At 41.9% G+C, this 57,671-nt stretch carries 52 protein-coding genes (1 of these 52 running past the window's edge); 24 read left to right on the forward strand and 28 right to left on the reverse strand.

Annotated features, from left to right (window positions below):
• Both LC653_RS22770 and LC653_RS22775 read right to left on the reverse strand, forming a co-directional pair.
• On the reverse strand, window positions 1-2,537 hold a 2,537-nt coding region (locus LC653_RS22770), incomplete at its 3' end, for a tetratricopeptide repeat protein (protein WP_229497006.1).
• A 513-nt stretch (window positions 2,538-3,050) separates the two neighbouring features.
• Complete coding sequence (locus LC653_RS22775; protein ID WP_229497007.1) at window positions 3,051-3,458, reverse strand: hypothetical protein; 408 nt, start codon at window positions 3,456-3,458, stop codon at window positions 3,051-3,053.
• Between the two features lie 163 nt (window positions 3,459-3,621).
• Here LC653_RS22775 and LC653_RS22780 point away from each other — a divergent pair, with 163 nt between their 5' ends.
• Together LC653_RS22780 and sbcC are read left to right on the forward strand one after the other, a co-directional pair.
• Window positions 3,622-4,119 (forward strand): hypothetical protein, encoded by a 498-nt coding sequence (locus tag LC653_RS22780; RefSeq protein ID WP_229497008.1) that lies wholly within the window; start codon window positions 3,622-3,624, stop codon window positions 4,117-4,119.
• Window positions 4,120-4,830: 711 nt separating this feature from the next.
• Window positions 4,831-7,857 carry an exonuclease subunit SbcC gene (gene sbcC / locus LC653_RS22785; RefSeq protein ID WP_229497009.1) on the forward strand — a complete coding sequence of 1,009 codons (3,027 nt, stop codon included), beginning with the start codon at window positions 4,831-4,833 and terminating at the stop codon, window positions 7,855-7,857.
• Between the two features lie 122 nt (window positions 7,858-7,979).
• Here the strand turns inward: sbcC and LC653_RS22790 are convergent, their stop codons facing one another.
• From LC653_RS22790 to LC653_RS22800, 3 genes are all read right to left on the reverse strand, one after another.
• The gene (locus tag LC653_RS22790; RefSeq protein WP_229497010.1) at window positions 7,980-10,607 is read right to left on the reverse strand and encodes a DUF4114 domain-containing protein; all 2,628 of its coding nucleotides are present in this window, start codon (window positions 10,605-10,607) and stop codon (window positions 7,980-7,982) included.
• A gap of 4 nt (window positions 10,608-10,611) precedes the next feature.
• A complete protein-coding gene (locus tag LC653_RS22795) occupies window positions 10,612-11,649 on the reverse strand; it encodes a linear amide C-N hydrolase (RefSeq protein ID WP_229497011.1) in 1,038 nt (345 codons plus the stop codon).
• A gap of 224 nt (window positions 11,650-11,873) precedes the next feature.
• The gene (locus LC653_RS22800) at window positions 11,874-12,953 is read right to left on the reverse strand and encodes a linear amide C-N hydrolase (protein ID WP_267923155.1); all 1,080 of its coding nucleotides are present in this window, start codon (window positions 12,951-12,953) and stop codon (window positions 11,874-11,876) included.
• 608 nt (window positions 12,954-13,561) lie between these two features.
• Between LC653_RS22800 and LC653_RS22805 the strand changes: the two genes are divergently transcribed.
• Window positions 13,562-13,822 (forward strand): hypothetical protein, encoded by a 261-nt coding sequence (locus LC653_RS22805; protein ID WP_229497013.1) that lies wholly within the window; start codon window positions 13,562-13,564, stop codon window positions 13,820-13,822.
• Window positions 13,822-13,977, forward strand: a complete 156-nt coding sequence (locus LC653_RS22810; RefSeq protein WP_229497014.1) for a type II toxin-antitoxin system VapC family toxin — start codon at window positions 13,822-13,824, stop codon at window positions 13,975-13,977. The genes LC653_RS22805 and LC653_RS22810 overlap by 1 nt, the downstream gene beginning before the upstream one ends.
• Window positions 13,978-14,342: 365 nt before the next feature.
• Here the strand turns inward: LC653_RS22810 and LC653_RS22815 are convergent, their stop codons facing one another.
• Complete coding sequence (locus LC653_RS22815; RefSeq protein WP_229497015.1) at window positions 14,343-15,770, reverse strand: peptidoglycan-binding domain-containing protein; 1,428 nt, start codon at window positions 15,768-15,770, stop codon at window positions 14,343-14,345.
• Window positions 15,771-16,038: 268 nt separating this feature from the next.
• Between LC653_RS22815 and LC653_RS22820 the strand changes: the two genes are divergently transcribed.
• Window positions 16,039-17,805, forward strand: coding sequence for an MHYT domain-containing protein (locus LC653_RS22820; RefSeq protein ID WP_229497016.1), 1,767 nt, complete (start codon window positions 16,039-16,041; stop codon window positions 17,803-17,805).
• A 27-nt stretch (window positions 17,806-17,832) separates the two neighbouring features.
• Here the strand turns inward: LC653_RS22820 and LC653_RS22825 are convergent, their stop codons facing one another.
• Complete coding sequence (locus tag LC653_RS22825; protein ID WP_229497017.1) at window positions 17,833-18,342, reverse strand: SH3 domain-containing protein; 510 nt, start codon at window positions 18,340-18,342, stop codon at window positions 17,833-17,835.
• Between the two features lie 112 nt (window positions 18,343-18,454).
• Window positions 18,455-19,966: a Ycf46 family AAA ATPase gene (locus LC653_RS22830; protein WP_229497018.1), complete on the reverse strand. Its 1,512-nt coding sequence runs from the start codon at window positions 19,964-19,966 to the stop codon at window positions 18,455-18,457.
• Window positions 19,967-20,372: 406 nt separating this feature from the next.
• Between LC653_RS22830 and LC653_RS22835 the strand changes: the two genes are divergently transcribed.
• Entirely contained in the window at window positions 20,373-20,825 is a 453-nt protein-coding gene (locus tag LC653_RS22835) for a hypothetical protein (protein WP_229497019.1), read from the forward strand.
• A gap of 9 nt (window positions 20,826-20,834) precedes the next feature.
• Complete coding sequence (locus tag LC653_RS22840; RefSeq protein WP_229497020.1) at window positions 20,835-23,003, forward strand: NACHT domain-containing protein; 2,169 nt, start codon at window positions 20,835-20,837, stop codon at window positions 23,001-23,003.
• Between the two features lie 183 nt (window positions 23,004-23,186).
• Here the strand turns inward: LC653_RS22840 and LC653_RS22845 are convergent, their stop codons facing one another.
• From LC653_RS22845 to LC653_RS22875, 7 genes are all read right to left on the reverse strand, one after another.
• Window positions 23,187-23,705: a YceD family protein gene (locus tag LC653_RS22845; protein ID WP_229497021.1), complete on the reverse strand. Its 519-nt coding sequence runs from the start codon at window positions 23,703-23,705 to the stop codon at window positions 23,187-23,189.
• A 389-nt stretch (window positions 23,706-24,094) separates the two neighbouring features.
• The gene (locus tag LC653_RS22850; protein WP_229497022.1) at window positions 24,095-24,622 is read right to left on the reverse strand and encodes a Jag family protein; all 528 of its coding nucleotides are present in this window, start codon (window positions 24,620-24,622) and stop codon (window positions 24,095-24,097) included.
• Window positions 24,619-25,770: a membrane protein insertase YidC gene (gene yidC / locus LC653_RS22855; RefSeq protein ID WP_229497023.1), complete on the reverse strand. Its 1,152-nt coding sequence runs from the start codon at window positions 25,768-25,770 to the stop codon at window positions 24,619-24,621. The genes LC653_RS22850 and yidC overlap by 4 nt, the downstream gene beginning before the upstream one ends.
• Before the next feature lie 244 nt (window positions 25,771-26,014).
• Window positions 26,015-26,407: a PH domain-containing protein gene (locus LC653_RS22860; protein ID WP_109009000.1), complete on the reverse strand. Its 393-nt coding sequence runs from the start codon at window positions 26,405-26,407 to the stop codon at window positions 26,015-26,017.
• Window positions 26,394-26,816: a ribonuclease P protein component gene (gene rnpA / locus LC653_RS22865; RefSeq protein ID WP_229497024.1), complete on the reverse strand. Its 423-nt coding sequence runs from the start codon at window positions 26,814-26,816 to the stop codon at window positions 26,394-26,396. Before rnpA ends, LC653_RS22860 begins: the two co-directional genes overlap by 14 nt.
• 25 nt (window positions 26,817-26,841) lie before the next feature.
• Entirely contained in the window at window positions 26,842-26,976 is a 135-nt protein-coding gene (rpmH, locus tag LC653_RS22870) for a 50S ribosomal protein L34 (protein ID WP_094327629.1), read from the reverse strand.
• Between the two features lie 167 nt (window positions 26,977-27,143).
• Window positions 27,144-27,656: a DUF2808 domain-containing protein gene (locus LC653_RS22875; protein ID WP_229482539.1), complete on the reverse strand. Its 513-nt coding sequence runs from the start codon at window positions 27,654-27,656 to the stop codon at window positions 27,144-27,146.
• Between the two features lie 761 nt (window positions 27,657-28,417).
• Between LC653_RS22875 and LC653_RS22880 the strand changes: the two genes are divergently transcribed.
• The 4 genes from LC653_RS22880 (at window position 28,418) to LC653_RS22895 (ending at window position 33,440) form a co-directional block, all read left to right on the forward strand.
• Window positions 28,418-29,590, forward strand: a complete 1,173-nt coding sequence (locus tag LC653_RS22880) for a Re/Si-specific NAD(P)(+) transhydrogenase subunit alpha (RefSeq protein WP_229497025.1) — start codon at window positions 28,418-28,420, stop codon at window positions 29,588-29,590.
• Between the two features lie 193 nt (window positions 29,591-29,783).
• Window positions 29,784-30,077 (forward strand): NAD(P) transhydrogenase subunit alpha part 2, encoded by a 294-nt coding sequence (locus LC653_RS22885; RefSeq protein ID WP_174711256.1) that lies wholly within the window; start codon window positions 29,784-29,786, stop codon window positions 30,075-30,077.
• Entirely contained in the window at window positions 30,074-31,480 is a 1,407-nt protein-coding gene (locus LC653_RS22890) for an NAD(P)(+) transhydrogenase (Re/Si-specific) subunit beta (protein WP_229497026.1), read from the forward strand. The genes LC653_RS22885 and LC653_RS22890 overlap by 4 nt, the downstream gene beginning before the upstream one ends.
• Before the next feature lie 187 nt (window positions 31,481-31,667).
• Window positions 31,668-33,440: a tetratricopeptide repeat protein gene (locus LC653_RS22895; RefSeq protein ID WP_229497027.1), complete on the forward strand. Its 1,773-nt coding sequence runs from the start codon at window positions 31,668-31,670 to the stop codon at window positions 33,438-33,440.
• Between the two features lie 208 nt (window positions 33,441-33,648).
• Here LC653_RS22895 and LC653_RS22900 read toward each other — a convergent pair whose 3' ends face one another.
• The 10 genes from LC653_RS22900 to petN all read right to left on the reverse strand — a co-directional run bounded on the left by LC653_RS22900 (window position 33,649) and on the right by petN (window position 40,008).
• On the reverse strand, window positions 33,649-34,098 hold the full coding sequence (locus LC653_RS22900; RefSeq protein WP_229497028.1) for a type II toxin-antitoxin system VapC family toxin: 450 nt from the start codon (window positions 34,096-34,098) through the stop codon (window positions 33,649-33,651).
• Window positions 34,095-34,373: a hypothetical protein gene (locus LC653_RS22905; protein WP_229497029.1), complete on the reverse strand. Its 279-nt coding sequence runs from the start codon at window positions 34,371-34,373 to the stop codon at window positions 34,095-34,097. The genes LC653_RS22900 and LC653_RS22905 overlap by 4 nt, the downstream gene beginning before the upstream one ends.
• Window positions 34,374-34,407: 34 nt before the next feature.
• The gene (locus tag LC653_RS22910) at window positions 34,408-34,644 is read right to left on the reverse strand and encodes a hypothetical protein (RefSeq protein ID WP_229497030.1); all 237 of its coding nucleotides are present in this window, start codon (window positions 34,642-34,644) and stop codon (window positions 34,408-34,410) included.
• Between the two features lie 6 nt (window positions 34,645-34,650).
• Window positions 34,651-34,797 (reverse strand): hypothetical protein, encoded by a 147-nt coding sequence (locus LC653_RS22915; RefSeq protein ID WP_229497031.1) that lies wholly within the window; start codon window positions 34,795-34,797, stop codon window positions 34,651-34,653.
• On the reverse strand, window positions 34,782-35,231 hold the full coding sequence (locus LC653_RS22920) for a PIN domain-containing protein (protein ID WP_229497032.1): 450 nt from the start codon (window positions 35,229-35,231) through the stop codon (window positions 34,782-34,784). Before LC653_RS22920 ends, LC653_RS22915 begins: the two co-directional genes overlap by 16 nt.
• 6 nt (window positions 35,232-35,237) lie before the next feature.
• Window positions 35,238-35,564, reverse strand: a complete 327-nt coding sequence (locus LC653_RS22925) for a hypothetical protein (protein WP_229497033.1) — start codon at window positions 35,562-35,564, stop codon at window positions 35,238-35,240.
• Between the two features lie 308 nt (window positions 35,565-35,872).
• On the reverse strand, window positions 35,873-36,328 hold the full coding sequence (locus tag LC653_RS22930) for a DUF29 domain-containing protein (protein ID WP_229497034.1): 456 nt from the start codon (window positions 36,326-36,328) through the stop codon (window positions 35,873-35,875).
• 138 nt (window positions 36,329-36,466) lie between these two features.
• Window positions 36,467-39,595 carry a GAF domain-containing sensor histidine kinase gene (locus LC653_RS22935; RefSeq protein WP_229497035.1) on the reverse strand — a complete coding sequence of 1,043 codons (3,129 nt, stop codon included), beginning with the start codon at window positions 39,593-39,595 and terminating at the stop codon, window positions 36,467-36,469.
• A gap of 154 nt (window positions 39,596-39,749) precedes the next feature.
• Window positions 39,750-39,896: a hypothetical protein gene (locus tag LC653_RS22940; RefSeq protein ID WP_229497054.1), complete on the reverse strand. Its 147-nt coding sequence runs from the start codon at window positions 39,894-39,896 to the stop codon at window positions 39,750-39,752.
• Between the two features lie 22 nt (window positions 39,897-39,918).
• Entirely contained in the window at window positions 39,919-40,008 is a 90-nt protein-coding gene (petN, locus tag LC653_RS22945; RefSeq protein WP_012408302.1) for a cytochrome b6-f complex subunit PetN, read from the reverse strand.
• Between the two features lie 396 nt (window positions 40,009-40,404).
• Between petN and LC653_RS22950 the strand changes: the two genes are divergently transcribed.
• From LC653_RS22950 to LC653_RS22975, 6 genes are all read left to right on the forward strand, one after another.
• Entirely contained in the window at window positions 40,405-42,315 is a 1,911-nt protein-coding gene (locus tag LC653_RS22950; protein WP_229497036.1) for an ATP-binding protein, read from the forward strand.
• 247 nt (window positions 42,316-42,562) lie between these two features.
• A complete protein-coding gene (locus LC653_RS22955; RefSeq protein ID WP_229497037.1) occupies window positions 42,563-43,825 on the forward strand; it encodes a sensor histidine kinase in 1,263 nt (420 codons plus the stop codon).
• A gap of 124 nt (window positions 43,826-43,949) precedes the next feature.
• Window positions 43,950-44,384: a hypothetical protein gene (locus tag LC653_RS22960; RefSeq protein ID WP_229497053.1), complete on the forward strand. Its 435-nt coding sequence runs from the start codon at window positions 43,950-43,952 to the stop codon at window positions 44,382-44,384.
• 48 nt (window positions 44,385-44,432) lie between these two features.
• Window positions 44,433-44,990: a 3'-5' exonuclease gene (locus LC653_RS22965; protein ID WP_229497038.1), complete on the forward strand. Its 558-nt coding sequence runs from the start codon at window positions 44,433-44,435 to the stop codon at window positions 44,988-44,990.
• Between the two features lie 298 nt (window positions 44,991-45,288).
• Window positions 45,289-45,762: a TspO/MBR family protein gene (locus tag LC653_RS22970; RefSeq protein ID WP_229497039.1), complete on the forward strand. Its 474-nt coding sequence runs from the start codon at window positions 45,289-45,291 to the stop codon at window positions 45,760-45,762.
• A gap of 487 nt (window positions 45,763-46,249) precedes the next feature.
• A complete protein-coding gene (locus LC653_RS22975) occupies window positions 46,250-46,426 on the forward strand; it encodes a hypothetical protein (protein ID WP_229497040.1) in 177 nt (58 codons plus the stop codon).
• A gap of 73 nt (window positions 46,427-46,499) precedes the next feature.
• Here LC653_RS22975 and LC653_RS22980 read toward each other — a convergent pair whose 3' ends face one another.
• Both LC653_RS22980 and LC653_RS22985 read right to left on the reverse strand, forming a co-directional pair.
• A complete protein-coding gene (locus LC653_RS22980) occupies window positions 46,500-47,825 on the reverse strand; it encodes a hypothetical protein (protein ID WP_229497041.1) in 1,326 nt (441 codons plus the stop codon).
• Between the two features lie 411 nt (window positions 47,826-48,236).
• Window positions 48,237-48,878, reverse strand: a complete 642-nt coding sequence (locus tag LC653_RS22985) for a hypothetical protein (RefSeq protein WP_229497042.1) — start codon at window positions 48,876-48,878, stop codon at window positions 48,237-48,239.
• Between the two features lie 1,205 nt (window positions 48,879-50,083).
• On the opposite strand from LC653_RS22985, the gene LC653_RS22990 reads away from it, so the two are divergent.
• The gene (locus LC653_RS22990; RefSeq protein WP_229497043.1) at window positions 50,084-50,512 is read left to right on the forward strand and encodes a hypothetical protein; all 429 of its coding nucleotides are present in this window, start codon (window positions 50,084-50,086) and stop codon (window positions 50,510-50,512) included.
• Between the two features lie 466 nt (window positions 50,513-50,978).
• On the opposite strand, the gene LC653_RS22995 is transcribed toward LC653_RS22990, so the two are convergent.
• Window positions 50,979-51,116 carry a hypothetical protein gene (locus LC653_RS22995; RefSeq protein ID WP_229497044.1) on the reverse strand — a complete coding sequence of 46 codons (138 nt, stop codon included), beginning with the start codon at window positions 51,114-51,116 and terminating at the stop codon, window positions 50,979-50,981.
• A gap of 103 nt (window positions 51,117-51,219) precedes the next feature.
• On the opposite strand from LC653_RS22995, the gene LC653_RS23000 reads away from it, so the two are divergent.
• The 6 genes from LC653_RS23000 to LC653_RS23025 form a co-directional block, all read left to right on the forward strand.
• Window positions 51,220-52,578 carry an APC family permease gene (locus LC653_RS23000; RefSeq protein WP_229497045.1) on the forward strand — a complete coding sequence of 453 codons (1,359 nt, stop codon included), beginning with the start codon at window positions 51,220-51,222 and terminating at the stop codon, window positions 52,576-52,578.
• Between the two features lie 135 nt (window positions 52,579-52,713).
• Window positions 52,714-53,373, forward strand: coding sequence for a class I SAM-dependent methyltransferase (locus tag LC653_RS23005; protein ID WP_229497046.1), 660 nt, complete (start codon window positions 52,714-52,716; stop codon window positions 53,371-53,373).
• 911 nt (window positions 53,374-54,284) lie between these two features.
• Window positions 54,285-55,094, forward strand: coding sequence for an SDR family oxidoreductase (locus LC653_RS23010; protein WP_229497047.1), 810 nt, complete (start codon window positions 54,285-54,287; stop codon window positions 55,092-55,094).
• A gap of 332 nt (window positions 55,095-55,426) precedes the next feature.
• Window positions 55,427-56,830 carry a glycoside hydrolase 100 family protein gene (locus LC653_RS23015; RefSeq protein ID WP_229497048.1) on the forward strand — a complete coding sequence of 468 codons (1,404 nt, stop codon included), beginning with the start codon at window positions 55,427-55,429 and terminating at the stop codon, window positions 56,828-56,830.
• 416 nt (window positions 56,831-57,246) lie between these two features.
• Complete coding sequence (locus tag LC653_RS23020) at window positions 57,247-57,549, forward strand: hypothetical protein (RefSeq protein ID WP_229497049.1); 303 nt, start codon at window positions 57,247-57,249, stop codon at window positions 57,547-57,549.
• Between the two features lie 104 nt (window positions 57,550-57,653).
• Window positions 57,654-57,671 carry the beginning of a hypothetical protein gene (locus LC653_RS23025; protein WP_229497050.1) on the forward strand. The gene runs 450 nt beyond the window's last position, so only the first 18 of its 468 coding nucleotides appear in the window; it begins with the start codon at window positions 57,654-57,656; its stop codon lies off the right edge, out of view.

The raw sequence follows: 57,671 nt of genomic DNA on the forward strand, positions 1-57,671 counted from the left end.
TCTAAGGATGCGCCTTCTCCATTGCGATCGCCTATTTCCCTAGCTATTTCCAAAGACTGCTGATAGAAATTTATCGCCTGTTGGTACTGCCCCTGAGAACCGTAAGCAATACCCAAACTCATTAAGGATGCGCCTTCTCCATTGCGATCGCCTATTTCCCTAGCTATTTCCAAAGACTGCTGATAGAAATTTATCGCCTGTTGGTACTGCCCCTGAGAACCGTAAGCAATACCCAAACTCATTAAGGATTTGCCTTCTCCATTGCGATCGCCTATTTCCCTAGCTATTTCCAAAGACTGCTGATAGAAATTTATCGCCTGTTGGTACTGCCCCTGAGAACCGTAAGCAATACCCAAACTCATTAAGGATTTACCTTCAGAATTGCGATCGCCAATCACCCTAAATATATCCAAAGACTGCTGGCAGAAATCTATCGCCTGTTGATACTGCCCTAGACAATTGTAAGCATTACCCAAATTAGCTAAGGATTGACCTTCAGAATTGCGATCGCCAATCACCCTAAATATATCCAAAGACTGCTGGCAGAAATCTATCGCCTGTTGATACTGCCCTAGATAATTGTAAGCATTACCCAAATTAGCTAAGGATTTACCTTCAGAATTGCGATCGCCTATTTCCCTAGCTATATCCAAAGACTGCTGATAGAAATTTATCGCCTGTTGGTACTGCCCCTGAGAACCGTAAGCAATACCCAAACTCATTAAGGATTTACCTTCAGAATTGCGATCGCCTATTTCCCTTTTGATTTCCAAAGACTGCTGGCAGAAATCTATCGCCTGTTGATACTGCCCCAAAGAGCCGTAAGCATTACCCAAATTAGCTAAGGATTTGCCTTCAGTATTGCGATCGCCTATTTCCCTAGCTATATCCAAAGACTGCTGGTAGAACTCAATCGACTGTTGGTACTGCCCCAAAGAGTCGTAAGCAATACCCAAATTACCTAAGGATGCGCCTTCAGAATTGCGATCGCCTATTTCCCTAGCTATTTCCAAAGACTGCTGGAAGAACTCTATCGCCTGTTGGTACTGCCCCAAAGAGCCGTAAGCATTACCCAATGAAGTCAGAGAAGCTCGATAATTCCAGTTTTCTCTATCGCCAATTTCTTTCCATTTACTTACCAACTGCCCATATAATTCTATTTGGTCTGCATAATGACCCCGCAACGTTAAAAAATCATGGCAATTCCGAAGCGCATCAAAGGCAGAGTCATAATTTTGCAACTGATAAAAGTGATGAAAGATTTCCAAGTATTCTTTAACATCATCTTTTGTTGTCCAGGGGGGTTGTTTAGCAATTGAGCGATAATAATCAATGGCTCGTTGATGCACCTCTGTCTGATTACCAGCCTTATACCGCACATACTCCAACACAACAGGCTGAAACTCAAACCGCCTCTTACCATTGAGTTTTTCTGACAACAAAGAACGCTTAACCAGATTCCTCAATTCTCTCTCAATCTCTGTTTTTGAACTTCCTGGCAACACTGCCACGGCTGCTGCACTTTCAACAGCACCACGATAAACACTGATATTGAGCAATAAAGCCTTTTGCAATTCACTCAACCGTTCAAAACTGGCATCCAATACCAACACCATCCCCACATTTTCCCGGCGATGTATACCTACCACTTGAGGATCTGTCAACAACTGCCGCAAATTCCCTAAGCCTAAATCTGCTAATCGTCTTAAATCTGGGTCTTGGGGATATTCTTCTTTTAATAAATCTGCTACCAATCTCAACAGCAGGGGATGCCCATCTACCAATTCGACAAAATCCCCTAAATCTCCGCGAATGCCTAATGCAGTTAACAGTGTTATCCCTTCTGCGACTTGTAAACCTTTTAGAGGTAGCCACTCAAAGCCTTTTAATTCTGGTCTTTCCCTGGTGGTGACTATTACCTTACTATTACCGCCATATTCCACCCAAGCGTTGAAAAAGTCGCCGTAGAATTGACTTCCCCACTGTCTATCTGGCTGTAATAAACTCTCCACGTTGTCAATGATGAGTAAATATTGCCCAGATTGCAGACACTTAACCAGCGCCTGCATTAACTGCGCTTCTTGTTCTGGAACCGGAAAGCCAAATTCACTGAGGACTTGGCGGGCTAAATCGCTAAAACCTGCGCCATAACTAACATCAGCCCAAAATCGCTTAGGGAAACCCTCAATTTCGTCATAAATTTTAGCTGCTAGCATCGATTTACCCGTGCCACCGATGCCTTCTATGCCAATTAGGAAAGTATTTTTATCAGTTAACCATTGCTGTATCTGGGCAATTTCTGTTTTCCGTCCCTGCCAGTAAGCCAAACTTTTGTTAGGGTTGCCTGCTTTGAGAACCCCTGGCGATTCTACTTTGGAGATTTGTTGCAATCGCTCTAGTACTGGTTCTATTCGGTCAACAATAATCTTGACTTCTGCTGCATTTATCTGTCCAACTTGAGTTACCTTACTCTCACCGTAGGCAGTGAGATTCATTTCAATGTTGTTCGAGTTACTGGGACTGGGTTCCTCTGCCATTGCTTACATTAAGTAAAATTTTTGCTTGATATTGTGGCTGTGAACTCGGCAGTTGGTGTTCCTGAAATCTTGCACCAGTCCCAACAACCGCCTCAGAATTCATTCTGAGGCTAATAGCTAAAGTTTTTTAAAGAAGACTGAACAAGGGTTTTAGTCCACTTGAGTGGACTTTAGCTATCAGCCCAGAAATTTATTTCTGGGCGGGCGATGGTGCTAATCGAGAATGCTGCAAGATATCAGTGTTTGGAACTCGGAAGTTGGTGTTCAGAACTCGGAAGTTGGTGTTCAGAACTCGGCCGTTCGTGTTCAGAACTCGAAACATCAAAATTTGTAGGGTAGGCAGTATTCTGCATTGGTGTTAACTTAACGTGAAATCGGCGGTTAGAAACCGCGTCTACACAGGCAAAACCCACCTCCGTGGGTTAAAAAACCTTAATTTTCTCTTAGCCCACGGAGGTGGGCTTTGTTTGTGTAGCCGCGAATTCTATTCGCCCTGGCTCTAAATTGACTCAATTAAAAACTTACTTGGTTTGCGTCAATCTTCCCAACTTGCTTCACCGTACTTTGGTCGTAAGCATTAGCACTAACCTGAATATTGTCCCCGCGTTTGTCAGTCGATGTTTGCCAAATCTTAGCTATTTCCTCTGCAAGTGCTGTATCCGCTTCTAAAATCTTCTTGAGTTGCACCCGCAAACTTGCTTGTAAATCTTCATCTTCTGGCTTTTGCGCCACATCCGTTGCTGCTTCGTTGGCTGCTTCCTTAGCCTCTACTTTGGGATGTAACTTAGCCCAAATAGCTTTGGCTTTATTCCAAACATCCTCACCTACTTTCTGAGATGCCCCTTCTACGGCTTTATTACCCACATTTAACAGAAATGGCAGACAGGGAGCGAGAAATTTAACGAGTAGAGCTATATCCATTGGTTTATGATGTCTATCTCAAAAATGTACATACATTTTTACTAAGTATATTAACGCTTTCTCCCCTATCACCTTGATTCTTTTACCTTGAGGCGAAATTTAGCCCAATCATCTCAATACTGCGTAGGTTTTGAAGATTTGTAGCGACTATTTTAAAAGTCAAGTGATCACTTTGTTTGTGGAGATTTATGAAAGCGATGCCGAACGCGAGTGCGTCTCCAAGAGTTGGCGGGCTATTCGGCGTCGCACCTGTGTACTTGATCGCGGTGCGACAAAGTTTGAAGTACTCCAACACGACTTTGAAGTACCTCAACACGACTTTGAAGTACCTCAACACGACTTTGAAGTACCTCAAAACGACTTTGAAGTACCTCAAAACGACTTTGAAGTACCTCAAAACGACTTTGGAGTACCTCAAAACGACTTTGGAGTACCTCAAAACGACTTTGAAGTACCTCAAAACGACTTTGAAGTACCTCAAAACGACTTTGAAGTACCTCAAAACGACTTTGAAGTACCTCAAAACGACTTTGAAGTACCTCAACACGACTTTGAAGTACCTCAACACGACTTTGAAGTACCTCAACACGACTTTGAAGTACCTCAACACGACTTTGAAGTACCTCAACACGACTTTGAAGTACTTCAACACGACTTTTAAGTACTTCAACACGACTTCGAGGTATCTGTTGCTTATATAGCAGTCCTAAATCATTCGTGAGAATTTGAGATCGTTTTAACCCCCCTGTAGTCCCCCCGATGAAGAAGGGGGGGCGGTCTACTACTATTTCTAAGATAGAAGGTTGGGTTGAGGCAATGCGTTACCCCAATACGGTTCGGTTAGCTTGTTTACCCTGCGAAGATCCCCCCAACCCCCCTTTTTAAGGGGGGCTAATTTCCTCGTTTACCCCCTTTTTAAGGGGGTCGCCACAGGCGGGGGGATCTTATCCGAACCGTATTGTGCGTTACCCAACATTTTGTATGGTTTGTTGGGTTTCGTTCCTCAAACGCCAGTTGCTACCCTGCGGGAACGCTAAAAGCGAACAAGTCGGCAGAGCCGCCCAACGCACTGGCTCCCCAACCTACACCAGAGTGATTCTTTAGGCAAAACCTACGCAGTATTGCCACTCTTCTATAAATGTTTTTCTCTCAGATAACAAGCAGAAATAACAAGAAACCTCCACAGAAGTTTTATTTTTCTCCAAAGACAGCAAAACTTTTTCATGCAACAAGAGAAATTTGCTGATTATATTGTTAAATTTTGTAAAATTGATGTCTTCAAGACTAGAAACCTGATATCTAGATAGCTAAACTAACAAACAGTGCATCTGTACTGTTAATTATTAAAAGTAGATGTGGCACTATAGCCTGAATGATCCCAGTACAACTTATCCTCAAAAACTTTCTTAGTTACCGTGATGCAACTTTAGATTTTCGTGGTTTGCATACGGCTTGTATTTCGGGTTCCAATGGTGCAGGTAAATCCTCACTTTTGGAAGCAATCACTTGGGCAATTTGGGGTGAAAGCCGCGCCACTGCTGAAGATGATGTGATCTATTCTGGCGCGAAAGAAGTTCGGGTTGATTTTACTTTCAAAAGCAACCAGCAAAAATATCGGGTGATTCGTACCCGAATTCGGGGAGGTACTAGCGTTCTTGAATTTCAAATTGAAATACCATCTGGATTTCGCTCACTCACTGGCAAAGGGGTAAGAGCAACCCAAGATTTGATTTTAGAACACATCAAGCTCGATTACGATACATTTATTAATTCTGCCTACTTACGTCAAGGTCGTGCAGATGAATTCATGCTCAAACGCCCGACGGAACGTAAAGAAATTTTAGCGGAGTTGTTGAAACTCAATCAGTACGATGATTTGGAAGAACGGGCAAAAGAATCTTCTCGTCAGTTCAAAGCCAGGGCAGTAGAGTTAGAGCGTTCTTTGGAGTCGATAAAAATTCAGCTGCAACAACGCGAGACAACCGAAGCGCAAAGAGTCGAGTTAGAAGCTGAACTCAACCAACTGCAACAGGTACAAGCTTTTGATAATATTCAATTACAAAGTTTGCAAGTTGTCCAGCACCAGCGCCAAAATTGGGAACAACAACTCAGCTTTGTAAAGCAGCAATACCAAAATCTTACCCAAGATTGCGATCGCCTCCAACAAGAACAATCAGCTATTGGCTCTCAGCTATCAGATTTAGAAAAAATATTACACCAAGAAGCTGAAATTAAAGCTGGATACACCCAATATCAAAGTCTCCAATCTCAAGAAGAAGCCTTTGCTACCAAATTTGAAGAATACACCCGCGCTGGGCAAACTCGTCAACAAAAGCAACAACAACTTACCAAACAAATTCACGAAATCGAACGGCAATTGCAACAAGCCCAAGCCCAAATCGAAGCTTTGCAGCAACAAGAGCGAGAAATTCAGCAAACTTTGACTAAATCAGGTGAAGTAGAAGCTGCTTTGTCACAACTAGCCGCAGCCCGTCACCATGTTGCGCGTTTAGATCAACTGCAAATGCAAGTTACTCCCTTGTTGCAACAACGAGCAACTTTACAAAGCCAACTCGATCGCACTCATGCTGGTTTAGTAGCGCGACTCGAACAACTCCAAAGTACTGAGAACCAATTACAACGCCAGCACCGCCGCCAACCGCAACTGCAACAAGCGGTGATAGATGTGGCAATCCAGATTGAAGAACTGGAGAAAAAGCGGGTTTATTTGCAACGAGTGCAGGAAAAAGGGCAAGAAAGGCGGCACTTTATCGAACGCCTGCAAGCTCACCAACGGGACTATGAAAAACTGCTGGGAGAATTAGAGCAAAAATTGCAAATGCTCCAAAATCCTGAAGCACTTTGTCCATTATGTGAGCGTCCTTTAGACGAACATCACTGGAGTCGGGTGGTGGAAAAAACCCAGACTGAGATAGAAGATACCCAAGGGCAGTTTTGGGTAGTCCGGGAACAAATGGCTGTGTCAGATAGAGAAATCCAGGTTCTTAGGCAGGAATATCGGGAAATATCGCAACAATTGGCGAGTTACGATGGTTTACGCGAACAGAGGGGACAGTTGGCAGCACAGTTAGAAGCTACAACTGATGTCCAACAACAGTTACAACAAATTGCTGCTGAAAAACAACATTTAGAGCGATCGCTCCAAGCTGGTGATTACGCTCACGATAAACAAGCCGAACTCCGGCAGCTAGACCAATATCTGCAAAAAGTTAATTATAATGAACAAGACCACGCCCTTGCTCGCAGCGAAGTTGAGCGGTGGCGATGGGCAGAAATTAAACTCCAGCAGATTAAAGATGCTACTAAGCGACAAGCGCAACTATTAGCCCGAAAACCAGAATTACAATCCCAAATTGCTCAATTACAAGCCAAAATCCAGCAAGAACAGACTGATTCTGAATGTGCTAAACAAATCGCGGCTCTTGAGCGTCACATTACCGAAATTGGCTACAGTTCCGAGCAGCACAACAACCTTCGCATGGCTGTAAAGAAAGCTCAATCTTGGCATTTGCGGTATCAACAACTGCTGTCAGCCCAGCAGCAGTATCCCCAACTCCAGACAAGATTGCAAGAGTTAGAGGAATCCAGAAGCGCCAGAGTAACGGAGCGGCAAAAACTTGGCGGACAAATCGAAAGCATTATCCAGCAACTACAAGCCACAGCTAACCCATCTGCCCAAATTCAAGCTTTAGAGCAGCAGTTAGCAATACGCAGACGGCAACTCGATGAGCAAATTGCCAAATTAGGGCGTTTAGAGCAGTTGGCGCATCAATTAGAAACGCTGCAAATTCAGTACGAACAACAGCAGCAGCAACTCCAATCTTGCAAGCAGGAATACCGTGTTTATCAGGAATTAGCGCAAGCTTTTGGTAAAAATGGTATCCAAACACTGATGATTGAGAATGTGTTACCGCAACTGGAAGCTGAGACAAATCAACTACTTTCGCGGCTGAGTGGAAATCAGTTTCATGTACAATTTATTACTCAAAAAGCTGGGCGTAGTGCTAAATCAACCAAGAAAAATGCCAAGCTGATAGACACCCTAGATATTTTAATCGCCGATTCTAGAGGAACACGAGCTTATGAAACTTACTCTGGTGGAGAAGCCTTTAGAATCAACTTTGCCATCCGTTTAGCTTTGGCGAAATTATTAGCGCAACGGGCGGGGGCGGCGTTGCAATTGCTGATTGTGGATGAAGGTTTTGGTACACAAGATGCTGAAGGATGCGATCGCTTGATTGCAGCGATTAATGCGATCGCTTCCGATTTCGCCTGCATTCTCACTGTCACCCACATGCCCCACCTCAAAGAAGCTTTCCAAGCCAGGATTGAGGTGAATAAAACTCAGGAAGGTTCGCAGTTAAGTTTGTCAATTTAATAATTCACTCAAAAGTATAGTGCGGGCATTTTCCAGTTGTAATAAAAATGCTTGAGGTGCAGCATTGTTAGGAGCGATCGCACTTCATCCCAATAGGTAATTAATCACCCAGGAATCTGCATCTAGATCGGATTAAATTGCACAATGATATCGTTGAAATCACGATCGCCACCACTAAGTAAATCTTCAAAACCAAAGATATTATCACCCAGCAAGCGAATGTGATCGTGTTTGTCAGAGTTAGCTCCTACAAAGGGGAAATAAACTGCCGGAGCATTGGAATTATTATCTAAAATAGCATCAGGTTTCCCATTAACAATCAGAAATGGTGCAAAGATTCCATCAGCTACAAAACTACCAGTAGAAGTAGCCGTACTTTGGTTAATAACTGTTAAATCAATACCTGCCACACGTCCACGTACAGCCGCTTGAGTATAACCAGACTGTCCAGGAGAAATATCTGCTTTGCTATCACCATTGGTATCAATTCCACCATTTTCATCAGCAATCTGATAAAATCCCACAAAGTTATTAAAAGCAGCTTCTCGGTAGACACTAAAATTAGCTGTTACTGGTGTCATTACACCCCTTAAATCAATTATTTCTGCTTGTGAGTTACCTTGCAATTTTGCACCTAGAGGTACACTTTGATTGCTACTTTTAATTTTCACTACCAAATCTTGAAAGTCATTAGTGCTATTACCAGTACCATCTTCCCAAGCTATACGAAACTGGTCATTGCCCAAATTGCTGACTTTTAGGGTTGCGGTGCTGGTAAACGATACATCTGTAATCGGGTTAATTCCGGCAAGAATGGCATCTGTTGTACTGTTATTTTTAACTAAATAAAATCTCAAATTAGCGCCGGAATCTAGTTCCACTAACCGTGTTAAATTGCTAGTATTAAACCCATTAGGAACATTGGTAATAGCAGAGAAAATTACTTGAGCGCGTTCTAAAGCAGCTTGAGCGTAACCGTCTGCACCAGGGGCAATACCATTAATTGTGCCTGTAGCATCATCAACAACAAATACTCCCAATTCATTGACTAGATTAGAGTTGCGTCCTAAAAGAGTGACTTGGAGTGTAGTTTTGGTATCATCACCTGTAATATTAAAGATATCATCATCCTTTGTGGTCAGTCTGCTGGGCATGTCGAGGTCATTGACAGCGATCGCCAATGCCTTTTGGTAAGATAGTCCACCAGGGTCAGTTGTTTTTACCCGAATTTTGTAACTCTGTTTGGTTTCAAAGTTTGGGGAAGCTTTAATTTTGAGTTGATTGCCATCAATCATGAAGGCATCATTATCATCAGCGCTATCTCCATCCACTAAACTGTAGGTAAAGCTATCATTAACATCAGTGTCAATGGTGGAGAATAAACCAATAGTACTGAGTGCTGCACTGTCTTCATCAATATCTGACTTGCTTAAAAACAAATCTGTGGGTGCATCGTTGCTACCGTTGATGATAATGGCAATATCTTGAAAAGCTGTACTGTCAACAGATTTCACGCCGAAAACTTCGGTTTTGGTAATACCTGCACCCAGAAATTGCACTGCACTGTTGGCAACGCTGTAGTTCCAGACTCCGGCTTCGGTGATAGAGAGGCTACCCAGGTTATCGGTGGCTGAGGTGACGGTAGTGTTGAATTTGTTCTCGTCGGTATCTATATCGTTGACGCTGAGGTTGTCCGTGGCACTGAGGTTGCCATTAACAACATTCAAGTCTTTGGTAATAGCACCTGTGGCGATACCACTGATGGTAGCGGTGTCGTTTACGGGATTAATCGTAATAGTGAAGGTCTGCGCGGCAGAAGTATCCACCCCTCCATTGACTGTTCCTCCATCATCTTGTAGGATTGCTGTCACAACGGCTGAACCGTTGGCATTTGCCGCAGGAGTATAAGTCAGGTTGCCAGAAGCATCGATCGCAGGCTGAACGCTAAACAACTCATTTTGATCGTTAGTTATTTGGAAGTTCACAGTCTGGCTGGCTTCATCAGCCGAACCTGGAGAAATGTTGGTTGCCCAATTAGCAACAGTTTGTGCGCCACTGTCCTCCGCAGCTGTTTGATTTGTCCCTGCTGTAAAGCTGGGAGCATAGTTCTTGTCATTATCGGTAATATTCACATTGACAGAACTAATGCTAATCCCGGCATAGCTAGCATCAGCACTCGTAACCGTATGATTAATGGTTTGAGTTTGATTTGCTTCTATAAGACCATCATCGACTGCGGTTACAGTCACTGCTTGCGCCACATTCCAGTTCTGGGGAGTGAAGATCAGAGTGGTGGTGTTGAAGCTGAGTTGCTCTCCCCCGTTCAGGTTCACCGTTACATTAGCGGTGGGTTGGGACGTTAACACCACAGAATAACTATCGGTGGCTCCCCCTTCGGTGACAGCCGTGTTACCAAGGGTTTGAGTGATTATTACTCCTGCCGTATCATTGTCTTTGATAGTAACTTCAACACCCACCCCATAAATCTGAGTGCTTGATGATACCTTAAACTCAACTGTGACGTTGCGATCGCCCTGAGCAACAAAATCATCCTTGGAAGCGATTGAGACAAAAATTGGAATATCCGGTTCAAGAACCTGGACAGTCAAGGGGTTTGGGTCTGTGGTAAAATCATCAGAAATCAGCTCAATACGAATAGATTCCGGTGAGTCTGAATAAACTCCTAAAATGTCATTTAATACCTCTCCTTCAGTAACCTGAACACTCACAGGGGTTATGACAGTTAGCATTGTTTTAAGGTACTTGAATTAGGGATTGAGTGATATCAATTTGCCATTGGGGTTGAACGGATGGAATTGCTGCTGATACTTTGCTGAAATCAATTTTGGTGAGGTCAATAAAGAATAGATTATTGTTGAACTGGGTAAAGAAGTAATAACCTAAATTCTTATGATCGCGGATTACGGCATATTGCGTATATTCAAAAGCTTCATCAGTAGCAATGCCTTGGGTGGTTATTTTAGTTGACCCTATAGGCATCGCACAATTTTGTAAAATACGAGCAGCTAACCCCACTGCTTCTCCTAAATTCTGAGGTGTATATTGAGTAGTAGATTGTTGTAAGTACCAAGTGCGAATAAAGCGATTGGGAGAGACATAATCTCCTGGCATTCCTAGTAGTCCGCTGCCATTAACTTCTCCTCCCCACATTTCATTAGGACTATTTTCTAAACTTAAGGGAAGATAATTGACTAAATTATTAAGATGCCAAGGATAGGGAGGAGTATTGGTCATTACACCATTAGCACTTTGATATGTTTGCACTGTCCCATTAGTGTATTCAATAATCAAACTCTCTCCCGAACTGTCAGTCGCCACATAGTGAACTAGGATATTGGAAGTAGGAAGAAGTTCGGTAGAAGGAATAACAGTTACGGATTGTAAAGCAGTTTGCAGGGCTTGAATATTGTCAAAATTGCCCAAAACCCAGTCACAAAAATCAACATTATAGAGGGCTGGTTTTTCGGCAGAGGCAGATTCTGGGGCAGGATATTGAGCATCAGCTAACCACAATGATCCGACAGACAAACCTTTCTCGTTAATCCCATCTGATGCTCTTTTATATGTTTTTAAAGAGAATTGCATCGACACATAGCCGTATTGATTTTGCCATTTTAACGGACTATTTACTGGTGGCATTTCGGGGAATGATTGACCGCGAGGAGTAACAGTTACTTGGGAATTGCCATTAACATTAAAATCCATTGTTCGGGCAGAAATAGTGTAATTTGCACTAGTTCCTTGTTGAAAAAGAGAAAAATTTGTACACATTATGCTACCTAATCGATGATTGTTTTGTTGAAAAAGAGGCAGGGGAGCAGGGAGCAGGGGGGATGGAACAGAAAGGGGGATTCGACCCCACCTGAACGAGAGCCACTTAATAGAAGTGGGGGACTCAGACCCATGTTCCGCTCTGCTCCACGGCTCTCGATTGGGGTCATTTCCCCAAGCTTTGTGCCCCCTTCCCCCTGCCTCTGCGTTGAAATATTTTGCGATTAAGCATTAACTAAAACTTGAGAATCACTACTACTTAATCCCTGATATTTCGACATATAAGGAATTGTTTTGAAGTCCGTCACATTTGATAATTCATCTAAGTCAAACTGTTGATAGTTTAATTCTAGATAGGAGCGAACAAAAAATTTACGGCGAGATAAATCGCTTAAAGCTGTCCATACGGTAAATTCTGAGTCTCCCTTCCCTTCTGGTGATGGGTTGTTTGGATCTTGTGGATCAACTGTGATGTTTAGAGGGCGATCAAAATTGTTCATAATGTGGGAGAGCATATAAACTGCTTCGTCTGGTGTTTTTGCTTTTAGGGCAAATTGTGAATAGTAGACAGACTTAATAAAGCGGCCAACGCTCGTATTAGGACTAGGAATGACACTGGTGGCAATGCCACTATCGGGCTGTTTTACCTGTAAAGTCCCAAAACTTGTTTGATTACAGTCAATATTGGATAAATTGGTGTAATTATTCAAATTAGTGAGATGCCAAGCAAATTCTGGACCATTAGTCATCACCCCTACAGGATTATCGTAAATACACTGTTTGCCTTGAAAATATTCAACAACGATACTTGCCCCTGTTGGATCATAAAAAACGCAATGAAGCGGAGTTGTATTGGACTGTAATGTGGCAAGAGGCGTGCAGTAGATTAGTTGGTGACTCAGGGCTGCTTTAACTTCAGCAACGGTTTTAAATTGTCCCAATGCCCAAGTGCCAATATCTATAAAGGCCAAGGATGTTGGGATTTTATCTTCTTCTATGGTTAGTCCTTGAGTCAAAGGAAAAGAATTTGCACCGAAGTTTAAGCCCGCTTCATTCAAACCTTGAACAACCTTTAAATCTTGATAGTTAGATTGATTGGCAGAGGCATCTGTCGTTAAAGTAATGCTAATAAATCCTTGACTTGTTTGGTAAGAAATTCCATTTTCTTTATTGGTAATGGCTGAAGTAAACTTTAATCCTTTGGGAAAGTAACTCAGTTGCCAAGGAAGGGCTCCGGCAAATTCCATTGTTCTACCTACATAGGTGCTACCTAACGCATCTAAAATAGAAAGTGATGTGCACATAATGTATTTATGTAAAAGTACTTTAAAGGCGATTCCATTTAAACATAGTTATTTTTAAATGACAACAAATAACATTACGTATTAATACGGAATTGTTCGGTTAACTGAGGTGAAATAACTGTTGGTGCGGCAAATTGCTATAAATTTTACTTATAGCCATCCGATTTGATTTCTGAAATTACTGGGAGCATCCCAATTTTGCAAGAACATGTAAGTCAAAAGCGAACGAAGCGACAGCGTAGTGAAGCAATCCCATATCTTGCGATTGCTTCGCTCCACTACGTTGCGCTCGCAATGACAATTTATAATCTGGGTTTGATATAACTTGCACATTAAAGTGGGATGCCCCCGAAATTACTTGCGTAGGTAGGGAACAGTGAAAAAAAGAAGGAAAGTACAGGTGTACTGAGTTTTTTCAGAAATAAAATATGATTCCTATATAGAAAATAAGTATTATTTAGAACTAACTTATACTGAGTCTCTAATTGGCGTAGGCGTAGCCCAACCTAGGCATCGCCCTTGAGCAAAACTTTTCGGTCTACTGACATTATGTAGCTACAGGCGAAAGACTAAAATAAATAAGGTAATTCAATTTAGAGCATAAGACAATGCAGGAAATCAACGTTGATGCCCGTGTAGATGAGAATAGTTTTCTCTACCTAAAAATGCCTCCAAATCTTGCAGGTATGGAAATAAAAGGAAAACTATTGTATCAACTTCATCCTATTTCCTTCCAAAATATAAAAGCGAAAAAGATTGATATTAATGTTGTTCGCAGTATCTGTCATGAAATTAGAAATTTACCAACTCTTGATAGCAGAACACCCGATGAAATTATTGGCTATAACGACTTTGGAATACCAGAGTAATGGTTATTGATACTTCAGTTATCCTCGCAATTATTTATGCTGAACCTGAAGAATTAATATTTATTCAACTAATTGACGAAAGCGAAGATTGCCTATTTTCTGCTCCGAGCTATGTTGAAGCTTCCATAGTTTTGGGTACTAAACATGGTCAGTAGGGTGTAGAAAAGTTGAATTTATTGATTCAAGCACTCTCCATAATTATCATACCTTTCAGTGCAGAGCAGGCACAGTTAGCCAGTGAAGCATTCTTGAAATTTGGTAAGAGTCGCCATCCAGCAAAGCTGAATATGGGAGATTGCTTTTCCTAGGCTTTGGCAAAATCTACAAATCAGCCTTTGTTATTCAAAGGTAGCGACTTTATCCACACTGATATTAATCAAGTAAATTATTTTTAATGGAAATATGTCTCTTGCAGAACAAAAAACAAAGCTACGGGAAATTATTGAGAGCAGTAGGCATAGCCCGTCGTCAACATCATAATTAGGTGATTTTGAATTCTGAATTCTGATTTCTGACTTCTTCAATTGTATTTTACTCTTGCATCCAGACCGTAGGAGCGGAGCATTTTTGATAGTGTTTCTGCTTGGGTGCGATCGCTAAATGCCCCGGCATTGACATAATCCCCTAGATTCGATTGCTCTGTGACAGCATTGGGTATATATTGTTGCACTTTACTCAAAGTATCATTATTGGAAATTGGTACTATTACTCTGTAGGGATTATTAGCAACTAATGTGTTGCCATTGCTAACAGGCACTACGTTATTAGTAGGAGGTAAATAGCGATTATTCTGAGGTGCTACATAGTCACTAGTCTCAGCGAATACATAACTATTATTCTCAGTATAATTGCCCTCATTGGAGCTATTCAATCCTAATGCTTCCCAAGTTTGCCAATCTACATTTCCAGTCGAATTAAGTCGAGAAGATTGCTGGAATGCAATCACAGATTCTCTGGTGTAATCGTTGAAAAATCCATCAGGATTGGTATTTGAGAAACCCAACTGCGATAAACGCTCTTGAACTAATCTGACATTCTCACCCTGATCGCCTACAGTCAGATAATTTCTGCCTGGTTGTTGAGTAGTATATCCACCTGTAGAAGCTCTACGGACTGACTCCAGAACTTGAGCATTGGCGATGCCATCAACAGGTAGGCGGTAATTTCGCTGGAATTGGGTGACAGCTTCTCTGGTCATTGGGCCAATATTCCCAGTGGCAGCAGTATTAAAATAACCTAGCTGCCGCAAACGCACTTGTAGTTCTCTCACTTGTTGAGTAGAGAGCCTTGATCTGCCTGGAGTCGGAGAGGAACCCAGTAGTGCGTTCCAAGTTTGTCGATTCACAATCCCGTTAGCAGATATGCGATAATTTCGCTGGAACGCAATTACAGCATCTCTAGTCATTGGGCCAAAATTCCCAGTGGGATTAGCATTCAAGTAGCCTAACTGCCGCAAACGCTGTTGTAACCTTGTCACGGCTGCACCAGTTTTGCCTTGAGATAGAACAGGATATTGACCACTACTGGTATTTCTGCTATAAGTTCTACTTTGACATGCTCGTTGCAAAGCTCTTTGAGTATTAGCACCCACAACACCATCAGCACGAATTCTATTGGCTTGCTGGAATTTGATCACAGCATTCTGAGTCAAGCTAGCAAACTTGCCACTCACCGGGCCGTTAAAGTAGCCTAACTTTTTTAAACACCTCTGGCTACTGCTAACTTCAGCGCCATTACTTCCTATTTTCTGAAGTGCTAAAGCTTGTCCAGCGATACTCACAAGCCCCGTAATTAGTGCCACAGACAAAAGACGCATCGCCGCACCACTAGATAACTTTTTCCAATTCAAAAATTTGAAATTAGCTACGGTAGGAACAACCTTGATGCTTTCGGATGCCTCATAGACTGAGGCAAGCTTGGTTAAATAGCTATCTACCCCTGTTTTCACTTGCTTTTTTCAAGTTACGGCTATGGAGGATCATACCACTTTCTCTGTATTATATTTTTTTTAGTATGATTATTTACAAAAAAATTCCCCACGCTGATATGATACACAAGCTTTTGTAGGGGGAATAATAAGCAATGTAAAGCTTTGGAGGCTTGTTTTTTATTTGCCTGACAAAATTTTTGCTATACCCATTTGGGTTTAGAGCATGAGCAACGCAGACAAATAGTGGGTCTAGTCTTCCATCGAATTGCGGATAATATTCAACCTAATGCTCCACGGGATCTACGATATTCGTTTAACTTTATTCTCCGTTGCCATTGCCATACTTACGGCTTACACCACACTTGATCTAGCTATAAGAGTCACAGACGCTAAATCGCAGCAAAGGTGGTTGTGGCTGCTAGGGGGAGCGATCGCTATGGGAATCGGCATTTGGGCAATGCATTTTATTGCTATGCTGGCGTTCAGTCTGCCGATTCCGATTAACTATGACTGGTTAACAGTTTTGATTTCGGTGCTACCTGCAATTTTGGCCTCTGGATTAGCCCTGTACTTAGTTAGCCAGCCAGAATTTGGTATTTTGCGGTTGTTGAGTGGTAGCCTCCTGATGGGCACAGGGATTAGTGCAATGCACTACATCGGTATGGCTGCGATTCGTTTACCAGCCAAAATGTCTTATGACTTGAGTGTGGTTGCACTCTCGATTGCGATCGCCATTCTCATCTCACTGGTTGCTCTCTGGCTGGGGTTTAACCTCAGAGCTAATAGTACAGTAACAGGACGCATTTTGAGGATTTGCAGTGCAATTCTCATGGGTGCTGCCATTCCCTCAATGCACTACACAGGCATGATGGCTACCCATTTTTTAGTCATCGAATCGGTCGAGTTTTCAGCAATTGATACTGCTGCAACCTATTGGATAGCTGTGATTATTGGCTTATTCACATTACTCCTTCTAGGATGGACGCTGCTCACATCTTTTTTCAACGAACAATTGAGTGTTCAACTAGTCAAAACAGCTGATCTTAAAGAAAACGAAGAACGTCTCAAACAAGCTTTACAAAACCAAGAAGCGCTGGCTACTCTAGCTGAGTCTCGGTCTGAAGAATTAGAGACAGCTATGTTGGCACTTCAGAAAGCTCAATTGCAATTTCTTCAAACAGAAAAAATGTCGTCTTTGGGACAAATAGTAGCGGGAGTTGCTCATGAGATTAATAATCCTGCTAACTTCATTTATGGAAACCTTTTTCATACGGTAATTTATCTGCGCGAACTCTTAGAATTAATCAACACTTATCAGCAACATTATCCAGAACCAGTGCTTGCGGTTCAAGCGAAATTAGAGTCTATTGATTTACCATTCTTGCTAGAAGATTTACCTAAACTACTGAACTCAATGCAAGCCGGAGCAGAACGTATTAAGCATATTGTGGAATCCTTGCGTAACTTCTCTCGTCTAGACGAGGCACAATTGAAAGCTGTGGACATCCACGAAGGGCTTAATTCGACACTGCTCATTCTTCAGAACCGTATTAGTTATGCGCCGAACAATCGACCAGAAATTATTGTAATTAAAGAATATGGTAATTTACCCTTAGTAAATTGCTATCCAGGACAGTTAAACCAAGTATTTTTAAACATTATTGCAAATGCTATTGATGTGTTAGAAGAAAAGCTGATTAGCTTAAAATCAAAGTCCAGTTTTACACCTTTAATTCGGATTAAAACAACCATTAATCAAGTCGGTTGGGTCAACATTCAAATTTTTGACAATGGATCTGGCATTAGTAAAGACGTACAAAATAAAATCTATGATCCCTTTTTCACAACTAAACCAGTTGGACAAGGAACTGGATTAGGATTATCAATTAGCTATCAGATTGTCGTTCAAACACATGGTGGTAAGCTCAATTGTATTTCTGCCAAGGGGCAAGGAACTACTTTTCAAATTGAGCTTCCAATTAATACATTGATAGATACTTCCTGTTTTCTAGGAAAGCAATCTCAAGTAGAGCCAGATGAAGTTATTGAGTAGATACATCTGATTTTCTGATTTTTTAAGCTATTGTTGATCAACTTTTTCAGTATTACCTGCTTTTACCCAACCTTCTTGTTCGCTACCTTCCAAACGGATCTTTTGCCAGGATTTGTCCTCGCTTTCTGACAAAACAATAATTTTTTGATTAAAAGCAACCCCACCAATCTTTTCAGCTTCTTGATTTGGTTGCGATCGCAAACTCAAGCCTTCAGCCCAACTAACACGCCCTCGGTAAGCTCCTGATGGCAATGGTTTTGGTGATGGGGTAGCCTTTGGTGATTCTGTGGGAGCGGAGGTTGAGCTTGGAGACGATTCAGCCTTTGTCCCAGGTGTAAGAGTGGGTTTAGCTCCTCCAGGTTCAGTTGCTTTGGGAGCTTGGGCTTTCACCGAGGGACTATCGTTGGAAAAAACGGGTTTGGCAGGAGGTATGCCGGTGCGATTCATGAAATAGAATGCAATTGCAGCGCCGCCACCTATTAAGACAGCGATCGCTAAGAAAAACCCAAGTATAAACTTTGTTAAGCCAGACAACATAGTTAAAACCTGATCAGCAGTGGTCAATAGTCAATAGTAATTCATGATCAACTATTGACTATTGACTAATAATTATTAACTAACCAATTATTGTAGCTACTGCTGAATGCGTTCACGTAGTGCGCCGGAGGCGTTCACTTAAAGGATTGTGTTTAGATGCTAAACGCGCTCTCCCAGCAGCAGCCCATTCTTGGAGTTGCTGAATTTGCTCTACAGCAGTTCGCGCCAAGGGGATGATCTGACTGGCTGCTTCTAAAATATCATCAGTAGCAAAGTCGCGGTTTTGGCTAAATCCAATGTGCATTGCTTCAATTAAAGTTTGCTCAATTTCTGCCCCAGAAAAATCGGGCGTTTCATAAGCTAACCTTTCGATGTCATAACTTTTTAAGTTATGGGGGCGCAATCGCGATAAATGAACATCATAAATTGCTTTTCTCTCTTCTTGGGTGGGCAATCCCACAAAGAAAATTTCATCAAATCGCCCTTTGCGGAGCATTTCCGGCGGTAAGGCTTGGATGTCGTTGGCGGTGGCGACAACAAAAACGGGTGAGGTTTTTTCGGCTAGCCAGGTAATAAAAGTCCCAAACACACGGCTGGCTGTTCCTGCATCACCTTTGCTACCAAGTCCGGCAAAGGCTTTATCTATTTCATCAATCCACAAAATACAGGGAGCAAGGGCTTCAGCTACTTGGATCATTTGCCGAGTCCGAGATTCTGATTCACCCACTAAGCCACCAAATAACCTTCCCACATCCAAACGTAGCAAGGGTAAATGCCAGTGATGAGCGATCGCTTTTGCCGTTAAGGATTTACCAGTTCCCTGAATACCCACCAACATTAAACCACGGGGGTGCGGTAATCCGTACTGTCGCGCCTTATCAGTAAATGAACCTCCCCGCCGAATCAGCCAGTCTTTCAAGTTATCCAGTCCGCCAATATCAGAAATTTGCTCAGTGGCGGGGTAGAAGTCCAGGATTTGGGTTTGGCGGATAGTTTGGCGCTTTTCTTCCAAAACCAGATCCACGTCTTCTGGTTGCAATTCTCCGTGGGTAGCGATCGCTTTTGCTAAAACCCGGCGAATTCGTTCCATCGAAAGCCCTTGACAAGAGCGTACTAAGTCATCTAAAACTTTGCCAGAAAGGGAGTTACCAGTACTTTGTAGTAAGCGTTCCACCTCAGTTTTAATTTCTGGGGCGGCGGGTAAGGGGAACTCGACGACTGTTAGCACTTCAGTTAAGTCGTCAGGAATGGCGATGCGGGGTGATAGTAGGACAATATTTTTTGGTTGCGACTTGAGGAGTCTCGACAGGTTGCGGAGTTTGCGGGCGATCGCTACATCATCTAAAAAGCGATGATAATCTCGGAGAATCAATACCGCAGGTGCAGAGGCTGGTAATTTTTCGATGAATTCCAAAGCTTGCAACGGGTTACGTCGCCCAAAGCCAATATCATTGGGGTTTCCTTGGTAGCCATCGACAAAATCCCAAGTATACACTGGGCGATTACCCTGATTGGTTGCTTCTTCCCGGATAGCTGCTTCTACCCGCTCCTCTTCATAAGTGGGAATATAAATCAAGGGGTAGCGGGCGCGTAGCAGCAGTTTAAACTCTTCACGGAAGTTCATATTTAGCTATCGTTATTAGTTCTTCTCTCATTGTTCTTTCTTTGTATTGTGTCTCACAACTAAAAACGAATATATCTCTCCTTAACTAAGCTGTTGCGCCTTCAATTTGTACTAATATTTTTTTCAATATGATTGTGGGGTGGGCATCTTGCCCGCCCTGATAATGCAAGTTGTATACGTAACAGCTTAGCTCTACCAGGCAATGAAACTTGAAGAAGCTCTTTACATAAAAGTTGCCGCAAAGCTTGTATCTACAGATGGGAACTGGAAATAAGCGAATTTACTTACCATCCGTGAATGTAGTAATTGGCTTACTATATACGCAATTTTTTGAATATTCGGGAAAGTTATCTGCTTAATCTGTATTAGAGCTTAAATGAAATTATGTTGTTATCAAGCAAATAAAATGGCAGAAAATAACTCACAGCCCAAAAACCCTGGAGGAATGTCCCTCAACATTGGCGGTGGTCAATTTTCAGGTGTTCAAGTTGGACAAGCTGCTGGCGACATGACCCAAAATCAGCAAAATACTCAGGGTGGGGCTGAGAAAGAATTGACCTTACCTGAAGTTGCAGAATTAATGGCACAAATTGAATCCATATTTCGTAATTCAGATTTACCAGAAGACCAAAAGAAACAAGCACTGAAACATCTGGATTATGCAACCGACGCAGTTAATGAAAAAGAACCAGACAAAAACACTGCCGCAACAAGTTTGCAAAAAGCTAGTAAAGTCCTCAAAGAAGCGAATGAAACGTTTAATGCAGGCGAAGGGATTTGGCAAAAGTTAGAGCCAATTGCCAAACAATTAGCTCCTTGGTTAGGAGTTGCAGCTAAAAGTCTTTTGTTTTTTACATAAAAAAAGGTTATGAATCAAAATCTTAATATTGATGGTGCTTTGATTCGGGAAGCTCAAATTGGACAGGCTGGACGCGACTTGCACCAAATTCAGTACCTAACTGTGAATGAAAGCTTCAGCCTAGCTAAACTAATAGGTCACAGGCAGATAAAACCTCCTTCAGGGAAACAAGAGTACCGTTTCCGAGAAGTTTTACTTAATAAAGTCAAACAGTATTGGATTAAAGGCGTACTAGAAAAATCTTTGTATACCCAAGGTCTAATTGATCTGGGACTGGAAGAACGATTAGACGCAGTAAAGCGCCCATCTAACATCGTCCAAGAAATTCCTAATGAGTCTGGGCAAACCTTACCTGAAGCGAAAAGTATCTCTGATGTCTTCAATCAGATGGGAAAAGGACGAACTTTATTGATTTTAGGAGAACCTGGCGCGGGTAAAACGATCACTCTCCTAAAGCTGGCACAAGAATTAATTGCTCGTACCGAAAAAGATTTGAGCCAACCTATTCCAGTAGTGCTGAACTTATCTTCTTGGGGGAATAAACAGCAAACAATTGCTGATTGGCTGATTGAGGAATTGAATAGTACATATCAAATTTCTAAAGCGCTTGGTAAAGTCTGGATTGAAGATCAACAACTATTACTGCTGCTAGATGGTTTAGATGAAGTGAAAATTGAGCGTCGGGAAAGCTGCATTCAAGCCATCAACCAATTCATGCAAGAACATGGGCTGATTGAAATTGTGGTGACAAGCCGTATCCAAGATTATCAAGCTCTCTCTACTCGTTTAGAATTGCAAGGTGCTATCTGCATCCAATCTTTGACATTTCAGCAAGTTAAACAATATTTAGACAGGGCTGGAGAACAACTGGAAGCAGTAAAAACATTGCTTCAAGAAGACACTACATTGCAAGAGTTAGCCAAGTCTCCTCTGACTTTAAGCGTCATGACTCTGGCTTATAAAGGTAAGAAACTTGAAGATTTACCTAATATAGGTTCTAAAGAAGAATGCCGAAAGCACCTTTTTGATACTTATATTGAACGGATGTTTAAGCGTCGTAAATATGAGCCAATATATTCAAAAGTGCAAGCAATGCGCTGGCTAATTTGGCTAGCACAGCAGATGTTTCATAAGTCTCAAACGGTCTTTCTTCTTGAAAGAATACAGCCTATATCCTTGTCAAATCGAGTACAAAAAATCCTTTATAAATTTGCAAATTTTCTGATTGGAGTAATCATTTGTGGGTTAATCGGCTGGCAAATACATAAATCACCCGGAGCATTAATTGGTGTAATTTCGGCTGGACTACCTTTAGCGTGGAGTACGGCAGAAATTAAACCAGTTGAAACTTTGAGATGGTCTTGGCAAGAAGCCAAAAACTTTTTGAAGAGTGGACTACCAGGTGGATTGCTTTTGGGGCTAATTGTAGGACTGTTTTTTAAGCTAGTTAAGACTCCATTTGATCCCCAAACTGGGCTGCAATTAGTTAACCTTACAACACCTGAACTCCTAACTGGGCTGCAATTAGGTTTACTATATGGACTAATTGATGGACTAATTTTAGGATTGTTAGGTGGACTGAGAGGCCCAGAGATAGTGATAAGAACAATTCCTAACCAAGGGATATGGAACTCAGCGAAGAATGCCCTGATAATGGGATTGATTGGCGGATTACTTGGGGCATTATTTGGGAGATTCATTGGTGAACAAATCTTCGGAAAAAAAGAATGGCTGCAATTGTGTTTAGTGTTTGGGCTTGTATCTGGGCTTGTGTTTGGGGGTGGTCAAGCCTGCCTACAACACTTTACCTTACGCCTGATTCTTTACACCAAGAATTGCATACCTCGAAACTATGTCCGCTTTCTTGATTATGCGACTGAACACATCTTTTTACAAAAGGTTGGAGGTAGTTACATTTTTATCCATAGAATGCTGCTGGAGCATTTTGCCCAAATGGAGCCAGTATTTATTCAACCAAGTTCACAACCAATTCATCAGTCTACTGATAGGAATAATGCACTCACTGAACTTAGTTCAACCAACAATTTTAAGAGAGACATTCCATCTCAAACTCCAATTGAAAAAAATATAGTATGTACCAATTGTAGTTGCACTAATCCAGTTACTTTCAACTTCTGTACCAAGTGTGGGAGACGATTAAATCAATCACTTCGCTGAGACTAAATTAAGCAAGGTCATAATGATAAATAAAGAACATTATTTGCCAGTTTGTGTTTATTATTACGGCTCAATGCTTTCAGTTTCTGGCTTTACTGTGTATTTTAAAGCTATGATAACCGGCTCATTGAAATAAACGCGCTACTAACTAATAGCGCGTTAACGAAGTTGAAAGTCACCTGTCTATCCCGGAAGTTGCTTTTTCAGTGCTTCCAGAGAAGCCCAACGGTGATCAACTGGAGTTTCAGGACTATCAGAACTATCAACAGTACTACTTACAGGAATACCTGGACAATTGCGATCGCACAGCTGGCGTTGGGGTATTGCCAAGCACATCTGCTCATACAGCCATTCGTTGGGATAAAAATAACCATCGGGTGGCAGGGTTTCAAGCAACTCTTCCATAATCACTTCCCTTTCTAAGGGCAAGTCATTTACTTGATTTGCAGTTTCGTCTAACCAGATGATTTCCTTCGTATTAAGCCCTAAGCGCCGATTATATTGCTGTAAACATCGGTTGCAGGTACAAGTAATAATTGTTTCTGCCTGAGCGGACACTTCCAGATAATTACCATGATGCTGCACGCGCACATGACCGCGAACTGGTGTCAATGTTTCCAGACCAGGCAGAAATTCCTGAACCTGAACTTCCTCTGTCCGCTCCGATGCTCTAGTTAGCTGCGGAATAAAAATTGCGTCCATAGGATTTGTGAGACATCCTCACTAAAAATTTATCTTCATTACCAGCAATAATACTGATACTACATCTTTATTTTAGGCAACAAGAGGAATTTTGAAATTATATAGTTATGAGTTTTCAATTAACTCCTGACTCTGCCAATTTTAGATTTTGAATTTTGGATTTTGGTGAAGCAGCGCGGTCTTCTCACATTGGGAGAGGCTAACGCCAACGCGTAGCGTCTCGTAGAGGAGGGGGTTTCCCCCATGAGCGACTGCTGTTAGCGCAGCGTTAGCGTTCGCGAGTGCGTCTCGTAGAGAGGTACGAACGTCACCCGTTCGCGCAGCGTCTCCCCTTGGGAGAAGGGATTGAATAAAAAATCTAAAATCTAAAATCCAAAATTGAATAACTCCTAATTCCCAACTCCTTCCAACGAAGCTGGACGGACAACCAGATGACGATGCGGCTCTTTACCGCGACTGAAGGTTTCTAAATCTCCAAATTCCTTCAAGAAGGTATGGATTTGCCGCCGTTCAGCAGAACTGAGAGATTTAATTTCCACTTCTCTACCAGAAAAGCGCACTTCATCGGCTGCTGCTTCTGCTAATGCGCGAATTTCGGCTTCTCTTTTAACCCGGTAGCCATTTAACTCAATAGTGTAAGAGGCTTGGTCTTCCGGGGATTGACTCAGGTTTAAAACCGAATTTGCTAGATACTGAATCGCATCTAACACAGAACCATCGGCACCAATTAATACCTGGATTTGTTCTGTCGTCAAATTAGTTTGATCAATTGTTAACCAGTAGTTATCTGGTTCTGGGGAATCGCCGTCTTGAGATTGGGCAGTTTCTAAATGACCCTGAATATCAGAAGGTATTCCAGTGAGTTCCAGCAGGGTTTTTAACCACTGCTGACCTCGCTGCATGGGAATATTGCTCATGATCCCCCTGTCGCCTTTTTCTTGGCACTTTTTGGTTCAAATGGCAATGCCTTTTGTTCTGCGACTACTGCTTCTTTTTCCTGGGTTGCTACGATTTTTTGCAGTTCTTCTGGTAGAGGTTCGCGGGAGAGAAGATAAGTTTGTGCGGTTTGGAAAATATTACCAATCACCATATACATCAGCACCCCTGCTGGTAAGGGGAAGAACAAAAACATCCCAGAAAAAATAACTGGAGTGATTTTGTTAACTGTATCTTGCTGCGGATTGCCACCACTGGAATTTTGCCCAGAAAGCATTTGGCTAACATAAAGGCTGATTCCGAAGGAGACGATCATGGCGACGATATCCCAGTGAATTGTGCCATCTGGATCAGTTGCGCCAACCCTACCTAAGGCATCAATAAATAGAAAGCCTTTTTCTGCTGCTAGTCCAGGAATTGTTCCTTGAATAGTCACTTCTCCGGGCTGCAAGGCTTCTACATTACCTTGGGCATCAATTTTTACCCTATCTTCCCCTTTGGTGACTTTCCAATCAGGAATCAGGTTATTTTCTGGGTGTTCTGCTAAAAGTACCTGAAATGGTTTGCCCTCAACGGTCTGATATTGGATCTTAGTTTGTTCTCCCACCGCTAGTTTGTTACCACTAGGAAGGATGGCAGCTACTTTAACGTGGTCTCCATCAGCAACGTAAATATTTTGAGGAGCAGTGGCAAAGGCTTGCGGTTGAATTTGTTCGATTTGTTCTGCAGGAAGGATTTGCAGGTTAACGCTGTAGTTTGCACCTGCAAAAGGCGAACCCCGCAAAGTGGCAAATAACGCTAATAAGACCGGCATTTGCACTAGTAATGGAAAACAGCCTGCTAAGGGGTTGCCAAATTCTTTTTGAACATTGACCATTTCCTCTTGCTGCTTTTGCGGATCATCCTTATAGCGCTCTTTGATTTCTGCCATCCGCTTCTGCATCAGAGGTTGTACAATTCGCATTTTCCGCATGTTGCGAATTGAGCCAGCACTCAGGGGATAGAGCGCGAAGCGGACTATCAGGGTCAAAGCAACGATCGCCAATCCGTAGCTAGGCACAATACCATAGAAAAAATCTATGATTGGCAGCATCACGTTGTTCGAGAGAAAGCCGATACCAAAATCCATTATTCTGAATTCAACCTGAGGTACTGTAAACTGAATCTAATTTATCTAAATCATAAATTATGTGCGACTACCCTTCGCTACGGATAGCCGCACATCCAAAAAAAGGGAGTGGGGAGTGGGGAGTGGGGAGTGGGGAGATGAGGGAGATGAGGGAGATGAGGGAGATGAGGGAGATGAGGGAGCAGGGGGAGAAAGAATAACTAATGACTATTCCCTATTCCCTACTCCCTACTCCCTACTCTCATCACTTGTTAGCAGCAGCGCTATATTCAGGATTTTTCGCAGCAATTCTTTCGTTGATGTAGTCATAGACTTCCCGAAACTTGGGAATTGCCCGCAATTCGAGACGACTGCCGTTTCTTAAGGTTAGTACCATATCTCCCCACAAGCCAATGCCACGGGGGACTGTGACGACTTTGACAATTTCTGAGTAAATTATGTCAGTGCGATCGCGTCCCTGCCAACCTCCCGTCACGGTAATTCGGCGATCGGTGATGCGGAAACGCAGCCACAATGCTCTGACAATTGCCCCAACTGTTAATGGTATCCCGACAATGGTTAGCCCAATCAACAGGTTGACAATTAAATCCCCAATATGGGGGCCACCTTCATAATAAACATCTTCACGAATTCCCATCGAACACCTCAGCTTGTGCCAACAACTGCTCTAATTCTTGCAGAAATTGTGGGCTTACGCACTTAGATTCTGCTGTTGTGGGTTTGACAATGAACACTAGCCGCCATCCTGGTGATAATTTGGGCAGCAAGCTATATAAAGCAGAAGCAATTTGCCGTTTGATTCGGTTGCGAACCACTGCCCTTTTGCTGACTTTTGTGCTTATGGAAATGCCAATCCGCGTGCTGACAAGATGTGCTGAGTCAGTTGCTTGTGTTGTCTGGGTGGCAGTGGACAAAGAAGGTTTTATTGAACATAACGGCTTTAAGGCTCTCAATGTTAAATAAGAGCCATTACGCCGAATCCCTTCCCGGAAAACTGCCTGGAAATCCTTGCGGGATTTTAGCCGATTTGCTTTAGGCAAAGCCACAGATGTTCTTTTAGCTTAATATTCCCTAAACGCTCAAACGGTGACGTCCCTTTCTTCTTCTAGCGCTAATCACGTTTCTGCCATCTGGTGTCCGCATTCTGGCGCGAAAACCAGAGGTTCTTTTTCTCTTACGGCTAGTACCGCCCAGTGTTCTTTTCATACTCTTCTCCTCTTAGGTGATTTTTATAAAAACTCACAATCTCTAATTTTATCACTTTATTAGGGAATAGGGAATAGGGAAAGAGGAGGCAGAAGGCAGAAGTTCTAAGATGTTTGAATTTTGAATTTTGAATTGATTTCTCCCCCTGCTCCCTCATCTCCCCACTCCTAATTGATGCTCAAAATCCATGTTCCCATGTAACGTAGTAGTGGCACATCGCCAGGGGAGAGGACTTGACAGTTAAAATAGTAGACTCCACCGAAGGCTGGATTTTTCACGTTAGATAAGACTACCTCAACTGGGCTACCTGCTGGCACTGGCTCTTGGGGAAAAATATTAATTAGCTTACCTTCTTTGTCCCACTTCACCTCAGAAAGCGGAACTGCTTTGCCTTTGACTCGGACTTCAATGTTTTTCTGGTCAAAAGTTCCTTTGTAATAATCAGGGTAGGTAATGGCAAATTGACCAACAGCCAATTTCATTCTTTGGGCTGGAATCCTTAATATGTATCGATCCCAACCATTAGCTTGTCCACCAAAATCTAACCGGAAGGGCAGTTGATTTTCGCTTTTGATGCCGCTAAAGAGCGTAAATCCAGGTAAGCTTTGCGCCCAAGTCAAGGCTGGTAATCCAGCAACCAGAAAGCTAGTCACGGCTAAAGCAGAAAGTAAACGTCGCATAATCAGGCTTCCTCTACCAAAATATAAATCTGTTATCTAAAATAACTGTGTGTTAGTATTCGTTACTAAACTTTACTACTGACTTCCTGACAATTGACGTTCAATAACAAAAAAAAGTGCCATCCTTACTGAGGTTTGGGCTACATCAAAATTACTTAGTTATAAATTTACCATATACTCGATTTACTTCATTACCCTTACAGAGTGCTGATTTTAGACTTAGGTTGGTCAAATTTTGAACTAAATATAAACACAGTCGCGGTTGGATTGTGTTTCTAAATATGTATAAGTGTATCTAAATTTGAGAATTTTGTTATAAAAATTGAGGCGTGCCATCAGCGATCGCCAGTTAAGTTGGGCTAAATTGATTAAAATAAGTTGGAATCAGAGTCGTAATTATTAAAATTTGATTGGGAAATTATAAAGCTTTCAAAATTTGGTCAATATTACTCTATAAGAAAGGAATACCAAAATTTCTCAATCCCGAAAATAAGCTGAAGATAAAGATGCAAAATTTGGGAATCAATTTAGGATGTGCAATACGTAACCCTGTTTGCAACTATCTGAAAATATGACATCTGCGAGCGGCAAAGTCAGGCTTTGCCTGGACAGCTAAGAATGGGAGAGGAAAGTTTCAAGGTTCAATCTACAAGTAAAATTCATGGGTGATGTTCCTGCCTAAGTACTATGAGTGCGGGACACGCCTCATCTAGACAATCGCTTACTTGGCAGAAATTAGGTATTTATCTTCAGGAGATTTCATGAGAATAGCAGTTGCTAAAGAAATTGAAGTTTGTGAACGTCGTGTGGCATTAATTCCTGACACCGTTGCTCGATTGGTAAAACAAGGTTTGGAAGTTTGGGTAGAAACAGGTGCAGGAGAACGATCATTTTTTGGCGATTCTGACTATGAAGCCGCAGGAGCCACAATAATCAGCGATACTGCCAAATTATGGGGCGAAACAGATATTCTGCTGAAAGTCAGCCCCCCACAAGAACGAGAAGATGGACGCTCAGAAATTGATTTGTTAAAGGAAGGGGCTGTATTAGTCAGTTTCCTTAATCCTTTGGGAAATCCTGTTGTAGCACAGCAACTAGCAAATCGGAAAGTCACAGCCTTGAGTATGGAAATGATTCCCCGTACTACCAGGGCGCAAAGTATGGATGCTTTGTCCTCGCAAGCTTCATTAGCAGGTTACAAGGCTGTATTAATTGCCGCAGCTGCATTACCGAAATATTTCCCAATGTTAACCACAGCCGCAGGCACGATCGCTCCAGCGAAAGTATTTATTATGGGCGCTGGTGTAGCCGGATTACAAGCGATCGCCACCGCCAGACGCTTGGGAGCAGTGGTAGAAGCCTTTGATATTCGTCCCGCCGTCAAAGAAGAAGTGCAAAGCTTAGGGGCAAAATTCGTTGAAGTCAAATTAGAGGAAGAAACCGTCGCTGCTGGTGGTTACGCCAAGGAAATTTCTGAGGCTAGCAAACAACGTACCCAAGAAGTTGTCGCCGAACACATTAAAAATTCTGATGTGGTGATTACCACCGCCCAAGTTCCTGGGAGACAAGCACCACGGCTTGTTACAGAAGAAATGGTGGCACAAATGAAACCAGGTTCAGTAATTGTGGATTTGGCCGCTGAACAGGGTGGTAACTGCGCCTGCACCGAACCAGGTAAAGATATTGTGTGGAACGGTGTGACAATTATCGGCCCCATCAATCTCCCATCATCGATGCCAATTCACGCCAGCCAATTGTATGCCAAGAACGTAACTTCGTTGATGCAATTGCTAATTAAAGACAAAGCTTTGCAGGTAGACTTTAGCGACGACATCGTTGATGCAGCTTGCGTTACCCACGCTGGTGAAATTCGCAATCAACGAGTGCGGGATGCGCTACAAGCTTTGAATACTCAACAACCGGCGGTTAATTAGGGAGATGAGGGAGCAGGGGGAGATAAGGGAGATGAGGGAGATGAGGGAGATGAGGGAGCAGGGGAAGTAAGGGGAGATAAGGGAGAAGAACCAATGCCCAATGCCCAATGCCCAATGCCCAATGCCCCATGCCCAATGCCCAATGCCCAATGCCCAATGCCCCATTCCCATTTACACAAGGAGTTTTGATTTCATGACAGAGGCATTACTTGCTGCTTTGTTTGTATTTGTTTTGGCATCTTTTATCGGCTTTGAAGTCATCAACAAAATCCCACCGACTCTACACACGCCCTTAATGTCAGGCTCAAACGCGATTTCTGGCATTGCGGTACTTGGAGCAATAGTTGCTGCTGGTGCAAGAGACACAAATGTGTCCGTAATTCTCGGTTTGATTGCTGTGGTACTGGCAACAGTCAACGTTGTAGGCGGTTTTTTAGTGACAGACAGAATGTTGCAAATGTTCAAGAAGAAGGAGATTAAGGCGTGAGCGACTTTTTACCAACTGGCATTCAGCTGACGTACTTAGTCGCTGCATCGTTATTCATTCTGGGCTTGAAAAAGCTGGGATCACCTGCTACAGCGCGGAACGGTAATATCGTAGCGGCTGTGGGGATGCTGCTAGCGATCGCAGCGACAATGCTGGATCAGCATGTGTTGAACTACGAGATGATATTGTTGGGCTTGGCGATTGGATCGGGAATTGGTGCGATCGTTGCCTACAAAGTCCAAATGACTGAAATGCCGCAAATGGTGGGTTTACTCAACGGTTTAGGTGGTGCGGCTTCGGCATTAGTAGCCGTTGCCGAATTCTGGCGGTTATTAGATAGTTCGCAGCCGATACCCCTAGATGTGAACATTTCCATGCTGTTGGACGTGTTAATCGGTGGTGTTACCTTCACAGGTAGTTTTTTAGCCTTTGCCAAATTGCAAGGTTTAATTAGCGGTTCCCCGATTACATTTCCATTCCAGCAACCATTTAACCTCTTGCTTCTGGGTGCTTATATATTAGGTAGTGCCTACTTAATCATCACACCAGATAGCTTACCCATATTCTTGGGAGTCGTTGCCGTTTCTTTAGTGTTGGGCGTGATGTTCGTCATCCCCATTGGTGGCGGCGATATGCCAGTGGTAATCTCGCTGTTGAACTCGTTGTCAGGTGTGGCGGCGGCGGCGGCGGGGTTTGTGGTGATGAACAATATGTTAATCATCGCTGGTGCTTTGGTGGGAGCATCTGGCTTAATCCTCACCGAAATTATGTGTAAGGCGATGAACCGCTCCTTATTTAGTGTGCTGTTCAGCGCTTTTGGTACTGGTTCTAGTTCTGGTGGTGCTGCTGCTAGTGGTGGTGCAACTGATCAAACCGTCCGCAGCATTGATCCTGAAGAAGGGGCGATGATGTTGGGTTATGCCCGTTCTGTGGTAATTGTGCCTGGTTATGGTATGGCAGTTGCCCAAGCGCAACATAGCGTCCGGGAATTGTCGGATCAGTTAGAAAAAATGGGCGTTGATGTCAAGTATGCCATTCACCCCGTTGCTGGGAGAATGCCGGGACACATGAATGTGTTACTTGCAGAGGCAAATGTGCCTTATACGCAGTTGTACGATATGGATGATATTAATCCCCAGTTTGATCAAGCGGATGTGGCTTTAGTAATTGGGGCAAATGATGTGGTAAATCCGGCGGCGCGGAGTGATGCAAATAGCCCGATTTATGGTATGCCGATTTTGGAAGTAGATCGGGCGAAGCAGACGATTGTGATTAAGCGCGGGATGAGTACGGGTTTTGCCGGTGTAGATAATGAGTTGTTCTACAAGGATAAAACGACGATGCTTTTTGGTAGTGCGAAGGATATGGTGGCGAAGTTGGTTTCGGAAGTGAAGCAACTTTAACGAACCGCAGAGGCGCAGAGAGCGCAAAGAAAAGAATTTAGAGAGTTTGCTTGCCTTGGGGGTTTGATGCTTCTGGGGCAAGTTTTTAACATCGTGGTCGAAGGTTAAGCATTATCAATTTTCCTACCCACTTACTTAGTTTACACTTGGTAACAGCTTCCGTAACATTACCCCATACTGGCAAAACATGACAAATAATTTTCAAAAGCGAGCGAATAATCTTTTAAATCAAGGAATTGAGCAAGTTCAAGCTGGTCAACTTCAGCCAGCATTGCAGTATTGGCAAGAAGCATTGCTACTTTACCAGCAAATTGACGACCGTCAGGGAGAGGCAATTACACTACTGAATTTGGGCAATGTCTGCCGTGACCTCAACCAATATCCACAAGCGATTGAGTTTTTAGAGCAAGCTCTATCTATTTTTCGCTACAGTAGCGAACTACAAGGGGAGACTAATGCATTGATGCTTCTAGGTGGTATTCGCTACAACAGCCATCAATGGAAGGCGGCAATTGAGTACTACCAGCAGGCGCTTAGACCCGTTCAACTTTTGTCCGACCGAGACACAGAGTCACGAGCGCTGACTTCTATTGGTAATGCTTACGTCAATCTAGAGCAATTCCAGCAGGCTCTAGCATCCTACCAGCAGGCTTTGCCCATTTTTCGTTCTAGGGGAGATCGTCAAGGAGAAGCTAACGTACTTCAGTATCAGGGAACTGCCTACTACAGCTTTGGACAACCGCAAAAAGCAATTGAATGCTATCAGCAAGCTTTGCTACTCTATCAAGCCATTGGGGAATATGCAGAATCGGCTAAAGTGGTGACTAATCTGGGAAACGCATTTGTTAACATACACCAATTTCAACAGGCAATTGATTGCTACCAGCAAGCAATTATTATTTTTCAACAAATTGGTGATAGTTATACAGTAGCTTCTGTTCTGGCAAATTTGGGTATGGCTTACCTGAATGTCAATCAATTTCAACAAGCAGTTGAAAGCTATCGTGCCGCCATACCTATCTTTGAGCATTTCGGCGATTTTCAATCGCTTGCTTTTTGCTGCGACCAAGCATTATCTATTTATCAACAGCTAGACGATAGACTTGAAGAAGCTAATACTTTAATTTGTCAAGGTTGGGCTTATAATAATCTCAGTCAATATGCACGGGCAATTGAGTGCTATCAAAAAGCTTTGCCTATCTTACGTATGCTTAAATTACGCTACGAAGAAGGAACTGCCTTAAATAGACTAGGTATTGCCTACGACAATATAGGTCAATATCAACAGGCAATTGACTTTTATCAACAAGCTCTCCCCGTATTTCAAGAAATTGATGCTCAACGAGACGTAGCATCAGTACTGACGAATTTAGGGATTGTTCACGACAACCTTAAATGCTACCAACAGGCAATTGAGTTTTACCAGCAAGCCTTGCAGATTGAGAGGCAAGTTGGTACTCGTCAAGGTGAAGCAAGCGTCTTAATAAATTTGGGTGTTCCTTACCGTCGCATTGCACAATTCCAAGAGGCTCTAGCTTGCTATTTGGAAGCCTTGCCAATGGTTCAACAGATGTGCAACAAGAGAGAAGAAGCAATGGTGCTGACCAATTTGGGCAACGTATACCTAGACCTCAAGCAACCTTTGCTTTCTGTTGAATACTACCAAAAAGCTTTGCTTATATATCGAGAAGCAGGCGATCGCCTGTCGTCCGGGATGGTGCTAAGTAATCTCGGTCGATTGATGTTACAGCAAAATCAACTAAAAGCTGCCGAATCTTACTTTGATGAAATGGTAGCCGTGCGAGAATCTATTCGTGCTGAATTGCGAGAATTACCCGTTGCTCAACAACAAACATTTCTAAATGAGATTGCTAAAGACTATCAGGATTATGCAAGGTTATTACAAGTAAGCTCGCAGTATTCAAAGGCACAGCAAATCTTGGACTTGCTTAATATTTAGAACTCGCTCTCCACTCTAGACTTATTGTAAGGAACAGTGACTTCGTAGGAGTATCGCTCTCTTTTTCCTTTGCGCTTCTGCGTAATAAGGCTAGGCAAAGCCCGCCGCAGGCATCGTCCTCTCCTTCCTCTGTGTTCTCTGGGCTTCTGTGGTTTGTTAAAAAAAGCGATCGCCAAATCTCCACAGTGCGATCGCTCTGGCAATATAATTAAGACTGCGGTGTAATACTGCGTGGATCAACAACTACAATTTCAGAAAAACGTTTAAAGTCATCAATATTAAATGTAAGTAGATGTGTAATCTGGTGTGTTATCATTGCTGCAACTAAACGTGCATCATGCACCTTTTTTCCCATGACTTGGTATTTAACAATTAGAGATTCCCATTCACTAAAAATAACAGGTGTATCAAGGTGTAGTATAAATATCTTCTTGAGCTTATCAGTTTCTTCTACTGCTTGAGCCGTGGATAAACCTAAACCATTACTATTAATTGGTCTTGTCGCAACAGCCCAAAACTCAATGATATTCTGTGGAATTATATATAATAATTCCCCTTGTCTCTTGAGCATCAATATCGCTCTTTGAGTATCAAAGTGCATTGGGCTATTCTTTTGCACCAAACGCAGCAAAATATTAGTATCCACCAAATAGCTCATAACATTTCATCTTCTCTGGTGTAAATACTCTCTCGACTAATCGCGTCATCTGAAAGTGCTGGTGCTAAAGAAAAAGCAGGACTATTTATTAAATCTGTTAATATAGCTTCCCATTCTTCCTGAGTTGATACTTGATAAAAAAAACTTTCTTCATGGCTGGTTAAACTGTTTTCAATCAGAGATGCAAGATAAGCTTCTACCGATAAACCTTGTGCAGCAGCTTCAGCAATGAGACGAGCCTCTATTTCTGGTTTCAATTGTAGCTGTATGGTCATTTGTTGTTTCCTAATTCCCTGAGTTGTTGAAGTCTTAATCTGGATAGTCGCAAAAGTCTTCTCCCTCTAAGTCTGAGAATATATTTAATTCACTACCAGGTGCATAATTTCTAATAGCTGTCATTGCGGCTAGTGTTAGTTGGCGTTTTTGCTCATCTTTGGTAAGTGAGTGTTTTTCTTGAAGAACTAATTGCAAGGCTGATTCAGCTATCTTCAGGCGATCGCTTATGCTCAAACTTGGAAGTGCTTGGAGAATTTCTTTGATTTGCATATAAGTTTAAAGCGTAGGCCAAGCCCGCCGTTGGCGTAGCGTCTCCAAGAGTTGGCATCGCCAAAACTCGACAGTGCGTAGGCGTTCGCGTAGCGTTCCGCAGGAAAGCCAGCCGAAGGCATCGCTCGGTTTATTTTCTAAATTTCTTGCCATTCTCTAGCATCAATAAAAATAGATAGATGTTTTTTATTGCTTGTGGCAATAATAACCTCATGCCCATAATTAGCAACTAAAATAGATTGAGATGCCAAAATTACATCACCATCTAAAGCTTTATTATCTGCTGTAGATTTTCCTTGATTTCTGACTTGGGCCCATAACTCTGCTGCTTTCAACATCACTTCTGTTGTAATAGGAAGATAGATAATTTCTGACTTGAGTTGATTAAGTTTTATAATTCCTGATAATTTATTTGCCCTTAATAATTCCCGTCTAATTTCATAATCTATAATTTCTGGTAAAATTACTTCATATTCTCTCTCAAAGAGCGTATAAAACCATTCTTGACATTGCACAGCTAGAGGCGTTGCTTTTGGATTAGTAATTAATCCCACAGGTGCAGAATCTAAGATAATAACCTTACTCATCCTATTTTAAATAGAAATACCTTTCATAGATTCAATAATTTCTAAGATTTTTTGTTGTTCTTCTTGTTCATCTAACTCATTCCATGACTCAAATATTTTTTTGATGTTTCTTTTCCTTTCTTGTTGTTTGACGGGATCACTATGATTAATTTCATGAAGAGCATTTTCCCAGTTATTTAATGATGTCTGTTTCATCGTCACACTTTGACGAAATAGACGTACAATTTGTAGTAATTCTGGTAGATATTCTTCTGGAGTTTCTTGAATTTCTAATAATAGTTCAGCGCGGGGTGTAGTTGATGATTGTGCTGTGAGCGGTTGATTATTGTTCATAAATACCTTCCAAGTAAATTATTTAAAAACACGAGTAGATATTAATCAGTTTTAGCACTGGTAGTTATATTATATTTTAGCGTGAATGGCTATTTTAGTTTCCTGATAAAGTCCCGACGCTTACATGGTATCCAATGGATCAAGAATCGGTTAGCGATCGAGCTAAGTATTATCAATTAAGCGATCGCCGCTCACCCGCCACCATGCATAGCCTCTGGTAGAGTTGCCCGCCGTACCCCTACGGGGATCTACGCGTAGCGTCTCCAAGAGTTGGCATCACCTGAAAAATCTCTACTCTGCGATTATGATTAATTTGGGAAGAAGTCAGAATCTAAGGTTTCATCAACAGAAAAAGGATAGTCTTTAGGAAAAATAGACAGAGGAAGCCCTGTTTCAATAGATGCTTCTTTTCGAGCATGTTGGTAACAACTATCAAAAACTTCCGTGTAATAGTATTTTAAGCTCGGACTATCGACAAATGCTTCTTGTAACCTTTGACGATGTTCATAGATTGTATATAACCAGCTATTGGATCGGTTCTGGGGTTGAAATTTATATTTGAGAAGGTGCATTAAAAGCACTCTAAGATTACTCCTTAAAGCATTTTTATCGCTTCTTCCCATACTTTCAATTTCTTCAATTAAATTTTCTAACTCTAATTCTAAAAACTTTTTGTTTTTTAATAAATCAACAGTGTGTTCTAACCACAAGTGATAATCCTGTGCATAGAGGCTATTGGTTTTAGGAACAGATTGATTGCTCATAATCTTCTCCTTTATAGATATATAATTTTAACATTACTTCTTAACAAGCAATCGCACTTTTTTACTTTTGGCAGTTCATTCCAAACTGTGTTGGCGTTGGGTAGCCTCTTGTAGAGAAGGCATCGCCTGATTTTTTCCTTAACTAACTATCCGTTTTATCGGGATTTCTATCCAGAACTCACAGCCATTACCAGGTTCAGAAACACACTTGATATTACCGCCGTGTTTTTGCACAATAATTTGGTAGCTAATAGATAACCCTAAGCCAGTACCTTGTCCAGGTTGTTTGGTGGTAAAGAAAGGTTCAAAAATGCGCGATCGCATCATCTCTGGAATACCACAACCATTGTCAGCAATGCGAATCAGAATAGTATTCCCTTCGAGGACTTCTGTACGAATCAAAATTTTAGGATTATCAATTATTTTTCCAGCTTTTTCTGAGTTTTCTAATGCATCAATCGCATTGTTGAGAATATTCATAAACACCTGATTCATCTGGGCTGCATAGCAGACGACTGGAGGCAATTCATCATATTGTTTAACTACCTCAATAGCAAAAGAATTAATCTCTGGTTGCACTCGATGTTGTAAAATCAACAAAGTACTGTCGATGCCTTCATGAAGATCAACGGGCTTCATTCCTGTTTCGTCAAGTCGAGAAAAACTTCGCAATGATAAGACTAGTTGAGAGATTCGATCTGCCCCTATCTTCATTGAAGTTAGAACTTTAGGCAAGTCATCACTAATGAAATCTAAATCCAGTGCTGCTGCTTGCTTTTGAATTTCTCCTGTTGTTATAGGATACTGTTTTTGATAGAGGTGCAGTAATTTTAATAAATTTTCGGCATGTTCAGTAACATAAGTGATGTTGCCATAGATGAAACTAATCGGGTTGTTAATTTCATGTGCTACACCAGCAACTAACTGCCCTAAACCTGCCATTTTTTCACTTTGAATCAACTGGCTCTGAGTGTGCTGTAATTCTTTAAGAGTCTGGGTAATTTCTTCTTTTTGACGTTGAGTTTGTTCGAGTAATTCCGCTTGTTGAAGTCCTACCCCTAATTGAGTACCAATCTGCATCAGCAAATCTACCTCATCCTCTTGCCAATCACGGGGCTTGATATTTTGATAAGCTGCTAGTAATCCCCAGAGTTTCTCACCCTGAAAAATCGGCACAATCATATATGCCCTAGCCTGCATTAGCTCAAGCAGGGCAATATGACAAATAGAATAATTGGCGCTGTAAATATCTTTAATGACACTACTTTTAGCATTAGTAAACCTTCCGCCTTGCGTTTCTTGTAAGTAATCATCTGCAACTATAGGTACAATTTCCCTTATTGGTGTCCAACCTTGGGCTAAAGACTCAGCAACAAATTCGCCACTCCAGTCAGCCCCGAATCGATAGATTGTCACTCGATCAACTTCCAATAGCCGCCGGACTTCTTCTGTACTGGTGGCAAAGATGGTATGAATATCAAGAGACTGGCGAATTTTCTCCACCGTTGCGGCTAATGCCTTCTGTCTTTCGGCTGCTTTCCGTTCTCGTGCAGCAGCTTGAGCCAGTTTTTGGGTTTGTAACTGCATCTGTTTCAAAGACTCAGCTTGCTGTAATGCTACCCCCAATTGAGCGCCAACTTGTGCCAATAAGTTGATTTCCTCATCTTGCCAATAACGAGGCTGGGAATTTTGATAAGCTACTAGCAATCCCCACAACTTTTCGCCCTGAGAAATTGGGACAAAAACTTCATTCCGTGCATACTTACCCGTTTGCTTTCCTTGTACAAGAACCCCTTCTGTCACAGGCTGCGGCTTAACCATTGGTGTCCAGCCATCAACAATAGAATCAGCCACAAATTCGCCACTCCAATCAGGATAGAAGCGATAAATTGCTACTCGTTCCACTTCTAATAAGCGACGGACTTCTTGAGTTGTGGTTTTAAAGATGGCTTCAATATCAAGAGACTGACGAATTTTTTCTACGGTGTTCGCTAACGCCCTTTGCCTTTGGGCAGCTTTGCTGATCTCTGCTGCTTGGGTTTGCATTTGTTGAATAAATTCCGCTTGCTGCAAAGCTACACCTAGTTGGGTACCCACTTGAGTAAGCAAGTAAACCTCATCTTTTTGCCAATCACGCATTCTGGCATTTTGGTACACTGCTAGCAAGCCCCAGAGCTTCTGACCGTGGTAAATGGCAATGATCACATAAGCTCTTGCCTGATATATTTCTAAGACTTTAATGTAGCAGTCGCTAAAGCCTGAATTGTAAATATCATTACAAACACGGTACACTTCACAGCGACTAAAGCTACCACCCTCTGTATCTTGTAAATAGGTGTCAGCGACTGGAGGTTTAGCTAAATCTTTGGCGCTACATTCACTGACGTTTTCACTCACTTCCGGCCGCTGCAATTGCTCATGGATGAGGGAAATCCAACCCTCTGCCACTGATTCAAACACGAATTCACCACTCCAATCGGGATTGAAGCGATAAATAGCCACGCGGTCAGCATTTAGCAGCTGCCTAAGTTCTCCGGTGGTTGTGTGGAAAATGCTTTCCAAGTCTAGAGACTGACGAATTTTCTCAATGGTTATGGCTATGGTTCTTTGCCATTGGGCTGCTTTTTCTCTGGCTTTTGCTTGTGCTAGTTCTGCTGATTGTAGTTTTACTTGTTCCAGGTAATCTGCTTGCTGCAAAGCAACTCCCAGATGTTCGGCGATTAATTGCACAAACTCAATTTCTGATGCTTCCCATTGCCGAGGATTACTACACTGATGAATACACAGCAATCCCCATAAATCTTTACCTTTGATCAAGGGGGCAGCTATATTGGCACGGACTTGGAATCTTTCTAGCATTTGGACGTGACAATCACTGACACTAGCTTGATATATATCAGTCATTGCTTTAATCCGACCTTGCTGATATAATCCTGCAAACTCCGCAGCAAAGCAGTGGTCGCGCAGTTTGGCTGCTAGTGCCGAATCCCATTCTGCTCCCACGTCTTCATAGATAAATTCCCCTTCCCATCCCAATTCGGGATAAAAACGAAACACACTAACCCGATCGCTTTTCAGAAGCTGGCGGACTTCAGTGACTGTAATTTTGAAGATGGTTTCTATGTCTAGAGACTCGCGAATACGGGCAATAACTCCAGACAAGGCTTTTTGTTGCTCATTCTGACGCAGGGAGAATGTCACATCTAAATGAGATTCTTGCTGTTCTGAATTTGGTTCTATGGGTTGAGTAGTAGAGGAGTTTTCCATTCCCAGTGGGACTTTAAATATTGAAAGTCTTCTATCTCATGATTCCCGTTGCGATCGCAAAGGTAACAGTTATTTCCTGGGAATGCTAGAAAAAACAGTGTAGGGACACGATAATATCGTGTCCCTACAAAAAGATTTTTCAACCACGAGAAAATTATCGCCGCTTGGGAGTGGCGCTGCGGCTGCTGCGTTTTTCTTCATCTCGGCGACGGCGATCGCGCCAATCTGCCACGGTCAAATAACCAATACCACCAGTGACTACTACGAGTAGCACTATGGCTACTATTGTTAAAATACTCAAAAATGGACTTTCCACGATGCCTCTACAGTCCGTTACGTCCCCAAACTACCATTGCAATTGACCAAGTGAACACAACTAACAGTGATACCCAACCTAGTGTCAAAATCTCCATAGTCCCGCTTTTCAAATAATTACAAAAGGTTTCTAATATTTATCATACAGGGATTGGGCAGGCTCAGATTTTTTTATAAATGACATTCTAAGTTTTGCGGACGATGTCTACGATGGTCACTGACTTGTACTGAGCGACTTGCCTTGACTTGTGCCGAGCAAAGCCGAGGTAGCGAAGTCGAAAGGAGTCGAAGTAGCTTGTCGTTCGCGCAGCGTCTCGTAGAGAAGTGGGGGCTATTCGGCGTCGCAAACGATACAACATATTTTCTTGGTAGGCTAGTAGTTCAAGCATTAATAAAGACGAATGTAAAAAAATAGCGATCGCGCTTTCCCACTTGATAGTTTGGGAATACTAGGGTTATGCGTATATATTTCAAATCCAGCCACCCCTAGTATCATGCCGACATTTTTCAACTATCCTTTCCACTCTAACGGTTTTGTTGCCCACGGACATTGTTATCTCTGGCAAACTGGATTAGTTTGGCTCCACATTATTTCTGATGCCACGATCGCTCTAGCCTATTATTCTATTCCCTTCCTACTAATTTACTTTATTTCCAAGCGCAAAGACGTTCCTTTCAATGGAGTCTTTTTGTTATTTGGTGCTTTTATCATTGCCTGCGGTACTGGACACTTGATGGATATTTGGACGCTTTGGCATCCAGACTATTGGATTGCAGGTGGTTTAAAAGCTTTAACTGCCATTATTTCGATATATACGGCATTTGCGTTATTTTATCTCATGCCTCAAGCTCTAACACTACCTAGCCCTGCCCAGTTAGAAGTTATCAATCGAGCACTTTCCACTGAAATTGTAGAGCGCAAGTGCATCGAAAAAGAACTACGCCTTGCACAGGAAATCACTCAAAACTCCAGCCAAGCTAAGAGTGAATTTCTCGCCAATATGAGTCATGAGCTACGCACACCTCTTAACGGTATTCTGGGCTATACACAAATTCTCCAACGCACAGAATCTTTAAGTGAGAAAGGACGCAAAGGAATCAGCATCATTTATCAATGTGGTTCTCATCTTTTAACCCTAATTAATGATGTCCTGGATCTCTCCAAAATAGAAGCCCGAAAATTAGAATTGTATCCTGTAGATTTCTACTTGCCTGCTTTTATAGATAGCGTGACTGAAATTTGCCGCATCCGGGCAGAACAAAAGGTGATCGCATTTCACATTGAACTTGATCCTGATTTGCCAACGGGCATTCATGCTGATGAGAAACGCTTGCGACAAGTACTGATTAACTTGCTTAGTAATGCGATCAAATTTACTAATCAAGGTAGTGTCACCTTCCAAGTTCAGGTCATTGGTAAAGAATCAAACGCCAATGCAAATACTGACTACAAAATTCGCTTTCAGGTAATAGATTCCGGCACGGGTATAATCTCTGAACAAGCCGAGAAAATCTTTCAGCCTTTTGAGCAAGTGGGAAATCAGAAACTACAATCTGAAGGTACAGGCTTAGGATTAGCAATTAGCCAACAAATTGTTTTGTTGATGGGTAGTCAAATTCAGGTGCAAAGTACCTTAGGCAAAGGTAGCACTTTTTGGTTTGAGGCAAAATTGCCAGAATCTAAAGACTGGGCAAAGGTTTCCAGAGTGGTTGAGCAGGGAACTATTGTTGGTTATCAAGGACAAAGGCGCACCATTTTGATTGCGGATGACAAATGGGAAAACCGATCAGTAATTGTAAATTTATTAGAGCCTGTTGGGTTTACTGTTGTAGAAGCTAGTCACGGTGAGGAAGCATGGGAACAGGCTCTACTCTACAAACCAGACATGATTATCACTGACCTAGTGATGCCTAGATTGAATGGATTTGAGTTGATCGAACGTTTGCGTCAGTCTGGGCCATTTAAAGAGATTGCTGTCATCGCTTCGTCAGCCAGCGTATTTGCAATCGACCAGCACAAGAGTATTGATGTAGGTGCAGATGCATTTCTACCAAAGCCTGTAGAAGCTGAAACGCTGCTGGAAATTCTACGGCAATTTTTGCAACTGGAATGGATTTTTGACGTTAAGGTAGACGCAATCAAAAAAACCTATACAGGTGGTTTGGATCAATCAAATGAGATGATTTATCCTGCCAAAGAGGTTTTACAAGAGTTACTCGATCTGACACAAGATGGCGATATTCAAAAAGTTTTAGAACTTGCTGAGAAACTTTCTGCATCTGATCAGCAGTTAAGCATTTTTGCCCAGCAGATCGTCCAACTTGCTAGTAATTTCCAACTCAAACGTTTGGAAACTTTTATTGTAAGTATTCAGGAGTCAGAATTCAGAAGTCAGAATAAATAAGACAACCTGTAAAAGTATTTCAATCCTAGTACCGCAAGGCGGAAGTCAAAAGTCAAAATCCAAAAACCAAAAGTACTATGGAATAAGCTCTTTAGATATTTCAAATGGTTGCTCTATTTCCGCCGTGGCGTACTATTTACTAACCAGCTATGCTAATTCAATTATGAATTATGACTCCTAACTACTGAATTCTTTTATTCAAGAATACATCAATTAATTTGAGTTAAATTTAAATTTAAAATTCATCATGGGCAAAACTGCAAATAACGGATTTATTTTGATTGTGGATGATAATCCGACAAATTTATCTGTCCTGTGTGAAGCGCTCAATAGTGAGGGTTTTCGTTTCCGTGTTGCAGTCGATGGAGAAACTGCGATCGCTCAAGCCGAACGCAATCAACCAGAGTTGATTTTGCTGGATGTCCAAATGCCCGGTATTGACGGATTTGAAACTTGTCGCCGCCTCAAAGCCAATCCTGTTACCCAAAACATTCCGATTATTTTCATCACTGCCTTAGCGGATACGGAAAATAAAACGAAGGGATTTTTCCTTGGTGCAGTAGATTATATCCCTAAACCGTTTGCACAAGAGGAAGTCATTGCTAGAGTGCGTGTACATTTACAACTCAAACAATTGACTGAATCTTTGGAACAACAAGTTAGCGATCGCACCAAGGCTTTGCAACAAGCCCAAGTCCAACTAGTGCAGCAAGAGAAACTATCAACGCTCGGAGAGTTAATCGCTGGTATTGGGCATGAAATCAACAACCCCATCAACTTTATTTCCAGCAATATTCCACCCTTAGAAGAATACATTACAGGAGTAACCAAATTGCTCCTACTGTATGAACAAGAGTATCCAAACCCAACAGCCAAAATTACCACTGCTATTAAAGACTTGGATCTTAATTTCGTTCTTGAAGATATGGTAAAAATTTTGAACTCACTTGAAGTAGGAAGTGAACGAATTCAAAACCTTTCTAATTCACTCCGCAACTTCTCTCGTTCGGATAGTGATACAAAAATACCTGCTGATTTGCACCAAGGTCTAGATAGTACACTAATGATTTTGCAACACCGCCTCAAAGCTAATGGCGATCGTCCCGGCATTGAGGTGATTAAAAGTTATGCAGTATTACCAGAGGTAAACTGCTATATTGGGCAGATGAATCAAGTATTTATGAACATTTTGGCAAATGCAATTGATGCCCTTGATGAAGCTATAATGCTAGGCAAAATGAGCAATCTAATTCCTCAGATTCAAATTGCAACAGAAATAGATTCTGAACAATTTGTTGTAATTCGGATTGCTGACAATGGGATTGGTATTCCTGAACGGTTTAAAAAGCGCTTGTTTGAGCCGTTGTTTACCACAAAAACCGTTGGGAAAGGCACTGGACTTGGCTTGTCGATCGCATATCAAATAGTTGTAGAGAAACACAAAGGTGTATTAGAAGTGAATTCTCAATCAGGTATGGGAAGCGAGTTTATTATCAAAATTCCCACATAAGGGCAGTATTTAATTAATTACAAAGCTGCTCTAGCATTTATTATACTGAAGAGTAAGGAAAAATTTACCAATACCTAATCCCTAATTTCTATATAGAGTGAACTCAACTTTAGATGCTCAACTGATGGCAGAACGCCTAGAATCCCTGAAAGCTGGAATAATTGGGGGTTTATCTGTGTGTTTTGCTTTTGCTCTTTCTATTCTTTTGAATACTTTCGTACTGGCAAAGTATTTTCAGACACTCGCATGTCTGCAAAATGATCTTGACTGGCACTTGTGGGTGAGTGGTGCAATTGCAATTTTTACTGGTTTCCTATTTGGTGTCACCTACCGCTATATCATCCGCTCAGATAAAAATCCCCAACTGAAAGCTGGTGGTGTACTAGCCTTTGGCTTGGTGCGAGGATTAACTCAGATAGAACTTGGCTGGAATTCTAACAGCACAATTTGGCCTTTTTTGGTGTTGGCGGCAGAAAGTGTATTGTGGTTTGCGTTGGCTGCCATCGCTCTTAATGTCGCTATTCAACTCCGTTGGGTTAAACCTTTTTCATCAGTCTAAATTCCCTATGTATCTAAATATAAGTATAATTTATTACTAATATCTAATATGAAAACTAAAATATCCCACTATTATCTGATAGTCGATCTGGAGGCTACGTGCTGTGACAGTGGGACTATTCCCCGTCATGAAATGGAAATTATCGAAATTGGTGCGGTGATGCTCAATCGAGCAACCTGGGAAATTGATTCCGAGTTTCAGCAATTCATTCAACCTGTGAGACATCCGCAACTGACAGGTTTTTGCACCAAATTGACTAGTATTCGGCAGCAAGATGTTGACGAAGCGCCAAAATTTGTAAAGGCAATTTCTCGCTTCAAAGAATGGATTTATTCATTTCCCAATCATATTTTTTGTTCTTGGGGTAATTACGACAAGAAGCAATTTATTCAAGATTGCGCGTTTCATAATTTCTCTTATCCTTTTATTTCAGAACACATAAATATCAAAGAGGAATTTTCAGAATATCTTGGCGTGTCTAAAAAATTTGGCATGGCACAGGCTCTCAATAAGTTGGGAATAGAATTAAAAGGCAGACACCATCGTGGTATTGATGATGCCCGCAACATTGCATCTATCTACAGACAGATTAAAACTAAAAACTAAGCTGAATAATAGGAAAGTCGTAATGTACCATCTTGAAGTGTTGCGTTGCATTACCGACCGTGGCTGTCTTATTGGTATATAATAACAGATATGAAAGCTTTAATCCTAATAAAATCATTAGTAGATAAGCTTAAATATAGTGATTAAACAGTCAAGTATTACGAAGATTGTTGCTACAAAATTAGATATTTTTTTAATTGGAAGTCTCAAGATAGGTGCAGCGATACCTTCGGTAAGCTACGCTAACGCACCCCCGAACTAGACTACAAGTGTAATCTTACTATGACAGGAAACTTTTGTGAAAGCTAGATGGATTATCACAGCAGTTTCAGCAGCACTATTTTTCGGTGGTAGCCTGCTGACATCACTGCGTGACCCTTGGTTTCAGAACTTGCAGCGTCCCGACTGGTTGACCTTTGAATTCCTTATCCCATTTATCTGGATATTCATTTGGGTCTGTCTGACAATCTCAGCAATTATCGTGTGGGAGAAAAGCTCAAAACAGTCTCGTCCTTGGTTGTTGATGGCTATGTACGCAGCGATCGCCCTCTTAACCTCCGTTTATAGTCCCATTGTGGTAGAACTTCGCAACCTAACAGGTGGAATGATTGCTGGTGGCTTGGCAACGCTTCTCGTTTATATTTTGACATTTTTGGTTAAGCCAATTTCTCAAAAAGCCTCCTGGCTGTTCCTACCCTATGCTCTCTGGGGCCCTTTCGGTACTTATCTCACTTGGCTATTAATTCAACTTAATCAGGGCGCAGCTAGATAAAAGACTTAGGCAAAATCTGATTTGGTGCAGCATCAGATTAATAATTATTATTTCTAGCCAAAGGGATTTTTGGAGGAAGAATCTTTCTTGCTGGGTGAGTATTCAGAGCAATTCATCGCTTCTTCAGTAGAGGGTTTTCGCCGAAGATGGGGCTTTTGGAATGCGTGTAAATGGCCCCATGCATTAACCCAACCTACATTAGAGTTACTTTTTAGGTAAAACCTACGCAGTATTGCCAGTTGCGTAAGTCCTGAATACTTTTACAAGCGATCGCCAAATAGACTTGCACTGTAAGGGCACAGCATTACTCATACGTGTCAATTTAATGTAAAAGTCATGTCCCGCAAGGAACTTCAGTTCCTTGCTAATAGTACAAAGTCATCTCTTGATGACTAAATATACCCAAAAATCTTTAGTCTACTTGAGTAGACTTTAGCTATAAGAGAGGAAGTGAACTTTGGCGACTTTTAACATATTAGAGTAAACAATGTTTGCTATAAAAGAATATACCATAGAATTGTTCGTTTCCTCCATGTCTCCCGACCTCGCCTCCGGCATTGGTCGGGAAACTGTCGTCAACTCACCAGCAATTCATCTCATCACTCGTCATAAAGGACTGAGTGAGAGGCTTCTTGCTGTTCAAGCTAAAGTTCAAGGCGGGTGAGTCAAGCCGAAAGTTTTGCTATTTCTAGGCTTTTGTTGACACCAATCAGCATTACTGTACCCTTATGTAAGAATTATGAATTACGGATTTTTAAAGACCGATGTTTGTAACGGACTATGCATAGTAGAACAATTAGCAATATAAGCGCTTTGATCATTGATGGCTCCACTACCTTCTTCACTTCCGTAGGGGTTTTAGGAGTAACATTACATGGAATCTCAATGATCTGTGTGTGATCAGAACCATTACCACTGGGAGTCAGATCGCATTCGCCTGTGCTGGTGAGAGACAAAGGTGGATTTTCTGAAGAAACAGATGCTTGAGCTGAAGAACTATCACCATCCAGTAGTAGAAGCAGAATTAAAGCAAGACCCCCAATTCCGAATATTGGCCAGAGTGGAAAGGAATCAGGACTGTCTTGTACCAAAACATCTCCCACAGAGGCAGGGGAAGTATCGAGGCCCATTGCTTCTCCGTCCAATGCTAGTGGATTATCACTCAGCAATATATCTCCTGGGATATCTTCTCCCAATATCTGACTAAATTCCTGTGGAATTGCGTTATTGGGACGTCCGAGTTCCCCACCATCTTCGGAATATGGAAAGGATAGTATTTCAAAAATCCTCTGTTGGAGTTGGTTTGGATTTCCAGAACTCAACGCATCCAAGCCTGTTGAGATTTTATCTAAATAGAAATTAGTCATCTCTGGCGACAGACCTAGAGACTGAATCTCGTCCTTAATGTTGGGGATTTTTGAGGCTTCCTCAAAGAGTAGTCGTCCGTATGACAACTTCAAGTCTATTAATCCATCACGGAGACTGACCGGGTTATTGGTTCCTGAGTATGGTGACCAGTAGAACTGCTTGGTTACAAGTCCGAGTCCTTCTACTGGATTGCGACCAACAGGTTGTCCAAGAAGGTATTGAGATCCATCCATGATTGCGGGGGATTGGTTTCTCCAAAATGAGGCGTAAGGCACCTCAGAGAGATTAGGATTGTTACCGTAAAAGCTAGCGAAATTCTGGAAGTTTTCCTCTCCACCAGCTGCTTGTATTAAGAGGTCTTGATAGCTAGTCCCGTCGTTTGAATCTAGTAATCGTTGGATTACCCATCCAGTTTTATTGCAGGTCAGCCCAAATCCCACATCACATCCAGGAATGACTCGCATCTGGCTCAGATTCTGGTTATTGATTTGGTACTGGAGATACTCATACTCCAGTCCTTGTTGGATACCATAGCGTCCAATATTGAGCTGTGCAAAAGCAGACTGACACGTAGTGAGTACTACTGCAACAGATGAGAATACGATGGTCGCAAACCGAACGGCTTTCTCTCCGAGACGCTCCGCGTAGCTTGCTTCCACGTTCGCGTAGCGTCCCGCTCTTAAGTGGTACGGCATTGCAATTCTTTGAACGATTGATTTAGGCAAGATGCACCTCCACTAAATGACAGCAATTTCATTGGTTGTTCACGTCCTTCTTTCAGTCCGTGGGGTCGATATTAATAGCTTTGAAAATTCAACGGGTCGCAACAATACCGCAGACTCATCGAGTCTGCCAACAGCATTCCTATCCTTCGTAGTTAGAACACCGATTCAGTATTCCGAATCATGACCAAAAACTGGGTTTATTGGGGCTGAAACAAGGAATTTTTGGTTGTATAAGACGTTAAAACAGGGTTTATTTGCCTCGTGTTTTATTAATGAATCGGTGTTCTAGGATTGGGATTGGGAGAAAATTTATTTACGAGTTGAGTGAGGTTTGAATCCCCCATCTATACTCATTTCACTCTTTACTCCCCAGTCCCCAGTTCAACTCTTAGGTAAAGAAATGTTGATCGTGATTCCGGTACCTTTGAGATTTCCTGATGAGAGTGTGTGATATAAGACCAATGCCCGGTTTGGTTGGTCAAAAAGAAACCCACGACGTGTAGGTTTGATCTTCCCTTCTTTTACTAAGGAGACAAAGGCTTCTAAGTACCTACGTATACCTTGACGATTCTCTGGACTAGTATTGAGATGACGCTTAATCAGCATCATAAAGAAGTCCAAACTACGATTTTCCTGTCCCTGAATTAGACTGCCCTCATCTAGGAAAGAACTTGCTATGAGCTTGCCATCAACTTCTTTAACCTTAAATAGGGTAAAATAACGCCCGTCTTTTTTAGGATCGTTTGCATAACAGACCCAAGAACCCTCTTGATTCTGTATAAAACCTTGTTCAGCAAGGTAAGAAAGCAAAGAATTACTTGCCTTTGTTTGTATTGGAGGTAATAAATCCTCAATGGGATCTAAAGAGCAAATCCTCTGCGTTGTTTTCCGTTGAGAAGCAGCAGGAGTCTCCTGGGTATAGACACGTAGGGGCTTGTCATCAGCCATTGCCATAGTAGACATCGTAGCGATCGCAGATATTTGGAGAGCGATCGCGCCAAACAAACGAACAATGATATTCATGTTTTTCCTGTTACTGTTGCTGATGTTGGTAATAATCGAGTAGTTACTAAATCAAGATTGATCTAGCAGTCCTAAATCATTTGTTAAATTTAAGTGTTTGCCTCATTTGATCGAGGTAGCTTAAGTTTTCAACAATGAAATAGGGCTTTTATATAGGTAATTAACCACAAAGAGAAATCAATATCTAAATAAAACACACAATATTAATGTCTGATTGACAAGACAAATTTGGCTTTTCGATATTTTTACATATACGAAAAACAACTGACTTAACGTCAAAATTTTTGTATTTACTCTTGTCTAATTTTTTACCGTTTTAAGAGGGTTTTATACCTTCTTAGCTAGCTCTAATCATTCCTATAAGAGGACTTTGTGAGCTATTTATTACCTTATATAAGCAGAATTTCAAAAGCTATGTGCTTTGCACGTTGGTGCTTTTGTGGATTTCTTTGGTGGGTTGAATAATTTTTTTTTGGAGGTAGCGCACCTAACTAGCTGTTCCAGCATGTTTGCAACTTGATGTATAAAATAATATCTCCTAACAGTAAAATAATATTACCATGAGCTTGAGACATGCAACACTATTGTGGACAGTTATCAAAGTTGTACACGCTGAATTATAACTACCTCATGATTAAATTTCATGGCAAATAGCTGAGAATTAAAATCAATTTACTTATACATCACTAGTACCGCAAGGCGTAAGTCACGCATTCACGCATAATTGTATTCCGAGCTTCTTGCGCCATTTGAAATGGTATGTTTATTTCTGCGCCTGCTGTACTAGTATTTTAAAATCTAATACTTTTGCCCTTAAGTTATAAAATTATGTTTAAAATATAACTTAAATATCAATAGGCATACGTATGAAAAATATATGATTATCGCTGGATAAGCCTATTTTCCGAACTTGTAGCTACAAGCGATCGCATTAAATAAACTTAAATTAGATTACTAAGTATAAAATTTACGATTTAGCAAGCTGTTGTTGCTATAGACCTTATAAGCGTCTAAGGCTCAGATTTCCAAATCGAAAAATTAAGTAGACCTATATATTAGTGTCACAACGAAAGAGTATATTCTTAAATTTGCCCTGTAGATAGAGGAATATCCTGAGTAAGGTTGATATATTTAAATGTTTAAGTGGTAAGAATATTTGACTACAATTAAGATATTAACTTGGTATTTTTATAAGCTTTGGCAGTATGAATGTGGAATTTTTTAACAGGATTCCTTTGATGCCTTTAGTATTACTATGGCTGGCTTACACTCTCCTGGGATGGTATCTTGCTGCTCATCATATTATTTGGTTAGTAGGAGCTTTTGTCGCTGCTATGGTTATAGCTGTAGTGCGGAAAAGTATTTCTTGGTTAGAGCGTTTAGTTGAATTTGGGTCTAAAATTTTAGCTGTTATATTATTTTTAAGTATATCAATTGCTTTTGTAGCAACTTGGTCGCTATTATTAAGGCTTTTTCTCACACCCTTAGCAACTACGCTTTTAGCTGATTTGGAAATGCGCTTTTCTGGCTTCAACAAGCTAGATTCATTTTGGATTTTAACAGTCATAGCAATATTAGGTTTGGTGATTGGCGAATTGATAGATATTTTACTTTTTCCCAGTAGCAGATACTAAAGGAGTAATGGGAAAAAGAGATTTTTGTTATTTATTGCGTAAGGGCGCACAGATGTGCGCCCTTACTTAATCTGAAGTTTTAAGTAAGTCGGCGCAAATAAAGCTAACTGGTGTTCGCGTAGCGTCTCCGACAGGAGAAGGCTGTCATTTGTCATTTGTCCTTTGTCATTGGTAAGGGTTTCAGGTGTATTTACTTTTCGTAATATAGTTCTGTTTTTTTCCACCGACTTACTTAAGCGATCGCTATCTCTAACTATTTGATAAAATAAGCACGATTATCTACTATTAGTCAATCATTCTCTAGGTGACTATAAAATCCCACTCACGGAAGACGTTTTATTAAGTCAGATTTTTTAGCCTATTACCAGAATTAAGACAAGCTAACAATGTAAATACTTCTGAAAAAAATCGGAGGTAGATGGGGGCATTTGGGCCTTAACAGCGAACTGGGACATAGTTCCTTGTTTCACATTGAGTTGCCATTGTTTTGAAAAGCATAGATATTGTCTAACACGAGAAATTGAAGCGATCGCTGTAGAGAGATTGCTCTGAATGTGGCGAGATGGATATTCCCGTTTGCAGGCATATCACTGATGATTGTCATTTTTGAGTCACATTTGTTTTGAACCATAGAGATATAGGTAAAACAGTGCAAAAAAGATGAAACAAAGCGGCGAGTCCCCACTCAACACTAATAAGGAAGTAATGTGAGTAGACGTAAAGACTACAGTTTGCTTCAGCAGTCAGCAACAACAGAAGTGGCAGCACCTAAGCCATCGCTAAGATTACCAGACGCAGTGGCTCTGATTGTCGGTATTGTCATCGGGGCGGGGATTTTTGAAACCCCGGCTTTAGTGGCAAATCAAGCAGGTAGTGATATTGATGTACTGCTTTTTTGGTTAATTGGTGGTGTGGTATCTCTGGTAGGAGCGCTGTGCTATGCAGAGTTGGCGACAGTCTATCCCGACGTTGGTGGTGCTTACTATTATTTGAAACGTGCATTCGGGCAAAGAGTCGCCTTTTTATTTGCCTGGGCGCGGATGACAGTGATTCAAACTGGTTCCATTGCTCTGTTAGCATTTGTTTTTGGCGATTATGTTTCTCAGATATGGCGGCTAGGAACGTTTTCGTCTTCTATCTATGCAGCCATAGCGATCGCACTTTTAACTGCTTTGAACATCATCGGTTTGCAGCAGGGTAAGTGGACACAAAACTTGCTCAGTGCTGCGAAAGTTCTGGGTTTATTACTGGTAGTAATTCTTGGGCTTACCGCCATTCCTAATTCTGCCGCACCTGTGGAATCTGCATCATCAGGAACCTGGGGACTGGCGATGGTGTTTGTGTTGCTCTCTTACGGCGGTTGGAATGAAGCGGCTTACATCTCGGCAGAAATTCAAGATGGACGACGTAATATAGTGCGATCGCTAATGTGGAGTATTGGCATCATCACTGCTATTTACTTACTAATCAATTTGGCTTACCTGCGGGGACTGGGATTAGCAAACATGGCCCAGTCAGAAGCAGTAGCCGCAGATTTAATGCGCTCTCTTTGGGGCGCACCAGGAGCCTTGTTTATCAGTGTATTGATTGCGATCGCTACTTTGGGAGCAACCAACGCCACAATTTTTACCGGAGCGCGGACTAATTTCGCACTGGGACAAGATTTTTCGCTATTTGGTTTTATGGGACACTGGCAACAACGTTCTAGTAGTCCTACCCATGCCTTATTGTTGCAAGGTGCGATCGCCTTAGCACTGGTTTTTTTAGGCACGCTCACCCGCAAAGGCTTTGAAACAATGGTGGATTACACCGCCCCGATATTTTGGTTCTTCTTCTTGCTTTCCGGGATATCACTACTAGTATTGCGAATCCGCGAACCCCACATAGTGCGCCCATTCCGTGTGCCATTTTATCCTTTCACACCATTACTCTTTTGTGCCGTTTGCGCTTACTTGCTTTATTCCAGCTTGGTTTATACAGGTGTGGGAGCAGTTGCAGGTGTTTTAGTTGTCGCAGCAGGTATCCCCCTGTTGTTCTGGAATAACTATCGCCAAGGTAGGACTTAATACAATTTTGGATTTTGGATTTTGGATTTTGGATTTTGCAACCTAAGCTTCACACTATAAGCAATTCAAAATTCCATGACTATCAGTTGTTTTACTAACTATTAACCACAAGCTACTGAATCAAGGAGAAAATTGATGAACTTCAAAAAAATTCTGTTTTTACTGGTTACAGGGGTTAGTATTACCAGCTTGGGAATTGCTGGGTGTACACCGCAACAACAAGATTTGGAAGCCGGGACACAACCTTCTACTTTGACGGGTCAGACCGAAACCGAAATACCAGCTGCGACAACTCCCACAACTCAACCACAAGAACGCCCCGGCGATGTTCCCTATGTACCTACACCACAGCCAGTGGTAGATGCAATGTTGAAAGTGGCAAAAGTAGGTAAGAATGATTTACTTTACGACCTTGGTAGCGGTGATGGCAGAATTGTTAATACTGCGGCACAAAAGTTTGGTACGCAGGGTTTTGGAATAGATATTGACCCCCAACGCGTCAAAGAAGCTAATGAAAATGCCCAGAAGGCAGGAGTAACCGATCGCGTGCGGTTTGTGCAGCAAGACTTGTTCAACACTGATTTTAGTAAAGCAACAGTAGTTACACTTTACTTGCTGCCTGAAATCAACCTCAAACTTCGTCCCAAGCTATTGAGTGAACTCAAACCTGGTACTCGCATTGTCTCCCATGCCTTCGATATGGGCGACTGGAAACCAGATCAGACGCTGAATGTAGAGGGCAAAACTATTTACTATTGGGTAGTTCCTGAAAAAGTGCCAGCGAATTTGCGCTAGAGACTAATACCATTGCCCCTAAGATACCTCAAGAAAGGTTTTGCACAAGCAAAACCTGTCCCTCTCCTTAGTAAGGCTACGGTGTACACACAAGTCTGAAGTTGTTCTTTGAATCTGGGTTTTACCCCACCCTAACCACTGCTTGAATTCAATCAACGATACCTCCAATTCAATAAATGACCACCCGAAATCAATAAACGACCACCCGAATTCAATAAATGACCACCCGAATTCAATAAACGACCACCCGAATTCAATAAACGACCACCCGAATTCAATAAATGACCACCCGAATTCAATAAATGACCACCCGAATTCAATAAACGACCACCCGAATTCAATAAACGACCACCCGAATTCAATATATTTATTGCATAAACTCTCAAAACCTCACCCCAAACCTGATTTACTAAGGTTTTAGCTTTAGTTTTACCCCACCCTAACCATCACTGCGATTAAGGGCGTTGCATATTTGCGGGATGATTTTGCTAGTTTTGTGGGATGGGCATCTTGCCCGTCCCTTGTATTTCAGGGCGGGCGAGACGCCCACCCTACAAGAATCATCCCTTGATTCAGCAACGCCCGATTAAGTAGGTAATCTTTGGGATTTAAGAAGAAATTCGACTTGTGTGTACACGGTAGCCTTAGTAAGGAGAGGGATGTCCTTTCTTGACAGGGTGAGGTTTTAGAGGACTTTTGGGTAATCGTATAACTTGTGTTTACACCGTAGCTCCTTGGCAAGGAGAGGAGTTGGGGATGAAATGTACTTCATGCAAACGAGAACCTTTATCTTTTTAAATTACCTCTATTGGGGGTTGACAACAGCAAATTTAGATGTGCTAAAGAATAATCTAAAATCCAAAATTTTTTGACTAGTGCAAATTCAAGTAAGGGCAGCTTAGGCAGGAAATATGATAGGGTTAAAAGGAAAGAATGCTTTAATTACAGGTGCAACTTCAGGTATCGGTCAGGCGATCGCTATCAGACTCGCTCAAGAAGGGTGCAACATCGCCATCAATTACCGCTCATACCCCGAAGCTGCGGCAGACACGGAAGAGATGGCATTGCAAAAAGCCTGCGGAAATATCGATAATTGTGGTGTGAAGTCGCTATCGGTTCAGGGAGATGTCTCCCAAGAATCAGACATTGTTGAGATGGTCAACACCGTAGTAAAGGAATTTGGCAGTTTAGATATTCTAGTTAACAATGCTGGCATTCAAACAGAAAGTCCATCCCACGAAGTTACCACAGCAGACTTTGACCGGGTAATTGCAGTCAATCTCCGGGGTGCTTATCTCTGCGCCCGTGAAACTATTAAACACCTCCTGTCTGTTAATCGTCCGGGGGTGATTATTAATATTTCCAGCGTTCACGAAATTATTCCGCGACCGATGTATATCAGTTATTCCATTAGCAAAGGTGGTATGGAAAACCTGACCAAAACTTTAGCATTGGAATATGCCAAGCAACGTATTCGTGTCAACGCCATTGCCCCCGGAGCAACAGTCACGCCAATAAATCAAGCCTGGATAGATGATCCTGAAAAAAAGGCGATCGTGGAAAGTCACATCCCAATGGGGCGTGCTGGCACCTGTGAGGAGATGGCAGCCGCAGTAGCTTTTTTAGCTTCGGATGAAGCCGCCTACATCACTGGACAAACCCTATTCATAGATGGTGGATTGACTCTATATGCTGACTTCCGAGAAAGTTGGTCAGCTTGAGAAAGAGGCAAGGGAGCAGGGAGCAAGGGGCGACACTTCCGACCCAACTCTTGGAGAGGTTGCGCCAACGGTAGAGCTACGGGCAATGCAGAGCTACGTGAACACCCTGCCTGTTGCGTTAGCTTCCCGTATGGTACGATAACCACGCTTGGTTGTTGCGGGAGACTCAGACCCATGTTCTGCTCTGCTCCACAGCAGTTACTGATGAGGTCATTTCCCCCTGCCCCCTGCCCCCTGCCCCCTTCCCCCTGCCCCCTGCCCCTTCGTTGAGGTAAGGCTTGCGTACTTTCCACAATTGAGCCGATACATACCATTAGTGGAATTAAACGCCCATGACTAGCGCGATCGATAAGAACAGTCTGCTCGAAGCAGAAGCCTGGGAATTGTTGGAAGAGTCGATAATTTATTACCAGGGAAAACCCATTGGTACTGTAGCCGCCCACGATCGGGAGTCAGATGCACTCAATTATGACCAGTGCTTCCTCCGCGATTTTGTCCCTTCTGCATTGGTGTTTCTCATGCACGGCAAAGCAGAGATTGTGCATAACTTCTTAGTAGAAACACTGAAATTACAAAGTCATGAAAAGCAGATAGACTGCTTTGAACCAGGAGCGGGATTAATGCCTGCAAGTTTCAAAGTACATTCTAATGGGAATGAGGAATTTTTGGTCGCTGATTTTGGTGAGCAGGCGATCGCTCGCGTTCCCCCAATTGATTCTTGTATGTGGTGGATTCTCTTGCTACGCGCCTATGAAAAAGCTACAGGCGATTTGACTCTAGCGCGTCAGCCAGATTTTCAAGCAGGAATCAAGTTAATTTTGGATCTTTGCTTGGTACATCGCTTTTCCATGTACCCGACAATGTTAGTTCCCGATGGCGCGTTTATGATTGACCGTCGCATGGGAGTCTACGAACATCCTCTAGAAATTCAGGTGTTATTCTATGCATCCCTCAGGGCTGCTAGTGAATTGCTTTTACCAGATGGGGATGGCGATACCTACCTTGGCAAAGTCAATAGGCGATTGGGATCTTTGAAATATCATATCCGCAACTATTACTGGCTAGACCTGAAGCGATTGGGGGAAATTTATCGTTACAAGGATAACGAATTTGGTAAAGAAATTGTTAATAAATTCAACATCAACTCAGAATCAATCCCCAGTTGGTTGACCGAGTGGTTGCCCGAAACTGGAGGATATTTAGCGGGAAATCTTGGCCCGGGACGGATAGATTTTCGCTTTTTTGCTCTGGGAAATCTGATGGCAATCTTAGCTTCCTTAGCAAGCGTTAAAGAATCTCAAAGCATTATGAATTTATTTGCCCAACGTTGGCAAGACTTAATCGGCTATATGCCTGTTAAAATCTGCTTTCCAGCAATGGATGGTTTAGAGTGGAGAATTGTTACAGGATGTGATTCTAAGAACAGGGCTTGGTCTTATCACAACGGCGGTAACTGGCCCGTTTTACTGTGGTTATTTACTGCTGCGGCAATGAAAGCAGGTCGAACAGAACTTGCCCAAGCAGCTGTAGCCATTGCCGAAAGGCGTTTATTTAAGGATAAATTCCCGGAATACTACGATGGCAACAATGGTCGTTTGATTGGCAAAGAAGCCAGAATTTATCAAACTTGGAGCATTGCCGGATTGCTAGCAGCCAAAAAGCTGCTGGAAAATCCAGATTACTTGGAATTAATTAGCTTTGCAGAGGGTCTTGAAGGCCCAGGCTGTAGCCTGTAGATACTGATTGCCCCGCAAGGCTCTAAAGAGAATATGATTTAGCTATGTGATTATATAGGGTGTCTCTGCTAACTAGCTACACTGAAACAGCGATGCCTTACGGCAAGGCGCTTCTCTACCAGACGCTATGCGTAGCTTGCTTCGACCTAGGAATATAGGTCTACGCGAAACTGTTAGTCAGTATAAGTAAATAAATAGCAGAGTTGTGCTAGGTAAAATCCTGATCAACAGGTCGAGGCGATCGCACAGCCTATTTTCTACGAGAGCCTGAGCCAACGAGTTACCCTGCGTCTGAATCCTCTTCTCAAATACCCGATAACTGATACACTATATAGTAAGAGGTGTCTGAAGTGTCATACTTAGTAATATCACCAGATAGTCTTTGCATAATTAACACGTTTTAACGTGTATAAACCATGAAAAATACTTCAGATTTAATTCCAGAATTTGAAAAACTATTCAGACAAAAATTGCAACTAAATAATTGTAAACTTAGAAAGAAAAGACAAGAGAATAATTATGAAATTATTACTCCAGCTAAAGACATTTTTTTAATGTATTGGTCTGAATTCCCAGATGTTAACTTAATATATCAAGCTGTAGGGGTACGCACTCAGCAGACTGGGGTTTATGAACGAGCTATCCGCTCCCACATTAGTTCTAGTTTGAGTAGTATCCAGGAGAATCCTAGCTCTGAATCACCATTATTGGTGAACTAACTAATACTCAGATAACACACAGAATATTTACTAAGCTCTCGCCAGTTTTTATCATATAACTGACGAGAGTTGATCACCGAAAATCTGTTGATCAAGAGATAAAAATGCAATCCGAAAAAAAT

Source organism: Nostoc mirabile CHAB5784, assembly GCF_020829645.1.
GTDB classification, from domain to species: domain Bacteria; phylum Cyanobacteriota; class Cyanobacteriia; order Cyanobacteriales; family Nostocaceae; genus Nostoc; species Nostoc mirabile.

Bases quoted from the DNA above. Each gene is read 5' to 3' on its own strand.
- LC653_RS22775 (WP_229497007.1), bottom strand. From the start codon at position 3,458: ATGGATATAGCTCTACTCGTTAAATTTCTCGCTCCCTGTCTGCCATTT.
- sbcC (WP_229497009.1), top strand. From the start codon at position 4,831: ATGATCCCAGTACAACTTATCCTCAAAAACTTTCTTAGTTACCGTGAT.
- LC653_RS22790 (WP_229497010.1), bottom strand. From the start codon at position 10,607: ATGCTAACTGTCATAACCCCTGTGAGTGTTCAGGTTACTGAAGGAGAG.
- LC653_RS22795 (WP_229497011.1), bottom strand. From the start codon at position 11,649: ATGTGTACAAATTTTTCTCTTTTTCAACAAGGAACTAGTGCAAATTAC.
- LC653_RS22800 (WP_267923155.1), bottom strand. From the start codon at position 12,953: ATGTGCACATCACTTTCTATTTTAGATGCGTTAGGTAGCACCTATGTA.
- LC653_RS22805 (WP_229497013.1), top strand. From the start codon at position 13,562: ATGCAGGAAATCAACGTTGATGCCCGTGTAGATGAGAATAGTTTTCTC.
- LC653_RS22810 (WP_229497014.1), top strand. From the start codon at position 13,822: ATGGTTATTGATACTTCAGTTATCCTCGCAATTATTTATGCTGAACCT.
- LC653_RS22820 (WP_229497016.1), top strand. From the start codon at position 16,039: ATGCTCCACGGGATCTACGATATTCGTTTAACTTTATTCTCCGTTGCC.
- LC653_RS22825 (WP_229497017.1), bottom strand. From the start codon at position 18,342: ATGTTGTCTGGCTTAACAAAGTTTATACTTGGGTTTTTCTTAGCGATC.
- LC653_RS22830 (WP_229497018.1), bottom strand. From the start codon at position 19,966: ATGAACTTCCGTGAAGAGTTTAAACTGCTGCTACGCGCCCGCTACCCC.
- LC653_RS22835 (WP_229497019.1), top strand. From the start codon at position 20,373: ATGGCAGAAAATAACTCACAGCCCAAAAACCCTGGAGGAATGTCCCTC.
- LC653_RS22840 (WP_229497020.1), top strand. From the start codon at position 20,835: ATGAATCAAAATCTTAATATTGATGGTGCTTTGATTCGGGAAGCTCAA.
- LC653_RS22845 (WP_229497021.1), bottom strand. From the start codon at position 23,705: ATGGACGCAATTTTTATTCCGCAGCTAACTAGAGCATCGGAGCGGACA.
- LC653_RS22850 (WP_229497022.1), bottom strand. From the start codon at position 24,622: ATGAGCAATATTCCCATGCAGCGAGGTCAGCAGTGGTTAAAAACCCTG.
- yidC (WP_229497023.1), bottom strand. From the start codon at position 25,770: ATGGATTTTGGTATCGGCTTTCTCTCGAACAACGTGATGCTGCCAATC.
- LC653_RS22860 (WP_109009000.1), bottom strand. From the start codon at position 26,407: ATGGGAATTCGTGAAGATGTTTATTATGAAGGTGGCCCCCATATTGGG.
- rpmH (WP_094327629.1), bottom strand. From the start codon at position 26,976: ATGAAAAGAACACTGGGCGGTACTAGCCGTAAGAGAAAAAGAACCTCT.
- LC653_RS22875 (WP_229482539.1), bottom strand. From the start codon at position 27,656: ATGCGACGTTTACTTTCTGCTTTAGCCGTGACTAGCTTTCTGGTTGCT.
- LC653_RS22880 (WP_229497025.1), top strand. From the start codon at position 28,418: ATGAGAATAGCAGTTGCTAAAGAAATTGAAGTTTGTGAACGTCGTGTG.
- LC653_RS22885 (WP_174711256.1), top strand. From the start codon at position 29,784: ATGACAGAGGCATTACTTGCTGCTTTGTTTGTATTTGTTTTGGCATCT.
- LC653_RS22895 (WP_229497027.1), top strand. From the start codon at position 31,668: ATGACAAATAATTTTCAAAAGCGAGCGAATAATCTTTTAAATCAAGGA.
- LC653_RS22900 (WP_229497028.1), bottom strand. From the start codon at position 34,098: ATGAGCTATTTGGTGGATACTAATATTTTGCTGCGTTTGGTGCAAAAG.
- LC653_RS22905 (WP_229497029.1), bottom strand. From the start codon at position 34,373: ATGACCATACAGCTACAATTGAAACCAGAAATAGAGGCTCGTCTCATT.
- LC653_RS22910 (WP_229497030.1), bottom strand. From the start codon at position 34,644: ATGCAAATCAAAGAAATTCTCCAAGCACTTCCAAGTTTGAGCATAAGC.
- LC653_RS22915 (WP_229497031.1), bottom strand. From the start codon at position 34,797: ATGGCAAGAAATTTAGAAAATAAACCGAGCGATGCCTTCGGCTGGCTT.
- LC653_RS22920 (WP_229497032.1), bottom strand. From the start codon at position 35,231: ATGAGTAAGGTTATTATCTTAGATTCTGCACCTGTGGGATTAATTACT.
- LC653_RS22925 (WP_229497033.1), bottom strand. From the start codon at position 35,564: ATGAACAATAATCAACCGCTCACAGCACAATCATCAACTACACCCCGC.
- LC653_RS22930 (WP_229497034.1), bottom strand. From the start codon at position 36,328: ATGAGCAATCAATCTGTTCCTAAAACCAATAGCCTCTATGCACAGGAT.
- LC653_RS22935 (WP_229497035.1), bottom strand. From the start codon at position 39,595: ATGGAAAACTCCTCTACTACTCAACCCATAGAACCAAATTCAGAACAG.
- petN (WP_012408302.1), bottom strand. From the start codon at position 40,008: ATGGAGATTTTGACACTAGGTTGGGTATCACTGTTAGTTGTGTTCACT.
- LC653_RS22950 (WP_229497036.1), top strand. From the start codon at position 40,405: ATGCCGACATTTTTCAACTATCCTTTCCACTCTAACGGTTTTGTTGCC.
- LC653_RS22955 (WP_229497037.1), top strand. From the start codon at position 42,563: ATGGGCAAAACTGCAAATAACGGATTTATTTTGATTGTGGATGATAAT.
- LC653_RS22960 (WP_229497053.1), top strand. From the start codon at position 43,950: ATGGCAGAACGCCTAGAATCCCTGAAAGCTGGAATAATTGGGGGTTTA.
- LC653_RS22965 (WP_229497038.1), top strand. From the start codon at position 44,433: ATGAAAACTAAAATATCCCACTATTATCTGATAGTCGATCTGGAGGCT.
- LC653_RS22975 (WP_229497040.1), top strand. From the start codon at position 46,250: ATGTTTGCTATAAAAGAATATACCATAGAATTGTTCGTTTCCTCCATG.
- LC653_RS22980 (WP_229497041.1), bottom strand. From the start codon at position 47,825: ATGCCGTACCACTTAAGAGCGGGACGCTACGCGAACGTGGAAGCAAGC.
- LC653_RS22985 (WP_229497042.1), bottom strand. From the start codon at position 48,878: ATGAATATCATTGTTCGTTTGTTTGGCGCGATCGCTCTCCAAATATCT.
- LC653_RS22990 (WP_229497043.1), top strand. From the start codon at position 50,084: ATGAATGTGGAATTTTTTAACAGGATTCCTTTGATGCCTTTAGTATTA.
- LC653_RS22995 (WP_229497044.1), bottom strand. From the start codon at position 51,116: ATGACAATCATCAGTGATATGCCTGCAAACGGGAATATCCATCTCGCC.
- LC653_RS23005 (WP_229497046.1), top strand. From the start codon at position 52,714: ATGAACTTCAAAAAAATTCTGTTTTTACTGGTTACAGGGGTTAGTATT.
- LC653_RS23010 (WP_229497047.1), top strand. From the start codon at position 54,285: ATGATAGGGTTAAAAGGAAAGAATGCTTTAATTACAGGTGCAACTTCA.
- LC653_RS23015 (WP_229497048.1), top strand. From the start codon at position 55,427: ATGACTAGCGCGATCGATAAGAACAGTCTGCTCGAAGCAGAAGCCTGG.
- LC653_RS23020 (WP_229497049.1), top strand. From the start codon at position 57,247: ATGAAAAATACTTCAGATTTAATTCCAGAATTTGAAAAACTATTCAGA.